Below are 57671 nucleotides of genomic sequence, written 5' to 3' on the forward strand. Positions count from 1 at the left end.
TTCATGAATGGGTCTTTTTCGTTTATTCAAATAAGGGGTAAAATTTATTCCTGGACCAATACCACTTCATCATGTCCGCATTCAGAGCATTTCATGAGATGCGGGCATTGGCCTTTTTGAAGGGATTGAGGATATCCGTCGTTTTCTTTAAGTATGTCGATATCCATGTAAGCACTGTAATCATCAGCGTAGTCCATGAATTTCCCTTTATCATCAAGATCACTGCCGCATTTCGGGCAATTCACATGAATTTTCCTTAGACCGTTGCAAAGCGGGCATAAAGACATTGTTTTTCCTCCTGTTCCCAATACGTATGATCTCAGTATTTGTTGATTCCATTATTTTAACACATGGAAACACCCTCCCTAATACCAGTGGGAGGGCATTTCTATATAATTATTTATTAACCATGTTAGCTGGATTTACCCATGCCTTGAATTCATCTTCTGTCAGGAACTCCAATTTCAACGCCGCTTCTTTTAGCGTAGAGTTGTCCTTGAATGCTGTTTTGGCGATCTTGGCTGCTTTTTCATAACCAATATGAGGGTTCAATGCTGTTACCAACATAAGGGAACGTTCTACATTTTCTTTGATTTTATCTTCATTTGCAGTGATGCCAACCGCACAATTATTGTTGAATGAATGAATGCCTTCCGTCAATAATTTGACCGTTTGCAGGAAGTTATAGATGATGACTGGTTTGAATACATTCAATTCAAAGTTACCTTGGCTAGCTGCAAAGCCAATCGTGGCATCGTTACCCACGATTTGTGTTGCAATCATGGTAAGCGCTTCACTTTGTGTTGGATTGACTTTACCTGGCATGATGGAGCTGCCTGGCTCGTTCTCTGGAATGGCTATTTCGCCGATTCCGCTCCTAGGACCACTTGCCAGCCATCTGACATCGTTCGCAATTTTCATTAAATCGGCTGCCAATGCTTTTAAAGCACCATGTGCGTAAACGATTTCGTTATGGCTTGTCAATGCATGGAACTTATTATCAGATGTGACAAAAGGATATCCTGTATCCGCTGCAATTTGTTTGGCAGTAAGTCCCGGGAATTCCTTTTTTGTATTGATTCCGGTTCCTACAGCCGTTCCGCCTAGTGCAAGGTTCAATAATTTTTGGCTGCTTTCCTCAATCATCGCTAGATCTTTGTCGAGCATCGCCTTCCAACCGGAAATTTCTTGTCCTAATGTTAATGGTGTAGCATCTTGAAGATGTGTCCGGCCAATTTTCACGACATCCCAAAATTCTTTTTCTTTTGTATCGAATGTATCACGAAGAGCTTTGATGGCTGGGACCAATTTTTCAGCGACTTCCATAAAGGCAGCAATATGCATGGCGGTCGGGAAAGTATCATTAGAGCTTTGTGCCTTGTTAACATCATCATTCGGATGAAGGGTTTCCGATTCACCATTTTCCTTCAACCATTCATTCCCTTTGTTAGCCACCACTTCATTCACGTTCATATTACTTTGCGTGCCGCTTCCCGTTTGCCAAACCACAAGCGGGAAATGTTCATCAAGTGTACCTTCAAGGATTTCGCCGCAAATCTTGACGATGGCATTCCTTTTAACTTCCGAAAGATCACCAAGATCATAGTTCACCTTTGCCGCAGCTTGTTTAACGTATGCAAATGCACGGACTAATTCAATCGGCATTTTTTCGTTACCGATTTTGAAATTATTTCGGCTTCTCTCCGTTTGTGCCCCCCAATATTTATCGGCAGGAACTTTCACTTCACCCATCGTATCTCGTTCGATTCTGTATTCCATGTGTTCTCCTCCTATGTTTGCACGATTCATTGAAGACCTTTTGCATATGAAATGAATAATGTCGTATTATTCTTTCTCTCCATACATTGTACAAACTTTATTATTTTAAAGCAAAAATATCCGGCTGTCTCTTCCCATTTTTCTGAAAAATACATGATTCTTCTTGTTTATATGAAAATTCGGATATTTTTTTTAGACACATAAAGTGTTGACACCGCTAGGCTCCAATTGACCTAGTCATGAACATCTAAGCATTATCCACCCAAAATGTCCTTGACAGTATTTTTTATATATAGTAAATTCAAAAGAAATTGAATAATCTAAACTCTTATCGAGAGAGGTAGAGGGAATGGCCCGATGACACCTCAGCAACCTTCATTTGTTTCAAACCAATGAAAAGGTGCTAATTCCACAAGTTTGTGAACTTGGAAGATAAGAAGAATGACTCGTCCCTACTTAATCAAAGTCTTCTTCTTAAAGAAGACTTTTTTTTATTTTATATAACTCAAAGGAGCAGTGAAAACCATGTACAAAACTGAAACATATCTTGCTCAATTAGGAAATCGCAGTGAAACGGCGACAGGAACAGTCAATCCGCCGGTATACTTTTCAACAGCTTTTCGTCACGAAGGAATTGGCCAATCGACGGGATTCGACTACACAAGGACAGGTAATCCTACACGCCAACTATTGGAGCGATCCATCGCCGATCTGGAAAAAGGAGACCAAGGCTATGCCTGCAGTTCAGGAATGGCCGCCATTTCCACTATACTCGCCCTTTTTAAATCGGGTGATGCATGGATTGTCAGCGAAGATCTTTATGGCGGTACATATCGTCTGCTAGAACAAGGTTTTAAAAAATGGGGATTGCAATGTGACTATGTAAACACTTGTTGTTTGGAGGATATTGAAAAAGCCATCACTCCTCACACGAAAGCCATCTTCATCGAAACTCCCACTAATCCTCTTATGCAGCAAACGGACATTAGTGCCGTTTCCGCATTGGCCAAACGATATAATTTATTGTTAATCGTTGATAACACTTTTTACACGCCTCTTATTCAACAACCCATCCTGCTTGGAGCGGATATTGTGATTCACAGTGCAACCAAGTATCTCGGTGGTCATAATGATGTGCTCGCCGGACTGATCGTTGCTAGCGGCGCTGAATTATGTGATGCACTTGCCTTCCATCATAATGGTACCGGAGCTGTCTTGAGCCCATTTGATTCTTGGCTGTTGATGCGCGGAATGAAAACCCTGGCATTGCGGATGGAGCGTCATGAAAAGAATGCCAAGATACTTGTAGATTACTTATCGGAACATGATTGTGTTACGGACGTATTGTATCCCGGCAGAGGCGGCATGATTTCATTCCGTATCATTGATGAAGCGGCGGTCAACCCGTTTTTACAATCGCTCTCATTAATCTCTTTTGCAGAAAGCCTTGGAGGGGTCGAAAGCTTCATCACCTATCCTGCAACACAAACACATGCCGATATTCCGCTTGAAGTCCGAACGGCAAATGGGGTTTGTAATCGTCTGCTCCGCTTCTCCGTTGGCATCGAGGATAGCGATGATTTGATTGGTGACTTACAGCAGGCATTCGCACAGGTAAAAAGGGAGGCACTACGATGACAAATCATGATTTTAGCTTTGAAACCAAATTACTTCATAATCAACATAAATTCGATCCGACAACGGGCGGTGTGAGCGTCCCCATTCAGCACGCATCGACTTTCCATCAATCCGATATCGATCAATTCGGCAAATATGATTACAGCAGAAGCGGGAATCCAACTCGCGAGGCACTTGAAGACATCATTGCCGAACTTGAGGACGGCACCCATGGCTTTGCTTTTTCATCAGGTATGGCTGCCATTTCTACAGCTTTCCTGCTATTGTCTGCCGGGGATCATATCGTCATTTCCGAAGATGTGTATGGCGGAACTTTCAGGATGGTCACAAGCGTATTGTCGCGTTTCAATATTGAGCATACCTTCGTTGACATGACGGAACTTGAAAGCGTCAAAGCAGCAGTTCAGCCAAATACCAGGGCCATATACATCGAAACGCCTTCAAATCCGTTACTTAAAGTGACCGATATTCAAGCCGTATGCGATATCGCAAAAAAAGCCGGTGCCTTAAGTTTTGTTGATAATACATTCTTGACGCCAGCATTGCAAAAACCACTGAATTTGGGCGCTGATGTTGTCCTTCATAGCGCTACGAAGTTTTTATCCGGACACAGTGATGTGGTAGCTGGGCTTGCAGTAGTGAAAGATCCGGAATTGGCTGTAAGACTCGGTTCCCTCCAAAACTCCTTTGGAGCTGTTCTTGGTGTCCAGGACGCCTGGCTTGTAATGAGAGGCCTGAAAACCTTGTCAGTTAGAATGGAACATTCACAAAAAGGGGCGGAAAAGATTGCAGCCTACTTAAAGGAACAGCCCTTGGTGAAAAAAGTGTATTATCCCGGCCTAACCGATCATCCACAGTACGCCGTCCAGAACGGCCAGTCACTTGGAGCAGGAGCGGTCCTATCATTTGAATTGGAAAGTGAGGAAATCTTCCGTTCTTTCGTTAACACTGTCGAACTCCCTGTTTTTGCCGTAAGCCTTGGAGCGGTCGAATCTATATTATCCTATCCGGCCAAAATGTCCCATGCAGCCATGCCTGCTGATGAAAGGGAAAAGCGAGGCATCACGAACAGCTTGCTCCGTCTCTCTGTCGGACTTGAAAATCCGGACGATTTAATAAAAGACTTCGATGCAGCCCTCGTAACTATTGCAAAAGGGGAAGCAATTGCTGCAAAATGATTAAAGAATGGGTCCCTCATATATTATGGGCACCCTTTTTCTTAGCATCGTTGTTAACTCTTTTTCAACCCAGTCATAAAAAATGGCCATCGATTTTCCGATGGCCTTACTCTCATTTCTTCATATTATATTTAACCAGGAAGCGATCCACCCGTGGCCCCCTTTTTCAGCAAACTTCTGCTTTCCAGCATAAAAAGGGTGCGTCTCTGACGCAATGATTACTATTATCAATAATTATGATTGAAGGTACCAAAAACGGTACCCTCATTATAGTTTAATCTTGATTTTCCACCCTTATTCAATTGTGTTTAGCCAGCCATGCCTTTATGCGGACCAGTTTGCAATTCAAACATTTGATAGTACTTCCCTTTTAGTTCCATTAATTCTTCATGTGTACCATGCTCAGCGATCCGCCCTTTATCCAGTACAAGAATTTGGTCGGCATTTTTTATCGTGGAAAGTCTATGTGCAATGATGAAGGTCGTTCTCCCTTTTTTCAGCACTTCCATTCCCTCCTGGATAATTGCCTCGGTTTCGGTGTCGATGCTTGCTGTCGCTTCATCCAAAATCAATATTGCCGGATTGAATGCAAGAGCACGGGCAAAAGAGATTAGCTGCCGCTGACCGGAAGACAGCGTTCCTCCTTTTTCAATCACGGGTTCGTCCAGCCCTAGGGGAAGATGCTTCAGCACTTTGTCTCCCCCAACATCTCTTAATGATTTTTCAACCATTTCCCTTGTGATGCCTTTATGATTCAGACTGATATTGGATGCGATGGTTCCGGTAAATAAATAGGGATCCTGAAGGACGATTCCCATATGCTCCCTAAGGGTCTGATGAGGAATATCCAATATATCCCTTCCATCAATTTTAATTTGCCCTTCACTACTGTCATAAAATCGGAACAATAAATTCATTATGGAACTTTTTCCTGACCCTGTATGGCCAACTAAAGCAACCGTTTCCCCTTGTTTAGCAGAGAAGGAAATGTCCCTTAACACATATTCATTTTCCTTATAACCAAAAGAAACATTTTCGAATTGCACGTTTCCTTTGTATCTGGATATGTTTTCATCACAAACTGCGATTCCCTGCTCATCCAATAAACTGAACGCCCGCTCCCCTGCAACAAGCGCCTGTTCAAGATTAGCGAACTGATTGACGATTCCATGAAGCGGATGAAGCAGGCGGCTGATCAAATCAACAATTGCATACATCATCCCTAAGGAAAAGGCCGAACTTGCTGTAAGGGAAATCCCACCGAAATACCAGACGAATGCCATTAGCGCCAAAACCTTAATGACACCAATCAAATTTCCACCTGTCAACGAATTCAAATTGAGCATTTTATTTTGATAGGAATAATGCTCCCGGTTCAGATTTTCAAAAGATTGCTTCGTCTCCTTTTCACGTCCAAATGCCTGAATGATGCTCATTCCAGAAATGGATTCATTGATCATCCCATTAATATCGCTGACCCGTTCCCGAATGATGTGATTATATTTCGAGGCGAATTTACGGTATACCATCGTCCAGATAACGATGATCGGAATAAGCAAAAGGCCAATGGCACCGAATCGTGGATCAAGAATATACAAAGCAATCAGAACGCCAAAGATATTAATTGTACTCGAGAAGAAGTTGGCAAGCACGGTTACATATAATTCCCGGATCGCTTCCGTATCATTAGTGACCCTTGCAACAATTTTCCCTGCTGGCATATTATCGAAATAACATATCGGCAGACGGGAAATATGTGTGAAAATATCATTTCGCATCTTCTGTATGATTCGGTTCGCCGCTTTCTGTAAATAAAAACTCTGCCCATATTGAAAAATGGATGAAAGGATGACAAGACTAAAATAAAAAGCCACAAGCTTAATGATCCGCGGGATTTCCGGTTGGTAAAACCGCATCACTTCCTGACTCGTCAATTTCACTGCTTGCGCACGTTGCTCTTTCCCATCTTTCTTGATGATCAATGATTCGTTTTCCAAGGTTCTGCGCCCATCGATAGGGACAGCTTCGTTTATGAAGAGAAATTGATTGCCAACCTGCAGAACATGGACTTCCCTGCCTTTCCTCTCACCTTTTGCAAAGTAATCAGCCCTTTTATACCAATTTCCATCATACATAACAGCATCTTTTCCTTTACCTGCTTCATACCAGGTAGATTCGATGCCAAGTATATGTGAATCGATGATTTTCTTGGCAACGAAAGGACCTGTTAAATCGGCAGCTACCGAAAGTGCAAGCATGATCAGGGCGCCAATGATCAATTTTTTATAAAGGGTAGCATAATTAAAAAGTTTCTTTACGACCTTCATGCCTTCACCTCCGTCCCTTCGTCAACCTGCTGTCGTTCATATTGCTCCCTATACCAGCCATCATTCTGCAGTAAATCCGCATGTGTCCCCTCTTCGATGATCTTTCCGCTGTCCAACACGACAATTCTGTCCGCGTGCTGAACGGCTGATAAGCGATGGGTTGTGATGATGGTCGTTTTCCCTGCCCGTTCATTTTGGATATTTTCGATGATCGTCGTTTCAGTTTTTGCATCTACGGCGGATAAGGAATCATCCAATATAAGGATTTCTGGATTTTTGATCAGTGCCCTGGCAATCGAGATCCTCTGCTTTTGCCCTCCAGATAGAGCGACACCCTTCTCACCGACGAGTGTCTCAAGACGGTTTGGCAGCATCATTAAGTCCTTCTCAAAATCCGCAAGCCGGATAGCTTCAGACAGTTCATCTTCGGTTGCATCCATTTTACCGAATAAGATATTTTCCCTAACAGACTTCGAGAATAAAAAGTGGTCCTGTGGAACGTAGCCGATCCATTTACGAATATCTTCAAGGTTCATTTGCTCTAGTGGCATGCCCGCTAAAGCGATTTCACCTGTTCCTAAAGGATATTCCCGCAGCAATTGCTTTACGAATGTCGTTTTTCCACTTCCTGTTTTCCCCACTATCCCCAATGTTTTACCGCGCTCAAGCTGAACGGAAATATTGGATAGATTCACAACCGATGAGGAAGGGTATGTAAAATACACTGAATTGAAATGGATATTTCCCGGTTTTGGAATACTCTCCAGACCCAATGAATTTTTCACATCCGCTTCATATGAAAGGGTATCCTGAACGCGATCTAGTGAAGCATTTCCCCTTTGCATGACATTGATCAGTTCACCCACCGCGATCATCGGCCAAATTAACATGCCTAGGTACACATTGAACGAAACAAGTCCGCCAAGCGTTATGGCCTGTTGAAACACAAGATAAGCCCCGTACCCCAACCCGATTAAATAACTGATGCCGATGATAATGCTGATCGTCGGATCAAAGAGGGCGTCGATTCTTGCCACGGCTAGATTTTTACGGTATACATCCTCTGTCATTTCATCAAATCGCTTTTCATCTTCACGTTCCTGGACATAGGCCCGGATAACACGTACACCTGAAATGGATTCCAGGACCTTGTCATTTAAAGTACCAAAGGCTGCTTGTGCATCCGTAAAACGTTTGTAAATTTTCTTCACGTAAATTTGCATCATCACTGCCATGATCGGAAGTGGCAGCACCGCAGCAATCGTCAACTGCCAACTGATCGTGGCTCCCATCATGACTACAACCGTGATGGTGAACAGCACCGAGTCGACGAGGGTCAATATACCGAAACCAGCAGTGAGGGATATTGCCTTTAAATCATTGGTTGCCCTTGCCATTAAATCCCCTGTACGGTTTTTTTCATAAAAAGTCGGCGTCATTTTCAGCAAATGGCCCATAAATCCGGACCTTAGTTTTCGTTCGACCAAGTTTCCGCCGCCAAATAACAGATAACTCCATAAGTAACCAAATAGGTAACTGCCACTCAGTACCATGAGCAAATAAATAACGTATTTCATGACCCCTTCCTGCGTCATGCTGCCATTATTCATATCGTCGATGGCATTCCCGACAAGTTTTGGCGGAATAACCTCCAAGATATTCACTAGACATAGAAATAAAATCGCCAAGGTATAACGCTGCCACTGCTCCTTAAAGAACCAGGACAGCTTTTTAAAAATCGCAAACATGAATTCCCCTCCCTTTTGGTCAAACCATCACTCGCTAACCGCTTTCTGGATCTCCAGGTTGCAATAAGATTCCCAATGTCTTTTGTCTCATTTAAAATTCCTCCTATCTTTTATATGGAAAGGATGCTAATGCACCTGTACCCCAAATGTCAAAAAGCCCCCGCCAATTAGCGGAAGCTTTTTTAGATGCGTAATAACACATATAAAAGCGCAGGCCGCGAAAATTCCACAACCTGCGCTTAAAATGATCAATGAACACGTTCTCAATCCTTTGTCTAGAACGACAAGGTTTCACGGCAGGCGGACGTATGATATTCGGTTGTAACATCCTTGCGCTTAACTGATTTAGTCATGACGTTCGCCTCCTTCCCCATTAATTAATGGTAATTTTTAACTTATATTTAAAGATTACTACGTGTGCCTATCTTTGTCAATTGTGACTTTTCTAGATTATTGATGGATAATCCTTTATCCTTAATAAGAATGACGTAACCTAAGGAGGTTCAGCATATGCAATGGAGAAAATATATACTCCTGGCGGTTCCCTTTTTATTTTCATCCATTTTCATCTTATTTGCCGTACCGGTAAAATATAGAATGTTATCCTTCATTCCAGTGTTTCTTTTCTGGATAGTTTATTATATTTTATTGTACCTGGAAAAGAAGAAGAAAAATAACTGATGGCAAAAGAAATCCATGGCGTTGCAAATGCAACGCCCCTTTCTTGATGGGTTTGCATATAATGATCGAAAAACATTTGTGGTGATTGTATGTTCTCCCAATTTTTGAAAAAGCTGATGGGCAAACACCCTGTCAAAACAAAACCCATCATCGATGCTGAAAAATATGACACGCTAAAATCCCATTTACAAAAGGAGCTTTTTCAGCCTTTTGAAGGGCCAAAGGCTTTCTTTCCTGAGGAAACCGATCTGATAAAAAGAATTCGAACCGGGACGGCTGCCTTGAACCGGAACAATATCACAAGAACACAAGCATATCTTGCCTTTTACAATCGTAATCCAGAGGTCCATTGGGCCCTTTTAGCACATATGGTGTCGAGAAATGGGGGATACCATATGACTGACTTGAAAAGTTCTTCGATGACCCATCTCCTTGACAGAGCGGAACGGCAGAAATATTTCCTGTTCCTTGAGCGTGCCAACTCAGCCATATTTGCAGATGCTTTCCCTCAGCTTCTTTTATATGAACATTCTAAACAAAAAGAACTTCCGCTAAGAAGGTATTTACCAGTATTCCGCATTTCAAGATTCATGGCCCCGATTTGGGAATCTTTCATCGAAGAGCCCCATTCACCCCTTTTGACAACTGCACTTATCATTAATGAACAAAGAATGCTTCAGGAAAGGATATTAAAACGCACTCGTCATGGTGAAATCCTCCGAAGACTTGATTTTCAGCTTCAGGAATACTTAGGCTTCATGAAAGTGCTCTTTCCTTATGCAAACAAGCCAAACGGTCTTCACTCCTTGACAGGCCTGACCGTTGACCGCTTTGCCGACCCGAAACAGCGTATTGAAACGGGAAAATTATTATATGGGCTTCTTTTTCAGCATTCGGTAGTTTTTCGCGGTGTTGGCCAATTTACAAAAGAGGTTCCACACACGGGTTCCAGGGCGGATTACTGGGGACGCATATATACCTCTGACGCCTCCACCTCAAAAGATGATAAAGTGTACAGCCCCACTCTTCATGTTGCATGGCCAGATCAACCATTCTTTCCTCCCCATTCCATTGATTGGTACACGAATGAAAGCTTAATAGAAGATTTACGAAGCACACCGCTCATTAAAAAGGCGGACCTGACCAACAAGGTGCTCGAAAATGTCAATCAGCTCAAAACCCTTAATGGAATGAAAGCCATTTTCTAGCATAAAGCCTCTTACTTTGAATATCCCATCCTCCAATTGGCAAGAATGGTTAGCAAAAAGAATGGGTGAATCAAATGAGAGGCATTGTACTATTGAATCCAAATTACAAAATCGAGGATTTACATACGAATAAAAGCTTTGCAATCCAAAAGATTGTGACGCACAAGTATATAGTAGAGAAGAATATTTCCCCTGTCATACTGAATCCATATCAAATCAATCCTTATTACACGCTCCCGCATGAACTTCTATTCAATTTACAAAATAAAGAAACGGGTCAAATCGATTGCCTTGTGCTTCACTCTCTAGAATCGATTGAACGGTTCATCTATATTTACCCTGAAAAATGGCTTGAGCTATGCGGTTATTTCAAAGAGATTATCAGTGTCGCGTCTCAAACCCCCGTTTGGAATTATGAAGCTAATTAAAGCTTAAATAACATCGCGGTACTTAAGTCGTTGTCAATGGATTCCAAAGGTTGTAGTCATTAATCGTTCATTTACAAGGCTTCCTTCCAAGGAGCTTTATTTATGCACCTCTTTTTCTCATGAGCGACCCATACATGCATCCTCCTCATGATTGTCGCTGTGCCGCTTCGCCCTCTATATCTATTAAAACCCCTCGGACTCATTTACCATTATTTTTATATCAATTTTCCTAATTATAAGATTACTAGGAATTATATAACTTCAAAACGATATTTTGGAAATATAGATAAATTTACGGATAAAGCATAGAAAAATAAGTTAATTTTATATATCATTGGAGATAGGAATTTTCTTATTTTTTACTATTACTAGAAAGGAATGTTACTGATGGCCAAAGAAAAAAAGAAAAAAACCCCAATTCCTTTCCGACTGAACTTCATGTTCTTTTTAATATTCATTTTATTTTCAAGCTTAATAATCCGGCTTGGCATCGTCCAGATCGTGTATGGGGATGATTACCTCCGCGAAGTCGACCGAACGGAAAACGATGTGGCCAATACCCCCGTTCCCCGTGGTAAGATGTATGACCGCAATTTGAATCCAGTCGTTGATAATGAGCCACGTAATGCCATCACTTATACGAAATACCCGAATACAAAAACGGCAGATATGGTGAAGACGGCAGAGGTCCTTGCTACCTTGATAGAAAAAGATACGAAAAAGGTAACCCTGCCGGATAAAAAGGATTTTTGGATTTTAAAACATCCGAAAGAAGCCGATGCCTTGATTACCAAGGCAGAGAAGAAGAAAGTCATCGAAAAGAAACTAGAGCAAAAAGATTTATACAAACTTCAAATGGAACGGGTAACCGATGAGAATATCAAGGAATTCTCCAACGATGACTTGGAAGTGATCGCCATCTTCCGGGAATTCAATAGTGGCTATGCCCTCGCACCGTCGATCGTGAAGAATAAAGATGTCACCACTAAGGAATTCGCCAGGGTTAGTGAACATTTGGATGAAATGCCAGGCGTGGACGTAACGACGGATTGGGAAAGGACCTATAAGTATGATAAGACCCTCCGCTCTGTTCTTGGCAAGGTCTCTTCTTCCGAAGAAGGCATTCCCAGTGAAAATATTGACTATTATCTGGCACGCGACTATACCAGGAATGACCGGGTCGGAAAAAGTTATATCGAAAAACAATATGAAGATGTCCTGCGCGGTCAAAAGACACGGATTGAAAATGTGCTGAGCAAAGGGGAAGTCATCAAAACGAATACCCTCACTGAAGGGCAAAGCGGAAAAGACTTGATCCTTACAATTGATATGGAGCTACAGCAACAGGTTGAAAAAATCATCGAGAGCGAATTGCGCAGAACTAAGGCTAGGGGAAATACCTACTTATTGGATCGTGCCTTCGTCGTATTAATGGACCCGAATACAGGCGAGGTGCTTACGATGGCCGGCAGGCAATACGGCCACAACAGTAAAACCGGATTGACAGAAATGAACGATTTCGCCTTGGGAAACATTACGACCTCCTATACAATGGGGTCATCTGTTAAAGGCGCTACGGTCTACACAGGCTTTCAAACTGGAGCCATCGCACCAGGGTCAGCTTTTTTTGACAGAAAACTCCTTTTAGCAGGGGCTAAGAAAGGATCTTATAGTGATTTGGGTTATGTAACCGATGTCTCCGCGTTAAAGAAATCGTCGAATGTCTATATGTTCATGACGGCAATCAAAATTGCCGGCGGTCATTATATCCCTCACCGGCCGTTAGGAATCAACCGGGAAGCTTATTCAATCATGCGGAATCATTATGCCCAATTTGGATTGGGTGTCCGCACAGGCATCGACCTGCCAAATGAATCCGTAGGGTTTAAAGGAGTCGATATGTCAACAGATGGATTGCTGCTGGATTTATCGATTGGGCAGTATGATACATATACTCCTATGCAATTGGCACAGTATGTTTCGACGATTGCAAATGGCGGAAAAAGGCTTGAGCCCCATATGGTCAGGGAAATCAGGAATCCTTCCAATGAACACCAAGAATTGGGCAGCGTTTTTAAAACAATGAGTCCTAAAGTATTAAACGATTTAGGCGGGAAAGACATTTGGATGCAACGTGTCCAGGAAGGATTCAGACAGGTTGCCCAGGAACCAGGCGGGACGGCATATAAATATTTCGGCGGGAAGTCCTACCGTGCGGCAGCAAAAACGGGTACTGCCGAGGCCTTTTACGACGGACCGCGGAGGAATCAATATAGCGCGCCAGTACCGACTATCAATCTGACGCTTGTAGGTTATGCACCTCACAATAATCCGGAAGTGGCATTTTCTGTCGTCGTGCCATGGGTGTATCAAGGTAAGCCCTCTGATGATATTAACAAACGAATCGGGCGGGACGTAATGGACGCCTACTTTAAATTGAAGGAAAAAAGAGCAAAAGGTGAATCTGATGCAGATTAAGCAGTAGAAAGCACTCAATGATGATTACAAAAAAAGGCCTGTTCGATTACGAGCAGACCTTTTTTGATGCTCCATTTATTCCAGCTTTTGAACGAACTCCTTATAAAGGGCCCTAAGTGCATCTCCCCTGCTGATGATGCCGACGACTTTATCATTTTTGTCCACGACGGGGATTTTCTTGAAATGATGCTTGGAAAGGACCTTTATCAATTCATCTAACGGATCTTCGGGAGATAGCTTTGTTATCCTTTTATTTTTAATGATTTGTGAGACTTTATCATTCATTTTGGATGTAACCTTTTCATCCAACTCTTCACCGGGAAGAACCGTAATATAGGTGAAATATCCCATGATGGCTTCCTCTGCAGGTGTCAAGTAACGGAGGATATCCCCGTCCGTCACCATTCCCAATAGCTTATCCTGTTCATCCACAACAGGGACCCCGCCCACTTTATTTTCGATTAAGATCCGCAGAATTTCCTTTAAAGTAAAATCAGGACGGGCTACGTAGACTTCCCTTATCATGAAATCCTTGACTAACATATTACCACCCCTTTTTTTTGTTTCGACGTTCTGTCATTCATCTCTCCTCTATTAATACCCTTACTTATTCTATTTAAAAACCCTTGCCGCCTGAACGGCTTTTTTCCAGCCAGTATATAAATCCTTCCGTTCCTTTTCTTCCATCTCGGGTTCGAATTTCTTATCGACTGTCCATAGTCTTGAAATCTCTTCCTGACTTTCCCAATATCCGACAGCGAGTCCAGCTAAATACGCTGCTCCTAACGCTGTCGTTTCACTAATAACCGGTCTTTCGACCGGCACATTCAGGAGGCCGCTTTGAAATTCCATCAAGAAGTTGTTTTTGACAACCCCGCCATCGACCCTCAATGCCTTTAGGTTAATCCCTGAGTCGACTTCCATGGCTCTAAGGACATCTTTTGTCTGGTAGGCCAACGCTTCCAATGTTGCCCGGACGAAATGCTCCTTCGAGGTCCCCCTTGTCAGTCCGAATATGGCTCCCCTTACATCACTATCCCAATAAGGAGTACCTAATCCAACAAATGCGGGGACTACATAGACACCATCGGCTGATGTGACCCGCACAGCATACTTTTCACTGTCTTTCGGATCATTCAAGAGTCTCAGCCCATCCCTTAACCATTGTATGGCCGAACCTGCGATAAAAATACTGCCTTCCAAGGCATATTCGACTTTTCCATTCAGACCCCATGCAATCGTGGTCAACAGGCCATGTTCTGATTTCACTGCCTTTTCTCATGTATTCATCAGCATAAAGCATCCAGTGCCATACGTATTCTTTGCCATTCCTTTTTCAAAGCATTCTTGTCCGAACAAAGCTGCCTGTTGATCTCCAGCTGCTCCGGCAATCGGGATTTCGTGTCCCAAGAAATGGTGTGGCCTGTTTTCCCGTATATCTCAGATGAAGAGCGGACATCCGGAAGCATCGATTGAGGCACTTGCAGGATTTCCAGCAGCTCTTCATCCCACTTCAGGTCATGAATGTTATACATCAGCGTCCTTGAAGCATTCGAATAATCGGTTACATGTGCTCTGCCACCCGAGAGTTTCCATATCAGCCACGTATCGATCGTACCAAACAATAAGTCTCCGTTTTCAGCCTTTTCCCGTGCCCCATCTACATTGTCGAGAATCCATTTCACCTTTGTACCGGAAAAATAAGCATCAATCAACAAACCGGTTTTCCGCAAAAATAATTCATCGAGACCCTCATCCTTCAATTGCGAGCAGATTTCGCTTGTCTGCCGGGATTACCAAACGATGGCATGATGAATCGGCTTACCTGTTTCCTTTTCCCATACCACGGTCGTCTCCCGTTGATTTGTGATGCCAATACCAGCAATCTGTTCCGGTTTTACATTCATTTCCGATAGACAGGAAGCGATTACCGATAAAATGGAACCCCAAATTTCATTGGCATTGTGCTCCACCCATCCAGGATTCGGGAAATATTGGGTGAATTCCTTTTGGGCAATATGTAAAACTTCCCCACTTTTATTAAATAAAATGGCCCGGGAACTTGTCGTTCCCTAGTCCAATGATATTATGTAAGTTTCCATGGCCGTCTCCTCCTACACTTAAGAAGAGTTTCATTTCAGCTTAAGTGTCATGCTGTTTTTTTCTTCATTTTACTAGATATATCCGCGAAAACAAAAAACATATAAATTTCGGCTGAAGTATTGAAAAATATTGGCAGGTTAAGAGTTTATCTTTTACAATGAAAATAAGTTCGATAGGAGGAATGGAAATTGAATAATCATGAGATAGATTTTAAGTTATATGGAGATGACATGCAGTTTGTTGAAGTGGAATTGGATCCTCAGGAAACGGTGATTGCCGAAGCTGGAAGTTTAATGATGATGGAAGATCAAATCAAGATGGAAACCATCTTTGGTGATGGGTCTTCAAATAGTGACAGCGGAATGATGGGTAAGCTATTCGGTGCCGGGAAACGGCTCCTTACTGGTGAGAGTCTTTTCATGACGGCTTTTACTAATGAAGGACGAGATAAAAAACACGTTTCATTCGCATCGCCTTATCCAGGTAAGATCATTCCGATGGATTTAAGCGAGCTCGACGGGAAAATCATTTGTCAAAAAGATGCTTTCCTGGCTGCAGCAAAAGGCGTTTCGGTCGGAATAGAGTTTCAGAGAAAAATAGGGGCAGGCTTCTTTGGCGGCGAAGGTTTCATCATGCAAAAACTTGAAGGAGATGGTATGACCTTCGTTCATGCCGGTGGCACGATCCATAAAAAGGAATTGGCTGCAGGAGAGGTCTTACGCGTTGATACAGGATGTTTAGTCGCAATGACTAGCGGGGTAGATTATAATATTGAAACTGTAAAAGGCGTGAAAACCGCTTTATTCGGAGGCGAAGGTTTATTCTTTGCAACATTAAAAGGACCCGGGACCGTCTGGGTGCAATCTTTACCATTCAGCCGGCTTGCCAGCCGTGTATTTGCTGCAGCGCCGCAAAATGGAGGATCATCCGAGGAAGGCAGCGTAGCTAGAGGCTTATTCAATTTATTCAACGATAAATAAGAACCGGACCAATGGCTGCCATCATGGCAGTCATTGATCTCTTTTGAAAAGGATGGGTAGCTACATGCAGCTTGTTAAGTGGTCCTACATGAGACGCTATAATATCAGGGCTATTTTTGATCAATTCCCGAATTCGCCTGTTATTTTCCGAAAAATAAGAGATTACTATTTTGTTTATACCATTCACTGGACAGCTGCCGATGCCCCTATCGACATAAAAGAGCTTGAAGAAATGGAACAGCTGCTCAACCGTGAACTCGGAACTGAACTTCAATATCTCTATCGAAAAAAATGAGGTTACTCCACGTATATCATTTTCCTTGTCATGCCTCCATCGACGATAAGATCCACACCCGTAACGAAATCATTTTCCGTTGCCGTCAAATAAAGACAGGCCCTTGCAATATCTTCCGGTTTGCCAACCCGATTGGAAAAATGCTGTTGATGATCTTTATCTCTCAGCGATTCATACTCACCCGTTTCAATCCACCCCGGAGAAATAGAATTGACCGTAATTTTCTCGTTGCCTAAAGAAGCAGCAAGTGCATGTGTCAGTGCTTTGATCCCTCCTTTTGTCGCTGCATAGGATTCTGAATCCCGCTCAGACATTATCGCTCTAGTTGATGCTAAATTGATGATCGCACCTCCCGTTTCATTTTTCCGCATCGATGCAGCAGCCGCCCTGGAACAAAGGAAAACGCTGCGTAAATTCGTATTCATCATATCATCCCATTCCTCAATCGTCAGATCATATAGCGATTTGAATAATGCCTTTCCCGCATTATTGATTAATATATCAATGGTCTTATATGTTTTTAGAGTTACATCCATCAAATGTTGAATGTCAGATTCTTTACGAACATCCGTTTTGACGAACATGGCTTCATGACCATTACTTTTGAGCTCTTCCACATACAGAAGACCTTTCCGCTCGTCCAAATCTGCGAGAACGACTGAAGCACCGCTTTCTGCATATCCTTTTGCCACACCTCTCCCAATACCATTCGAAGCGCCTGTTACAATCACCGTTTTATTAATGAAACCCATTATTCCATCCCCACTTTCACAGCTTATTTTTCCCTAGCATAATATCTAATTCGCTTCACTTCAAACAATTTCCTTGACCGATCAACAAATCCTTTTCCTTATCATCAACAATCAGCAGGGCCCTTATATTTTTGTAGCTTCCACAAAGTGATGTATGATAGATAATAACAACAAGATTGAACCAGGGTGAAAGGCATACGCTGTTATTTTTCTTACAGTGTAAAATTCATATTGGAGGAATGTAAAAATGGACTTATTAAAAAATGTGTTTTCTTTAGGATTAGGTGCTGCCGCTGCTACAAAAGAGCAAATTGAAAAAGCAGTGGACTCTCTTGTGAAAAAAGGAGATATCAGCAAAGAAGACTCCAAGGTCCTTATTAAGCAATGGGTCGAAAAAGGGGAACAAGCCCAAAAACAGCTGGATGATTCCGTCAAGGCCAAAGTCAACCAAGCGCTAAACGGTCTAAACTTGGCAACTAAAGAAGAAGTTCAGGAATTGGAGCGACGTATCAAAATTTTGGAGAAACAGAACCCAAACATACAATCGTGATCAGGAGGTACTTGAATGTTTCGCAAGCGACTGAAACACGCACATCGTTACCAAGAAATCATTAATGCCTTCTTGAAAAATGGTTTTGGTTACTTCATCTATCGCCTGGGATTATCCGAGAACAAAGCATCAAAACTCCAACCCGATGAAAACCTGAACCTTCGCTCAATCGGAGAGCGGCTGCATACGATATTACAAAGCTTGGGGCCTACATTCATTAAACTTGGTCAGATTGCCAGCACGAGGCGTGATTTCGTTCCGGACGAAATCGTCCGCGAACTTGAAAAGCTACAGGACCAGGTCACCCCCTTTCCATTTGATAGGGTTCGCAAAATTGTCGAAGCGGAATTAGGTGATTCTTTAGAAAACATTTTTCTTGAATTCCACGAAAAGCCACTGGCAACCGCTTCGATTGGGCAGGTTCATACGGCACGGCTTCCTTCACAGGAAGTCGTAGCAATCAAAGTGCAACGGCCCGATATTCTGCCGACTGTGGAAACGGATTTGGAAATTCTCGATGATTTGGCAAGACTTATGGAAGCTCGGATATCTTGGGCAAGACGCTACCAAATCAGAAAAATGATTGATGAATTCGCTAAATCACTCCGCGCAGAACTCGATTATAACTCCGAGGGCCGAAACGGGGAAAGAATAGCTAAGCAATTCATCGATGATCAAGGGTTTAAGGTACCAAGGATCCATTGGGAGTATTCTACAAAAAGGGTCCTGACGATGGATTTCATTCAAGGAATTAAGATCAATCATTATAAACAGCTTGATGAAGAAGGGTATGATCGCCGGCAAATCGCGGAAAGATTAGTGAACTCCATGCTACATCAAATATTGATCGATGGCTTTTACCACGGCGATCCCCACCCTGGCAATATCATCATTTTGCCAGGGAATGTCGTCGCACTCATGGATTACGGAATGGTGGGACGTCTAGAGGACGAAACGAAGTATCAGTTCGCCTCGCTTGTCATCAATCTGAAACGCGGAAGCACCAATGGATTGATCAAGACGCTTTCAGATATGGGCCTTCTGACGGACGAAATCGATTTGGCCCCATTAAGGGGGGATATTGATGAACTGCGAAATAAATACTATGATATCCCACTAAGCCAAATCAGTTTAGGCGGCGCAGTCAATGACCTGTTTACGGTTGCCAATCGGCACCAGGTCCAAATCCCTCCCGAATTCACGATGCTCGGCAAGGCCCTGCTCACCGTGGAGGCCATTGTCGAAGGGTTAGATCCTAATTTCAGCATTATGAAGGCAGCTGAACCTTTTGGGGAGAGGCTTTTTAAGGAACGCTACAATCCAAAAAACATTGCGAAGAACGCCTGGAATCAATTCATCGAGTCTGCTGAAGCCATTGCCGAACTGCCCAAGGATATCAGGGAAGTGACAGGAATCATTAAAAAAGGGAAATTACGGCTCGATATCAATATTCCCGAACTTCAAGTTTTTTTACATAAGCTTGATCAAATCTCGAACCGGCTGTCTTTCAGTATTATCCTGCTAGCATTCAGCATAATCATGGTCGGTCTCATTATCGGCTCTGCAATAGGCGGGGAAACCTTGACCCTATGGAAAATACCTGTTATCGAGATTGGATTTGTCGTTGCAACCCTGATGTTCCTACTTATGCTCTACACCATTTTCAGATCCGGAAAAATGTAAACTTACGAAAAAAGGTCCGGATTGGTTTCATCTCGTACCCTGAATTTAAACAAGACTAAATTATCCTTAAAGTTTTTTACTGTAGCCCCCACTGGATTAAAGAAATTTGCGGCACCCTTGCCTAATAACTTGTCTGGCCAAGTCCCCGCTATATGCTTGCAGCGAGGGCGATGGGCGGACAGTCGGCGGATTTCCAAAAGCAAGTTTTCTATAGTTTGTAGGGAAACCCCTTTAATAAGGAGTTTCCCTTTTTCAAGTTTTTCAATCATTGGTTATTTATCCGACGTTCATATGAAACAGCATATGTACTATGGCGAAAATGCAAGATTCGGTCTTCCGAGCACTCGATTCCTTCAGGTATATTGGTTGGATCAAACATTAAATGATCTTTAAACACTGCCGATTTTTTGGAGACCTTTAAATGCCCGATAGTAATTGCCTGTTTATCTTCCGACCAAGCTTTGGTCGGATCGTCAGTCGGGTCATTTTCTCCGCCTATTTGTATGTTCAACTTAAAGCCTACCGGACCTTGCTTGAGCCTCTCTTCCATTTCTTCATCCAAATACTCTGGCGAATGCTTAACTACCTCCTTTTTTTCTAGCATACTAAGGCCGGCATCAGGTACCCACTCATACTTAATGGCCTGCCGCCTTCCTTTCGCGTTAATGAAATAGAATGCATGAATGGAGTAATATTGACAGGTTGAAAAACTGGCTGGAGAACGCATTTCTTTAAGCATTTGCAGGCTCGCCTTGCTTTCAGGGTATTGCCACAGGATTTTTGCAAGTTCTTTCAGATTGGGGAATCCATCTTTTGCAGATTTGAAAAAGCCAGCGATATCAACAAACGCTTCTGGTGTTTTCGCGAAGAATAACGGTATGGTCACTGTAATAAGGTCTGACATCTCTCCGTTCGGCAATTGAAACTTGACGGCCATGCCTTTTACAGGGGAAATGGCATCAGGATGGCTTGGAATCGGCGAGCTATTTGAAAACCGAATGATCGCCGGTACGGCTTCATCCTGAAGATGCGAGGCAACCGTTAATGGGGACGCTTTTCCATTTGGGGTAAAAACCCCCTCATAAACATATCCTCTTGCATGTGCACGCCGATAACCAGGATGTGTTCCAGCTACATTTTCAATCACATTAACTGCTTCTCTGGCTAGATCAGGTTTATAAACGTTCGTTCCCGACATGATACCTCACCCCATCTTTTCTGATTCGAATCCATGTTCTTCGTTATTACATGTACCCCTTATTCCATTAGCTTATTCAAGTTCTTACATGAATCCAGAAACCGTTGATTGCTAAAAACACCTGGAAATATTCAGACGCTGCACAAATCATGTTTGAAAAAATACTCATTCCTGTTCCCTGTCCACCTGTGAAAGGATGACATGGGTAACGGTTGTAGCAAAAGGAATCGTCCGATTGATGAATTCCTCCACTTCTTCAAGGCTCTCACTGTGGATTTTCAACATAAAGCAGGCCTGCCCGGCAATTCGATAACAAAAGTCAACATTCTCCACCTTGGAGATATACCTTTTGAATTTCTCATATTCCCCATTTTTTATCGTTGCTTCCACGATACACTCAATCGGGAACCCGATCTTTTTATGATCTATCTCGGCAACATACCCTTTAATGATCCCGAACGATTCCATTTGCCGTACCCGTTCGGCAACGGTCGGGGCAGAGAGGTTTACTTTCTTTGCCAACTCCCTCATGGAAATTCGGCTATTCATCGATAATTCTGCAAGGATGCTCTGGTCTTTTTCATCTATTTTCATTTCACAATTATCCCCTTTCTTTTCATTACATTTAATCATTATTGTCACTAAATACTTTACAAACGGAATTAAAATTCATGGATTTTTATATTAGAATTATCTCAAAGGGGAGATGTTCATGACAAGAGTAAAAAAATCATCGCAGGGATCCAGTCCATTTCAAAGATTATTTCATTCAGAAGATATTTCGCATAAATGGTCTGACCTGTCAGATTGCATATCTGCAGATGGAAAACTTTCGAAGAAGTTAAAGGAAAACGTCAGGAGGGTGCTGGCATACGGTAATGGCTGCTCATACTGCCAGGCAAAAGGGATACCACTAAAGCCGGAAGATATGAAAGAAAGCTATGCAATCGCCTTTGCGGAAGTATTCCTCTTGCAACGTGAAAAAACGGAGGAAAAGTTTTTCCAAGTATTGAAAGAGGCATTTAGCGATGAAGAAATTTCTGAACTATTGGCATTCATTTGTTTTACAACGGCCCAGCAATACTTCGGGGCTTTGATGGATTTATAATAACAACAAAAAAGGAACAGGCACCTCGCCTCGTTCCTTTCTGTAGTTTGAACGGTCCTCGAAGTTGATCACCACCTAGGTTTTCGCACCATGATCCTCCATATCTTTGATCCTTGGAAGAATGGAGCGGGAAGGTACCGGGGATGTCAAAACCACGGATGTATTCAGATGACCATAGGGTATCAATCGATCTATCAGTAATCTCATGCTGTCCATATCAGCTAAAGCCGCTTTCAAAAAATATCCAACTGTTCCTGTTACACGATGGCACTCGATAATGTCTAAATCATTTTTCACCAATTGCTCAAAATCGGAAACTGGAACCTTAAGTTCACTCACCTGAATGAACACAAGTACACCCCTTCCTATTGCCAGAGGTGAAACCCTCGCACTGAACCCTTCAATGATCCCTTTTTCTTGCAGGCGATACATACGTTCAGAAATGCTAGGTCGACTGAGGGCCAATTTTTTCGATAGTTCACTAATCGTAATGCGTCCATCCATTTGTAAAAGTTCCAGTAAACTGACATCTATTTCATCCATGAAGCAACCGCCCTTTCATAATGAAGGAATATAAGCTTATATTTCTTTAAAATGTTGTATGGATAGCGAAAAATACATTCTTTTTTGTATGTAAATTTACCAGTTAATATTTTATCATTAAAATAATCAAATGGAAAAAGAAAATTCAGAATTTACCAAAGGGAGGAACCTGCATTGACCTTTACGAAAATCCCGGTTCGACAAAACATCGAAAGCATTAGCCCATATGTTTCCGGCAAGCCAGTTGAAGAAGTGCAACGTGAACTTGGTCTTGAAACGATCGTTAAAATGGCATCCAATGAGAATCCATTCGGTTGCTCGACTCTAGCAAAAGAAGCCATGCTTACCGAAATGGGGCAAACTTCCTTTTATCCTGAAGGTATGGCTCCTGCTTTAGCTGAAAAGCTGGCAAGGAAATTGAATGTCAATAAAGATCATATCATTTTAGGTAATGGATCTGATGAAGTGATCCGTTTGTTAACAAGAACCTATATCCAACAAAATGATGAAGTCATCATGGCTGATGTGACATTTCCACGATATGAAACGAATGTATTGATTGACGGTGGTGCACCTGTAAAGATACCTCTTATTAATGGTGTACATGACCTGCAGGGGATGTATGATGCCATAACAGAAAAAACAAGAATGATATTTGTCTGTAACCCTAATAATCCGACAGGAACAATCGTTCAAAAAGAAAAGTTACGCACTTTTATCGAGAAGGTGCCAAAACATATTTTACTGATCGTTGATGAAGCATACTATGAATATGTAGATGATGCCGAATATTTAGAAACCTTACCACTTCTTAATATTCATTCAAATCTGGTTATCTTACGGACTTTTTCAAAGATTTATGGACTGGCTGCATTAAGGATTGGATACGGTTTAATGGATGCTTCCATCATACAAGAGCTAGTTAAAGTGAAGGAACCTTTCAATACCAATCGTTTAGCACAAGCTGCGGCATTCGCTTCCCTCGACGACCATCCATTTGTTGAGAAATGTGTTCGTAAGAATGGAGAAGGAAGAAGATATTTAGAAAACGAACTAAGCAAGATGGGTTTAACATTCTTCCCTTCACATTCCAACTTCTTGATGGTCAAACTGAACCAGCCTGGCAGGGATATTTTTGAGAAGTTATTAATTCAAGGTGTCATCATCCGTTCCGGTCATTTGTTAGGCTATGAAAATACTATCCGCGTGACCATCGGCACTCCGCTTGAAAATGAGAGGTTCATAACCTCCTTACAACATATAGTCAATAAAACGTCAGGTACATGAACGCTCGAAATGAAGTGGCAGTATATTGATGATTATTAATGAAAGATACGGCATGGACGCCTTTACCCATGCCGTATCTTTTCCGTGTATTTTATTTAGCGATATCCTTTTCTACTATATTTGTTCCCTGTTCATCCACACTTTTAAATTTAAAAATCGAAATCGAGATTAAGGCAGCCAACACAATCAGGCAAGCAATGATACTGATCCGGTTTTGTTCACTGAACACGAACGTGACACAAATGATGCTTAAGGTGATTATGGCAAACAAGGTTACATATGGAAATCCCCATACTTTGAAACTCGGAGCTTTTGGATATGAATTGCGAAGTTTTAGCTGCGCTAAACAGATGCTGATCCATACTAGTGATACTACAAAACCTGGAAATGCCATTAATAAAGTGAATGCCTTGTCCTGTGCAACGAAAGTAATCATGGAGCCTACGACCAATACAAATGCACTTAATATCAAACTATACAAGGGAACGCCATTTTTTGATACATATGAGAACGACTTGGGAGCTTCCCCTTCTGCAGCTAAAGAATGAAGCATTCGAGTACACCCATATATTCCAGAATTAGCGGCAGATAAGACGGCCGTAATCAAAATGAAATTCATGATATGTGCAGATCCCTGAAAACCGGACATTGACAAAACTTGTACAAACGGACTTGCCTGGTCGCTAATTTCGTTCCAAGGAATCAAACCGCATATTACAAGAATCGGTAAGGTGAAAAATAATACGACTCTCCAAATATAGTTTTTAATGACCTTCGGTAAAATGCGTTCCGCATCCTTTGCTTCCGTTACCGTTACTCCTATTAACTCGGAACCACCATACGAAAACATGACGATCAGCAATGCCGAAAAGATGGACATCCACCCATTTGGGAAAAACCCTCCGTGCCCTGTGAAGTTTTGAAGATAATTAGATCCGCCGCTTGGGATGACTCCAAATAAAATGCAGGCTCCCAATATGATGAATAAGATGATCATTGTAATTTTTATGCCAGCAAACCAAAATTCGAATTCACCATAATTTTTGACATTCATCATGTTGATCCCAATGATGAAAGCCGCACACCCTAAACTTAATATCCATAGCGGGATTGCTGGGAGCCAATACTGCAAGAAGCTTCCTGCCACCACTACCTCAATGACACATACGGACAGCCACATGAAACAATACATCCACCCTATGATGAAAGAAAAGCGTTTACCGAATGCTTTTTGAACGAAACCTTTCATATTCGTATTGGGATAGACAATTGCCATTTCTGCTATGGCACCCATGACTACAAGCAGTAATATTCCTGCAAAAATATAAGTGAATATGACTCCTGGCCCTGCTAACGATATGGTTTCGGCACTTCCCTTAAAAATCCCAGTACCTATCGCCCCTCCCATTGCCATCATGCTAATATGCCGCGGCAATAATTTCTTTTGCAGTGACCCACCATTTGATTCCATTACATTTGCCTCCTTCATTCCATAATTTTTTCGTATAATAAAATCAAACCCATTTCAATCATTGAATGGCGAATAGATAGGTTATCTCATCAACCGTCATGGTTTAGGAGTGGAAGGGTGCAAAGCCTTCTTGAAAAATCTTCTCCTACCACCAAAGTAAAAATGATATCAATATGCCGTTAGTTTTACAAGAGGAATCATTACAGGCTAAAATGGCTCCAGTTTGGTCAAACGCCGGGTCTGATCTTCGAAATGGAGTGAATTTGAGGATTGCCTAGCCTTACAGGGCCAATGACAGGTTGCTGACTCCAAAAAAATACACTCTAATCGGGGACTACATTGGTAATCCCCATGATTTTACATTTTTCCTTATTTATTCACAATGTTAATCGCATGTCCCAAAACTGCCTCAGCCGCTTCCATCCACCCTTCAGACAAAGTTGGATGTGGATGCATGCTGAGGGCTATATCTTCGACCCTAGCCGCCAGCTCCAGGGCAAGGACCCCTTCGCCTATAAGGTTGGAAGCATCAGCCCCTACCATATGCATTCCGAGCAATATATGGCTATTAGCATCCACGATCACTTCAGCAAATCCCTCTGTTTCATTCGTTGCAAGCGCCCTCCCGTTAGCACTGAATGGAAATTTGCCGATCTTGACGCTGTATCCCATTTGTTCAGCTTCTTCACGGTTTAAACCAACCCCAGCTATTTGTGGGTCCGAGAAGATTACATAGGGAACATTAGGTGAGTCAACGGCACTTGGCAACCCCCCTATCACTTCAGCTGCCACGATTCCCTGTTTGGTCGCTCGATGGGCCAGAGCCGGTCCAGGTGTCGTGTCACCGATGGCAAAGATGTGCGGCACATTTGTCCGGCATTCCATATCCACTGTTATATGCCCTTTTTCACCAACCGAAACTCCAGCGCGATTCAGGCCAATTTCTTCAGTGTTAGGTATCCTGCCAATTGTAACCAAGGCCTTTTCGCTCACGACCACTTCCGCCCCCTTATTTTCCGAGAATAGATGAAGGTGTACATGACCATCCACTACACTCGCCTTTTCTACCCTCGAGGATGTTTTGATATCCATCCCAAGCTTCTTGGCATTCCGGGTGACTTCCTTAACCAGGTTTTCAGCAACTTGTGGGAGTATGCGATTAGCCATCTCAATGATTGTCACTTTAGTGCCTAGCTTTGCAAATGCCATACCCAATTCAATTCCGATATATCCTCCGCCAATGATCGACAAGCTTGATGGGACTTCCTGCAGTTGCAAAGATGATGTTGAATCCAATATATATTCTCCATCGACTTTAATGAAGGATGGAATGAAAGGTCTGGACCCAGTCGCAATAATTGCCTGCTCAAACTTGTAGGTTTCAAAATCGCCATCGGTTTCGACTCCAATACGGTCATCAGATAAAAAGGTTGCTTGACCTTTAACCACCGTCACTCCATTTTCCTTACACAAATGGGCAATACCTTGCTTCAACTGAGAAGTGATGCCCGCTTTCCAATCCTGCCAAACCCCCAAGTCCATAGTCGTTCTTTCCTGAGATAGCCGGATTCCCATTTTCCCTAAATCGTTAAGCCTTTGATATTGATCAGCTGCGTGAATTAATGCCTTTGAAGGTATACAGCCCCGATTAAGACAAACCCCGCCCAGCTTATCCCTTTCAACCAGCACGACTGATTTCCCTAACTGGCCGAGACGGATTGCCGCAGCATATCCTCCCGGACCTCCTCCCATGATGATAACATCCGTCTCTACAGCAACTTCCCCTACTACCATTTATCTCATCTCCACAACTAAACGAATTGGATATTCCAGCAATTCCTTGATTCTATTGGTAAAATGCACCGCTGTTACCCCATCAATCAAACGATGATCGAAGGAAAGAGACATATTCATCATTAAACGGATAACACCTTCCAAATCGCGAACGACCATGCGATGTTCCATTTTATGCAAAGCTAATATGGCCGCTTCCGGATAGTTAATGATCGGGGTCGCATGCATCCCTCCGATTGGTCCTACATTGCTTATGGTAAATGTACTGCCTGTGATTTGATTAATGCTCAACTTCCCTTCACGGGCTTGGGCTGCCAATTTCCTGATTTCATCAGCCAGTTGGAAAATGTTTTTTTGATCAGCATGTTTTATGACAGGAACAATAAGACCCTCTTTTGTATTCGTCGCAATCCCAATATGATAATAATTTTTCAGAATGATTTCATTGGTCTTTTCATCAATGGAAGCGTTTAATGTTTTAAACTCCTTTAAGGCGATGACAATGGCTTTAACGAAAAATGGCAAGAAGGTCAATTTAATATCCTTATCATCGGAGTACTCCTTCAATTGATTTTTAAATTCCTTCAATCGGTCCATTTCCAATTCATCTACATGGGTTACATGAGGAATGGTTGAAACAGACTTTACCATATGTTCAGCGATCTTTTTACGAATGCCCTTAAGTGGGATCCGTTCTTCCCGCTCATCCTCCACCCCTTTTGCCTGGATGGCATCCTTTATTGGGGACAGATTTTGAAGAATCTTTTCATCATTATGTTTGGCATTTCCCCTTGTAATCGAATTATTTTCTTTAAAATGCTTCACGTCACTTTCGGTAATTCGACCTGCTGGACCGGAGCCTTTAACCTTCTCGATATCAACCTTCATTTCCCTCGCCATTTGACGCACGAATGGCGTTGCCAACGCACGAACTGCCTCATGATACGGTTTAGTCGCAATAGGCTCTGCATTTACTTTTACATCAACAGATCGCATGACTTGGATTTCCTCTTCAATAATGCCTGTATCCGGCGCTGGCATACCGTCCTCTTCTTGAATTGTGAATATAGTGGTTCCCACTTCCACGATATCCCCTTCGGAAAAAAATATTCTCCTGACCACTCCCGCTGCGGGTGCAGTCAATTCCGCATTGACTTTATCCGTTTGCACTTCAACAATGGGTTGATCCTGTTTTACCGCATCCCCTTCTTTGATGAGCCATTGGATAATTTCCCCTTCATGCATCCCTTCCCCTACATCAGGAAGTTTAAATTCCAACATGCGTCTTCCTCCTTCTCTCTTAATCATCCATTAAAATGATATCGTTTCGACTATTCCTTGTTTTACACGGTCAACAGTCGGTAAATAATGATCTTCTATTGTAAAAGGCGGAACCGGGACATCAAATCCTGTTACACGCTTAATCGGCGCTTTCAGGTAAATAAGGGCTTCATCATTAATGATGGAGATAATCTCCGCACCTAATCCGGCAGTCTTATGGGCTTCATGGACGATTAATGCACGACCTGTCTTTTTAATGGATTGCACGATCGTATCCCTATCTAAAGGGTATAATGTTCGAAGATCGACCACTTCACACTTCCAGCCTTTTTCTGCTTCAATCTTTTTCGCGGCATTCATTGCCTCTCTTAACATGGCCCCCCATGCAATAATGGTCAGGTCGCTTCCTTCCTGGACCACTTTCGCTTGACCGATTGGTATTCGGTACATGTCTTCAGGAACTTCTTCCTTAAAAGCCCGATACAATTTAGTCGGTTCCAAAAAAATCACCGGATCAGGATCTTCGAGCGCAGAAATGAGCAGCCCTTTTGCGTCATATGGATTACTGGGTGCAACCACCTTTAAACCCGGAGTATGGGCAAAAAAGGTTTCAACACTTTCGGAATGAAGTTCAGGACCCCTGATTCCGGCACCATATGGCGTGCGGATTACGAGGGGCACCCCAAATTGCCCACGAGTGCGATACCTCATACGGGCAGCATGGGAAACGAGTTGCTCGAATCCCGGATAAATAAAGGCGAGAAACTGGATTTCCACTATGGGCAGCATTCCGTTAAGGGCTAAACCAATGGCAGAGCCGATGATTCCGGATTCAGCTAATGGTGTATCCACAACTCGATCTTTTCCATATTTCTCATAAAGCCCTTCCGTCGATCGAAAAACTCCGCCATTCACTCCAATATCCTCACCCAAGATCATCACGCGATCATCATGACCCAGCATTTGGTCCAGCGCTTCCGTAATAGCCTGGAGCATCGTTAGATTTTTGCCCATTATTTTTTCCCGCCTTTCCTTAAGATTTGGTTCAATTCCTGCTTTTGTTCCTTTAGAAGCCATGTCTCTTCGGCATATACATGGTTAAACATATCGAGCGGGTCGGACTTCGGATACCCTTCGGCTTGTTGAAGGTGAGCATCAATCAGCTCGTGGAATTGTTTTAAAACCAATTCCTCCTGCTCTTCTTTCCAGTGACCCTCTTTAATCAAATACTTTCTAAGACGTGTAATGGGATCCCGGTTTTCCCTCCAGAACGTTGAAACCTCGTCCTGATCGCGATATATGTTCGGATTGTCTGCTGTAGTATGGGCTCCGTAGCGAAACGTAATGGCCTCGATTAATGTAGGTCCTTCCCCTTTAAGCGCTCTTTCGACAGACTCCTTTACAGTCAGCCATACTGCGAAAATATCATTTCCATCCACTCGGACCCCATGGATGTCATAAGCGGCAGCCCGCTGGGATATTGTTTTGGATGCCGATTGCTTATCAAAAGGTACACTGATCGCGTAGCCATTATTTTGGCAGAAAAAGATTGTTGGGGTTTTATAAATGCCAGCAAAATTCAGTGCCTCATGAAAGTCCCCTTCAGATGTTGCTCCATCACCAAAATAAGCCATGCTAACATTCTTTTCGCCTTTAATCTTACTTGCCCAAGCCGTTCCAACTGCATGAACCATTTGAGTGGCAATGGGAACACTTGGAGGCAATATCCTTTTTCCTTCTGGACAAATTGAGCCATCAAAATGCGCCATCCAGTATAGGAATACACGGTATAATTCCTGCCCATGGATGATTGCCGCTCCATGATCACGATATGTGGGAAACATCCAATCCCCTGCTGACAACGCTAAAGCACTTCCTACCTGGGATGCCTCCTGTCCTTCGAAAGGTGCATAAGTCCCAATCCTGCCTTGGCGCTGGAGATTAATTGATTTTCGGTCAAATGTTCTGAGCAGGAGCATGCTCTCATACATCTTTAACATCAATGATTTATCGATTTTTCCATCAATCGTTTCAATGATTTCCCCATCAGGGGTCAATACACAAAACATTTCCGGCTCTTCTTCATTTGAATGCGCTTTCATTATTGGGTTTCCCGTCTTTTCCATATCATTTCTCCCCTTAAGATAGATTTGTTTCGCAAACTTACCAAGGTTTTGAACAGTCATGAAATAACAGCCCAAAATTTTTTTTTGGTCTTTATGTCTGTGATTAAATGCTGCTTCATTAACTACATTTCCTTATATAAAAGGATAATACATCCAAGTTTTTAATAATATGTTAAATAGAATGAATTTCTTGCATATTACCTTTATTTAGCATATGTTTTCTGATACTTCACCTTCATTTTGAAAATGGGGACCATTCATGTGAAATTTTCATCGAAAACCACCAGAAATCCTACCGATTTTTGGATATGCTCGATCGATTCAAGACATTTCCTTGCTTGCTGCCTTGCAGGGGTTACCTTCATCTAAACAGTATCCAGCACAAAAAGACCCATTATATAATTATGGGTCTTTTTTGCATTTCATGATTGATGGGGTTATTACACGCACGCGGAATAGCACCTGCCATATTTCCTTTTTCAGCTTCATCATATTAGAAAAATCTATTTTTCAAATGTTCCTTTAACGACTGCTTTACCATCTTTGACAACGACCTGCCCCATCGCGATCACACTATTTATTTCTAAAGATTGTTTCTTCATCATGATGATATCGGCGTCCATACCTACCGAAAGCTGTCCCTTTGCAGAAAGTTTTAAAATGTTTGCAGGATTTTCCGTCACAACTCTTATGGCATCGGCAATTGTCACTCCATCCTCGAGGACCGCATCGACAACACAGTCATATAAAGACCTGCAAGTACCAATGCTCAACCCGCGTAGGTTTCCTCTGTCATCGAAGTCAGGCAGGCTGGCTTGGCCATCTGAAGTTATGGTGATCTGCTTGATTTCAACCCCTTCTTCCAGTGCCCTTTTTATTGCTGTACTTGCTTTGACCTCCCCTTCTTCAAGGAACTTCTGGATCGTACTTGTCGTAAAATCGATATACCCCCCTTTTTTTGCATATTCCACCCCTGCATTGAATAGATGCGGATTTCGGTTTATATGTGTAGGGTAGAATTGAGTGATCGGTATTTCCGTTGTCTCAACAACTTCTTCAATTACATTCAAATGATCTAGACTGTCGCCGACATGAATGTTGACGATACCGCTTTTCCCGGACAACAGACCTCCATTACGCGCCTGAGAGGCCAGTTTAGCCAGTTCTGCTGCAGTCGGCTGCGAAGAACGATGATCGGCAATGGCTATTTCACCTACACCGATTATTTTATCAACAAGAATCAAATCATCTTCGATCTTACCGGTTAACGTCTTGACTGGAACTTGATAGGAACCAGTCTGAACGAAACAGCTAATTCCTTCTTCTTCAAGCGCTCTCGCTTTAGCAAGCAGTGCCGGCATCGTCCTTGTCGTTCCATCAGTTCCGATGACCCCTACCAATGTCGTTATACCCGCTAGAGTGGCATCTGTTAATTGGATTTCAGGAGTCCTCGTTTTAAAACCCCCTTCCCCGCCTCCGCCGATAATATGTACGTGTGCATCGATAAAACCCGGAGCCACGATCTGGCCACTCGCATCAATCACTTCCAATTCAACGAAATTGGCAGGTGGATCAATCTTGTCCTCGATGAAGCCAATTTGCTTTCCGACCAAGAGGATATCTTTTCGGCCCATATATTCCGGACCGTAAAGCTCCCCATTTTTAATAAGTGTGAGCATTGTTCCTTCTCCCTTCAAAAATTGAAATTTTCAAATAGGTTTCAAAAGCTTTTTACACGGGTAAATATACAACATAACCCGCTAACAATGACATAAAAAAGACCAAACATTACTTGTTCATTTTTAAAAGTTGTAGCTGAATCGACATCTTGATTATGCTTTCCAAAAGTATAAAAACAAAAGGAGTTAACGACATGAATAAAGTGATTTCATCCGACATTAAAACAAATAAAAGATTATCCATGCGACAAATCATGAACCTATATCAAGTTACAAAAGAATTTAAAGGGAATATATATTTTATTTGCAACCATAAATTGGTCGATGCCAAGAAACTTTCGACTTTCGTATCATTTGTGCTCATTCTTCAAGAGTGTGCAACGATGAAAGTCATCCTTGAAGGTGTGAATGTACATGCCATGCTTGAAAAAGTACAGGATATTTGTACAGAAAATGATGAAAAGGCATACGGTTTCCAATCGAACCAAACCGTAAATATTTAATTGATCCAAACTACGTTATGAAGAGGGTGTTTAGAAATGAGAACCATCTTAATGGTAATAGGAGCAATCGTCGTTATCGGCATAATAGTAAATTTCATTTTTTAAGAATGACGAAAACTGTCAATGAATGACGGTTTTTTTCTTTTAAAAAAACGTTTTAGTTGTTTTCGGAAATCCGCTCCCTTTCCGCAGACTGTTTTCCCAGTTATTCGGCAGGAGTGTCGCAAATTTCTTCAATTTTATGAGAGTTTCATAAAACATAATAACCATTAAGGGTAACCTAGTTTTGTTTTAAGCTCATGGTTCGAGGTAAAACCTTTCCCCTTTTTGCAACAAACTGAGACTGTCAAATGTTTGACAGTCTCAGTTTGTTAATTATATTTAAAGAGCGTGGCCATACTTCCTTCTGAGAATCACCACGGGACCTCCCAGTCCCTCCATTTATTCAAACCTTCCCGTATTTCATTTCCTTTATCAATCCAATATTGTCTCCTTTTCTCCTCTTCTTCCTTATCCTTTTGCTCAGCTATATGTGCCTGTTGTTCAGCTATAAGCGGACCGATATCTTGAGCTTTAAAAGATTGAGCGGCTTGATTCTGTAAAGCTTGCGACATTATTTTTTGAAAGATGAGTGCACTTCCCTGACTGCTGTGTGTCGTTAGATAATGTTTTTCATCCGTCTTATCATATCCAGCCCACACAGCACCGACCAGCGTAGGTGAATAACCGATGAACCATTGATCTTTAACCCCTGATATTCCTTCGATGGGAACTTGTGTGGAACCTGTTTTACCTGCTATTTCATAACCGGAAACAGCCGCGTTTTTCGCTGTGCCATATTCTACTGTTCCAAGCAGCATGGCATTCATTTTGTCGACGGCGCCTGCAGTGGTCACTTTGGTGTTTTTCTCTTTCCAGGCGGCTACCTCTTTTCCATCGGCATTTTCTATTCTTACAATGGCATGGGTTTCCATCCGTTCCCCTTCGTTGGCAAAAGCTGAAAAGGCTCCTGCCATCTGCAGCGGGGATACACCTTTTTTCATTCCTCCTAAAGCTATCGACAGGTTTCGGTCATCTTTGTCATATGGAATCCCAAACCGCTTAAGTGAATCAAGACCTTTATCGATGCCAATCTCATTCAGTAGCCAAACCGTTGGTACATTCAAGGAATTCATCACCCCTTCATACATGGGCACTTCTCCTTTATATTCACCACTCAGGTTTGTTGGCTCATATTCACCGAAGCTCATTTTTTCATCCTTTAAAGGGGCAGTGATATCATATCCCTCTTCAACCGCTGGTGTGTAAACGACAAGCGGTTTAATGGATGAACCAGGCGACCTTGTCAGCTGGGTTGCCCGGTTAAATCCCATGAATTGATGCATACCTCTCCCACCGACAAGTGCCTTTATGCCACCCGTTTTGGGATCAAGGAGGACGGACCCGCTTTGAACCAGTTCTTCTGTACTTGTTCCAACTGGAAAATTGGCATCATTCTCATACACAGCTTCAGTAGCCTGCTGCATCGATTGGTCCATAGTCGTGTAAATTTTATACCCCTTTGAAAGCAGCTCCTCAAGCTTAATCCCATATTTACTCGATGCTTCCGATAAAACATGATCGACATAATAAGGATACTTACCTCTTAACGGATCGGTTTCCTTCTCCCCCATCAGAAGTGTCACCGAATCTTTTTTTGCAGCTCCTACTTCATCTTTCGTCAAATAACCATGTTCCGCCATTCTGGAAAGGACCAAATCACGCCGCTTGACTGCCCCGTCTAAATTCTTGTATGGGTCAAGTTTGGATGGCAAATTAATGACACCTGCCAGCAAAGCACCCTCGGCAACGGTCAATTCTGAGACCTCTTTGGAGAAATAAATATTTGCAGCCTTTTTGATTCCCCATGCCCCATGGCCAAAATAAACTTGATTCAAATACATTTCCAGGATTTCATCTTTTGTATATTGGTTTTCAACTTCCTGGGCTAGAAAAAACTCTTCTATCTTCCTCTTCAGTGTTCGATCCGATTCAAGCATCGTGATTTTCACAAGCTGCTGGGTGAGCGTGCTCCCGCCTTCAACAACACTTCCAGCCTTCGCATTTTTAATCAAAGCCCGTAAAATCCCCTGATAATCTATGCCGTGATGTTCATAAAAACGGTGATCCTCAATGGAAACCACCGCTTGTTTCATATGTTCCGGTATTTCATCTATCGCAACACCTTCGGATTTATTTGCCGTGATCGTACTGGCAAGATTCCCATCCAGATCATAGATTCCTGTAGGTTGCTGAAGATTATTTTCAAGATGGCTTATATCTGCCCCCTGCCTGAAATACAATAGTGAACCGGCGCCTAAAACCACAATTGCCAATATTATAATTAGACCTAATTTCACTAACCCTCTCATTTGTACCCCCATTTTCCCATCTGCGATATGTTTCATTAAAAATATTTTACCCTTTTTATTAAAGAAAACTCGTCGATTGAATAAAAGGCGCCCTTTTCTTGTAACTCTAAACTCCCGGATCGGCATCCTTGCCGATGATATTCCTTCATCGTCTGAGCATAGTTAAAATGAAGGACCAATTTCATCCTACCATTTTAACTATGCTCGTATCTATCCTTTGCCCGTAAAAGCCAATCTATATACCGATTAAAGGCGTGAAGCCTTATAAAATTGGGTATAACTATTTAAGGTCTTATAACGGGGAGAGATGATATTAATGAAAGACTTAAAACATATTATCGTCGCTTTTGATGGAAATGAAGAGAGTAAGCGAGCCGTGGAATATGGAGCAACATTGAAAAAAGCCTTTCCAAAAGCCAAGTTGACCGTAGTTCATGTCCTAAATGATAAGGTTGAACAGCGTATCATGGGGAACGCCTCGGCTCCGGGCTATGTACCTGCTGCCGGATTTTATGTGGATCCAGTCCAGACACATCCTGCTGTTGAAGGTGATCGGCCAGTACATCAAAAGGTAAATGACACCCCTTCCGTCGTCGAAAACAGTATTCAGAACGCAGAAAATAATACGTTGAGATTGTTAAGTGAATGTCAAGTCAAGGGGAAATTCGAAATATTAGAAGGATATGCTCCAGATAGCGTATGTGACTTTGCCGCAAGAACTTCAGCTGATCTTATCGTTGTCGGCAATAGCGCTAAAAGCGGTTTGGAAAAATTCTTCCTTGGCAGTACAAGTAGTTCCATTGCGAAAAACGCACCCTGCTCGGTATTCATTGCAAAATGAAGATTGAGCGGGTTCGCTCTGAATGGCCCGAGTAGAGCATTCTCCGAAAAAAGGCCGGATTCTATAGGAATCCTGCCTTTTTGTTAATAGGATTTTTTCAGTCATACATTTGAAGCAACCGAATAACACCGGGGCGCCAATGGCTGCCCACCCCCACATTAAGTGCTAACTATCTGGTTCAACGTCTCTGAACTAGAAACTTTCACTCTCAGCCTTTTTTGGCTCCCCTTGTGGAAGTATTTAATTTTCAATCATCGGTTAGAATACAATTAAAGTAAATGTTCATGTTGACATTCCCATTTTATGGCAACATCCTTTCATTTATCCAACTTCTTTACAGACCATCAATACACCTGCTATAAACCAAGTTAGATGGCTAAATACGACAATTTTTCTATAGACTCACTAAGGCTTGATTTGGTATCTTTATTAAGCCTAATTTACATTGGGGAGGGAATGGACATGGATAAACATTCGATTTCAGCTGAAAAAGGCGCTTACATAAGCATTGCCGCTTACATATTCTTGTCTGCTCTTAAATTGTCATTTGGTTATTTCGGTGATTCTAAGGGGCTTTGGGCTGATGGTTTAAATAATACGACCGACATCATTGCCTCCATAGCCGTATTGATTGGCTTAAAAATTTCAAAGAGACCTCCTGATGATAATCATTCATATGGGCATTTACGGGCGGAAACTGTAGCCTCGTTGGTAGCTGCCTTCATTATGATCACCGTGGGCCTTCAGGTTGTATTCAGTGCCATAGAATCTTTCTTTCACCAAAATTCAACAATCGTTCCCAGTATGCTGACGGGTTATGTCGCTCTATTATCTGCAATCTTCATGTACGGAATATACCGTTATAACTTATCATTAAGTAAAAAGATCAACAGCTCTTCCATTTATGCCGTTGCACAGGATAATCGTTCTGATGCCCTTGTCAGTGTTGGTGCTTTCATTGGAATCATCGGTACTAAGATGGGCATCCCTTGGCTGGATGCGATAGCTGCAGCAGTCGTGGGAATCATTATATGCAAGACGGCCTGGGATATCTTTCGTGATGCCTCCATCTCTTTAACCGATGGTTTCGACGAGCAACTCCTGCAAAAGATCGGACAAACCATTATATTGACAGAAGGTGTTAAAGACATGAGCGAAATTAAAGCCCGGATGCACGGAAGTGAAATCCTGCTCGAAACCACCGTTCATGTAAACCCTCTTTTGACCGTCATTCAAGGACATGATATTACGGTTAAAATAGAAGAAAATCTTTTGAAGGAATATAATATCCAGCATGTGATCGTCCACATCGAACCCTATGCATTTCAAAAAAAAGGTAACCGCCATTAGCTTTACGGATACCTTTTTTTGTTATTAATCCCTGTAATTTTTGTAATAAAACTGTGTCAAAAAAAGGGATTTATTGATTGATTGCCGAATATTTATCCAATTGACACATGTTAAAAGAGCAGTAATCTGTTATCATGAAAACGAGATGTAATTATTTTGATATTTTGTAATTTTATTCAATCAAAACATTTTCTGGGTCAAAATCAAATTCATTTTCCTACAGTATGGAGGGCAAAATGGTATCTAATCGAGAAATGACCATTCACTTTTTATCTTCTCAAAAAAGCAGTATCATTTCCAAATGGAAAGATGAGATGCTGCATTTACCGGACGGATATCTGGGGTATTTTAAAGGAGAAGTGGAAATTATTTTTAATCTGCTAATGGATCAGTTTGGAAAATCGGATACTGAAATAGACGATGTACTGAAGGTCGTAGGGGGAAAAATTGCGTCTGATCGAGTTAATAAGCAATTGGATATGGAAAATTTCTTTTCCACTGTAACCATCGGGAGATCCATCATCATAGAGCACATTTTGAATTCCGAAGCATCCAAAGAAGAAATATCGGATCTAATTAAGCAAATAAACGTTTACTTCGATAAACTCATTCATTTTGCATTATCCCATTATACCGAATTGAAAACGATGGAACTTGAAGAACGCTATCAATTCATAAGCCCAAACCATAAAGACCGATTGACGCTCCTTGGCCAAATGACCTCAAGCTTTGTCCATGAATTCAGAAATCCACTGACTTCCATCATGGGATTCATACAATTGTTACAGGCCGAACAACCAGAGATAAAATACCTTGATATCATTTCAAAGGAATTGGATCAGCTCAATTACCGGATCACACAATTCCTTAATATTTCCAAAAAGGAAACTTCAGCATCACCACCTGATCTATTTTCCATTGCTAGACTTGTTAATGAGGTAATCGAATTTTTATATCCCAGCATTTTGGAAGTTAATGCTTCCATAACATGCAATATTGCCGATGATGCCCTCATTTCCGGTTCTAAAGAAGAATTCCGGCAAGTTTTACTTAATATTATTTTAAATGCCCTTGATGTAGTTGCAGGGATGCCTTCCCCATCCATTTATATTTCAGGCTCTGAATCACCGCCCGGCATACTTACCTTAAATATATCGAACAATGGGCCGAAGATACCTGACGACGTCCTGCCTAATATTTTTGAACCATTCATCACCACAAAAGAAAGAGGCACGGGATTGGGATTATTCGTCTGTAAAGAAATCGTCCTAAAGCATCAAGGAAACTTATCCTGTCACTCTACCGATTTCCTAACGACCTTTTCCATACAATTGAAAACTAAATAATGGTTAAATATCCTTTTTTCCTTAGGTTTTTAGTGTGAAATTTTTGACTGATTGACGTCCAGTTACTTATACTAATAGGTAGGTTCCACTACTAATCGAGGTGAATGATCCTATAGATTGAAAATAATAAAAAGCATAATTTTCATACAAGATAGACGAGACTTATTTTTCATCTAACATTTATACACTACTATCATTTCATTCATTATTGGTTTTGGGAGGTGACTGGGATAATTAAATCGATCGGTACAGCTGTCGATTTAATTAAGTCCCACACTAATTGGACATATTAAGTTTTTTATTGGTCATTATTTTAATCGCATTAACTGCCTTTTTTGTAGCTTCGGAATTTTCAATCATAAGGGTCCGCAGCTCTAGGATTGATCAATTGATTGAAGAGGGAAACAAAAAAGCCATTGCGGCAAAGAAGGTTACATCCGATCTTGATGAGTACCTATCCGCGACACAGCTTGGAATTACCGTTACTGCCCTTGGATTGGGGTGGCTAGGACAACCGACCATCCTCAAAATGGTTGGGCCATTATTCAATGCCTTGAATATCCCTCAAGAAGTCACAAGTATTCTGACATTCGTCATTTCATTTTCCCTGATTACGTTCCTGAATGTGGTTGTAGGTGAATTGGCTCCAAAGACGGTTGCCATCCAAAAGGCTGAACAAGTGGCCTTGGCAATTGCCGGCCCGCTGATCTTTTTCCATAAGATTGCCTTTCCCTTCATCTGGGCCTTGAATCATTCTTCCCGATTCGTTGTCGGTTTATTTGGCTTCAAGCCAGCATCCGAAAGCGAAATAGCACATACGGAAGAAGAATTGCGTTTCATCCTATCAGACAGCTATAAAAGCGGAGAGATTAACCAGTCGGAATTTAAATATGTAAATAACATCTTTGAATTCGATGATCGAGTTGCCAAAGAAATCATGGTTCCAAGGACAGAAATCATGACCATATCCAAAGATGAAACGGTACAAAAATTCGTCGATGTGGCCAAATCGGAAAAATACACTCGATATCCTGTTGTCGAAGGTGATAAAGACCATGTCATCGGCTTAGTGAACTTAAAGGAAGTTTTCTCGGATCTTATTAAGAATCGGGAAATCCATATTAAAGCGATTGAAAATTACGCTCGTCCGATCATTCGGGTAATGGAAAATATACCCATTCACGATTTACTGTTAAAAATGCAAAAAGAACGCATTCATATGGCTATTTTGATGGATGAATACGGCGGGACTTCCGGACTTGTCACGGTCGAGGATATCCTTGAGGAAATCGTTGGGGAAATTCGTGATGAATTCGATATCGATGAGGTTGCCTCGATCAGAAAAATTAAAGATGGGCATTATATTTTAGACTCTAAACTTCTTGTAAAGGAAGTGAATGATCTACTTGGCATTCACTTAGAAGAAGATGATGTCGATACTATAGGCGGATGGGTCCTTACAGAAAATTATGATGTGAATGTAGGGGACATCATGGAAAAAGACGGATTCTGCTTTAAAGTGATCGAAATGGAAGATCACGCCATTCGTTCTATCGAAGTGACAAAAAAGGTCGTACAGCTTCCTCTTGAAGAAGACCTTACCCAAGGATAATGATTAAAACAGCCACGTAAAAGATGATTTTACGTGGCTGGCTGCTTTTTCTTGCTCATTTATCGGGAAACCGTCCCATTTTTTTGACCGTAACGATTGGAGGTGTACTCTTTTTTTTCCTTAAAATATACAGCATGATGAAGATAAAGGAAAAACCAGCAGCCGGAATTAGATAAGGTTCAGTTATTTCACGGATTTGCTGCCAATTCTCACCGAGGATCCTTCCTAAGGCCAGGAACAATATTGTCCAAGGAATGATAGCTGCAACCGTATAAAATATAAACTTCCATACGGACATCCTCGCAATTCCGGCAGGGATGGAAATTGCATGACGAACCACTGGAATGAATCGAGCCGTAAAAATCACGCCTACGCCATACCGTTGAAACCACTCTTCAGCATTTACAATATGATTTTCTTTAATTAAAATATATTTTCCATACTTCAAGAGAAAGGGCCTTCCTCCATAATAACCAGCCCAATAGAGAAATAGTTGTGCCATCGTCCCGCCTGCCACACCTGCAAGAACAGCTCCCCAAAAATTCATTTTCCCCAGGCCGACCACATAACCACCGTATCCGAGAACAAGCTCACTCGGGATGATTTCAACCATCAGCCCCAATAAAATCCCCATATACCCCATGTCCGCAAACCCATTCAATATCGTCATCATAAGTTGTGAAATCATGCTATCGGACTCCCTTACCGCTAATTTCATATTGTTTGTCCTTCTATCCTATTTCAGCTCATGACGTTCTATTCGATTTTTCCTATCCATCTTCAGAATGCATAAAAAAAGACCAGCTGATATATACTCCGGTCTCATTGCATCAATATTCTTTTAGCTCCCGCTTTTGGGGAAATTGAGTAAAAGCAGTTATGGTGAGTAAGGATGAATCATTTTGTGAAACATTTGTGAAAATCTCCTGACGTGACTTCGTTTTTTCAATATGAATCCCGAGGTCTTTATACTTGTTGATTATTTGATTATTCATTCTTACCCTCCCTTTCTGCTATACCGTTATCCTTTAACTTCCCATTTACCAAAAGGATAAAACCTGTTTAAACGATTCGATCCAAAAAACAATCAATTGACTTGAATGGTTTGCAGTTGGTGTTCATGCACTTCGTCTTTTTCCACATGTACCTGCACCTTATAAGTTCCCGATTCTTCGAAAGAAACCTTATTTAGATATGTGCCCTTTCCATCTTCTTCAGCTTTGGTGAAATGACTCTCTTCGCTGCCTTCCTTCCACACCTCGAAATTCACATCTGCATTTGTCAGCGGCTTCCCATTCAATTCAACTGTCGCTTCAAAGTTCGAACTGTTTCCTGCCTTTACAGGGTTACTTTGAAACTCGATGGATACATCCGAACTAGGGTGAACCGATGCACCTTCACTTTCATGTTCTGGAACGACAACTTCCTTTTCAGGCATCACATGAAGGCCTTTGGCCGTTACGTGGGAGACTACAATATATTTGCCTTGTTCTTCAAAAGTATACATCACTTGATACATGCCACTTCCAGTATTCTTCCCTTCAAGCATTTCCCGTTTGTCCTGTCCGGACTTTCTCACTTCAAATAGTACCTCATCAGCTTCATTCATCAAATGGCTACCCTGTTTCACGGTCGTTTCAAGAATGACTTCCTTTCCAGGTCCTAATTTCCCTTTAATGGCAATTGATGCATCCATGGATTCTGGAACAGCACTGTTCACTTCTTTATCCTCAGGCATTTCAGACTCTTGACATCCGGTCAGCATAACCATCAACAACGCAGTACACATATAGAGTTTTTTCATAAGAACTTTCCTTTACTATTTATTAGACTAGAAATCTGTCCTTTTCATATTGCCCATCCTTTCCTTTTTTTAGATTTTTATACATCATTTAATATCAAGTGGTTCGCATCACGGTGACTGAAGTCAGCATGGCCACCGCGATGATTGTTAAAAATGAATATAAAAAGATTGAAGTCCCCACAATGCCCAGTCCGCAAAGCAGGACACATCCATCAATGAAAAAAATCAGGAAACCTACATTGAGTCCGCTCTTACTGGAAAGGATCTGTGCCAGCATATCCGTTCCGCCTGTAGAGGTCCCATACCGAAGCATCAAGCCGATTCCAAGTCCAATCAACCCTCCCCCGATTATCGCACTTACATAGATCGGAATATTCCAACCGGTGACAGCGTCGGAAAAAATATCGATGCAAAAAGAGGAAAAAAGCAAGCCATGCAAGCTGTTAAAAAATAGTTTTTTTTCAAAGTACCAAGCATATATATATAATGGAATACTACTCAAAATCACACACAGTCCTGTCGGAATTCCTATATAGTAATGAAAAATCAGCCCAATCCCTATCATGCCACCATCCAATAAATGATAAGGTATCAGGAAAAAGTTGATTCCCACGCCTACAAGCATGCTGCCGGCAATGATTGCTGCCATCCTTTCCATGATTTTCATGGCTGTCACCCCCTTCAAATTTCAAACTTGTCTTGATTTCTATAGAATATGTTTAAACCAACCAAAAAATAATGAAACGGACCAATTTTTATGAAACGGCCGATAGTTTTCTGAATATTCTATAATACGATACAATAAAGTAGAGAAAACAGTCAAAAACAGCTAATTATTAGCTCAAACTGATCCTTTACAAGCAATTTACCGGATTTAAGGTGCCGTAAGCTGTTTGACTGAATGATTAACTCTTTTTATAATGAAAGTATTTAAATTAATTAGATTGAGGTGATTTGATGGGGCATTAAAGAATGTTCGTTTTGACGGACGGACGCTGCTTTGCGTAACGGATATGTGCATCCTTTTGAAAAATGCGCACTCCTTCAGACAGAAATTCTTCTATTTCCCGTCTACGCATCGCTAATCAGCATATATTCTCTTTATCACTAAAGGAAATGGGAATTCAAACGGCTGCACAGCCATTTTGAATGAATCCCGAAAATATTCAGCACGGCAAAAAAAATATACTTGTATATTTTAAAAATGTAGGAGGTGTACTCCTTATTCGTCTCGAAGGCGAGTTAAGGGAGACTATTTGGACATAATAAACTTGGTTCTTATTGCCATTTTAATTGCTTTAACAGCATTTTTTGTAGCTACGGAGTTTGCGATTGTTAAAGTGAGAAGCACAAGGGTCGATCAATTAATTGAAGAAGGAAAGCCGAATGCTCTTTCAGCAAAAAAGGTCATATCGAACCTAGATGAATACCTCTCAACATGCCAGCTCGGAATTACCGTTACCGCTCTAGGGCTTGGGGTGCTTGGAGAACCGACAGTTGAAAACATTTTGCACCCACTCTTGAATCAATTGAATCTCCCAAATTCAGCTTCACATGCACTCTCGGTTGCAATTGCCTTTTCTTTCATTACCTTCATACATGTGGTTGTTGGGGAATTGGCACCAAAAACATTGGCAATTCAAAAAGCGGAGCAAGTAACTTTATTGGTTTCCAAACCTTTAATTGGTTTTAACAAAATCATGTATCCATTCATCTGGGTACTGAATGGCTCTGCAAGGACGCTTACAAGAATGCTAGGGTTAAAAGCAGTTTCAGAACATGATTTGGCTCACACAGAAGAAGAGCTGCGTATCATTGTTTCCGAAAGTTACAAAAGTGGCGAAATTAACCAATCAGAGTTTAAATATGTGAATAAAATTTTTGAATTCGATGATCGGATTGCAAAAGAAATCATGGTTCCGCGTACGGAAATTGCCACGGTATCCAAAAATGATACGATCCAGCAGTTTTTCACCGTTATGGCGGAAGAGAACTTTACACGATATCCTGTCATTGATGGTGATAAAGATCATGTTATCGGAATGGTCAATATCAAAGAGCTATTCACTGAAATGATAGACAAGAACAATCAGGCAGCGTCAACGATCGACCGATATGTTCGTCCGATCATCCGTGTCATTGACAGTATCCCGATTCACGATTTACTTTTAAAAATGCAAAAGGAACGGATCCATATGGCTATCCTCATGGATGAATACGGCGGGACGTCAGGTTTGGTGACCGTTGAAGATATACTTGAGGAAATCGTTGGCGATATTCGAGATGAGTTCGACCTGGATGAAGTGCCGGATGTCCGCAAATTAAAAGAAGATCACTATATCATCGATGCCAAGGTATTAGTCAGTGAAGTGAATGATTTACTTGGATTGGATATCAATGATGAGGATATTGATACGATGGGCGGATGGATCCTTACCGAGGATTATGAGGCCAAACAAGGTGATATCCTGGTTTATGGTCCCTATAACTTTAGGATAAAAGAAATGGAAGATCACCATATTCGTTATATTGAAATATACAAACCAGCTAAAGTCGTAAGCGAAGTGAAAGAATTCCCGATAATATCACAAACCGAAATCGTGTCATGATAATGACCCCCGCTCCTAAAAAACTAGGAGCGGGGGTTATTTTTTTCCAACTGGTACATCAAATAAAGTAAACACATATTATATTAAACCTGCTGAATTTAACATTGAATGATTAGATGAAGTATAGTTCTACCTTTATTGTTTCATACTGTTAAAAAAGCAATACTTTTTGAAGGAGTGAGGAAACATGAAACTCATAACCATTTGCCAACACTGCAAAGGAAAAGGGAAAACCCGTTATCTGCAATTCTTTTCCCGGGACTGCAATCATTGCAACGGTCAAGGTAAAGCGGTAAAAGATATGTCAAATTTAAGAAATCAGGCAAAAAACATCTAATACTCTTTCATATTTTGAAGTTGGATTTGATGACACCTGCCCTCTTTAACGTATCATAAACGATCAGTATCGAAGGTCCAAGGAAAAGCCCAATGAAACCAAGCATTTTAAATCCCAAATAAAGGCTGACCAACGATGCCAATGGGCTCAATCCCATATTTGCTGAATAGATTTTCGGTTCGATGGTCCTTCTTATGATGGTAATGACCAGAAATAGGATGATGAGGCCAACTCCTAGATGATGGTTTCCTTGAGCCCAAACAATCGCTGCCCAAGGAACCAGTACAGATCCCGTCCCCAAAATAGGTAGAATGTCCACAACTACTATTAACAGTGCCAATGGAATCGTATACTTCACATTTAGCAACCATAGTCCTCCATAAGCCATGATGAACGTGATTAAACTCAATAGGATTTGTGCCTTGATGAAGCCTACGGCTGCCATACTTAAATCTTGATAAACTAGCGAAATCTTTTGATAAGTGGATGTTTTTAAGTAAAGGACCGCCTTTTTTCTTAACTTCGGCAATTCAAGACTAATTAAGAATAAGGCGATTAAATAAATTAAAAAGTCAATGAAAAATCCGGGAATGAATGTAACGAACTGAACCATACTCTGAACAAATCCCTCTGTGAACCCCTCTAAAGCCCTGACTCCCTTTTCCATCGTTTGTTCTATTGATTGAATGAGATTTGGCGGCAACGTTTGGGAATACCGTTCCCATTGCCTAATGACTGGCAATATAGCCGTCAAATAAACTTCACGTATGAAACCAGGAAATTCTTCCGAATAGACAATGACCTTTTTGATTAATACCGAAAAGGAAAAATAAGTGATGCTCATAAGCCCGCCTACATATATAACAAATGAAATCAATACTGCCCAAAACCGATGCAGCTTCGCCGTTTCACCAATCATGCGGACCAATCCATCCAAAATAATGGCGGTGAACAATGCTAAAATCAAGGCCCATGAATAGGGAATGACGATTACTATGCCTAAAAGGAGTATACCCCTACAAAACCAGCGGAAAAAGACGGCGACATTCACTGAACAAACCCTCCTTGCGCTTTCTTGTTCTCCTTATATTTATGAATTGGAGTCACATATATTTCGCTTATACGTTTTATTTTCTCAATAAGGGGAAAAAGAGATAAAAAGAGATGGAGGGATGGACATTGGACAATAAAGATAAGGAAAAGTATCTGGAGGAGCGGAATGATAAATCCAAGGCATTCAAGAAAAATCAGGAGAAACAGCTGGAACGTGATCAAGTAGTCATGCCCATTGATGATTTACCAATTGATGAAATTAAATATGAACGACAAGAAGAATGTAATAAGAAAGAAACAAAACACCGTTCCACCAGCGAGAGGTTATAAACAAAAACCCAGCCACATTAAAGGCTGGGTTTTTTGTTTACAGGATTATATCGCATTCAACTTCATGGTAAGTTGTGGTATTGACCAACCTAGGGAATCCTTTGAATTTTGCTATATCTGTAGAATAAATAGATATTTGCTATCATATATTAAGTGACCTCCTGTCAGTTTAAATATGCTTCAACCCATTCATAGTTCCTGAATCCCCCCTTTCCTGCTCCGCTTCCAAAAATAAACATTGACTGAAATAAATGATTCTTTACAATAGACTTTTAAGAATTAAAGAATATAATGGATTGGTCGACCATTATAAAGGAGAATCATATGACGAACCCTACTCAATTATTTCATCAATATTTACAAGTATCGAGATCATTAGTCAGCAAAATGAATGAACAAATTACAGCCCTTGAAATTTACCATAATCAGTGGACAATCCTGAATTATTTAAAGAACTGTGGATATTCCACAATCCCCGATATTTGCAGTTACTTGGATGTAGATAATGTTATCATCACACGTTCGGTCAACAGCATGGAACAGAATAATATGATTAAACAAGTTCCTGGAAAAGATGAACAGGAAAAGCGAATCGAACTGACCCCCCGAGGCAAAGAGGTACATACAAAATGTCTTAAGATTGCAGAAAAAATCGAAGGAAAAGCCCTGGAAGGCATTACTGAAGAAGAACAGGAAATTTTTTTCCAAACGGTCCTTAAAATCCTCAATAATATAAGAAACTGAACGGGTATCTTATATTATTGAGAAATAAGTGTGAATCAAGGCCTTTTCCTTATTCTGTCGTCGCGCCAAGCTATAGCCATGCCATTTTTAAAAGCCGGATTCCAGCTTCAATTTCCCTTTCGGTTAAACCACCGTACCCAATCAAAATAGTCGGATCCTTCACATTCTTTGAATGATAAACCGAAGTTGGGTAGATTTTAACCCCAAAACTGGCAGCCTTTCGAATGAGCTCTGCCTCACTGCTGCCGTTTTTCACTTTTAAAAGGACGTGCAATCCTGACTTTTCACCGATTACGGCTACACGATCATGAAGACTCTCTTCAATTGCATTCAGTAGCACCTTATTCTTTTTACGATAAATCGTTCTCATTTTATTCAGATGGCGTTCCCAATGGCCATTTTTCATAAAAAGACAGAGCGTTTCCTGAATCAATCTGGAAACGGTCTGTTTATATCCCTTTAACTTCTGCTGATAGCGGCCAGCCAACTCCATGGGTAACACCATGAATCCCACCCTGATTGATGGAATGAGCGACTTTGAAAACGTACCTAGGTAGATGACCTTTCCATTTGTGTCCAACCCCTGTAAGGACGGAATCGGTTTGCCTGCATGTCGGAATTCCCCGTCATAATCATCTTCAATAATATACCCCTTTTTTTCCTCTGCCCAATTCAGCAATTCAACCCTTCTAGTTATCGGCATGATCATACCGGAAGGAAATTGATGGGAAGGGGTGACATAAGCAACATTCGCTGCACTCTCTTTCAAGGAGTCCACATTCATGCCACTTTCATCCAAGGGTATGAATGCCATATTCGCCCCCTCTAACATCAGTACCTCACTTACTCGATGAAAGCCAGGGTCTTCCAACCCAAATATCCGCTCATTTCCAAGAAGTAACCGCAGCAGGTGGATGAAATACTGGGTACCCGCCCCAATGATGATTTGATCTGCCCCACAGCGAACTCCTCTCGATTGAAATAGATAAGATGAGATCTCAGCCCGGAGCCCCCATTCCCCTTGAGGATCTCCACTCATGAACATTTCCCTTTCCTGTAGATATAACGTTTTATTCAAGCATTTTTTCCACACTCCATGTGGAAAGGAATCCACGTCCACCCTTCCATGATTGTAATCTATATCATTTCTTTCATTCGGAGGGCCCATCCTCCCTTCTGGTACAGGCAAAGGCTCATTTAAAGAGGAGATCGGTTCTAAATCGGCTACGTAATAACCTTTCCTTAATTGACTTTCCACATATCCTTCTGCAATCAACTGCTGATAAGCCGTATCCACTGTATTCAGGCCTATTCCTAAATGCACAGCTAGTTTTCTTTTAGAAGGCAGTTTCATTCCGGCCTTTATCTGTCCATTCTTGATTTCCTTTATAAAGCATTTATACAATTGGACATATAAAGCTTCTTTATTCATTTTATCTAAGGTTAGAGTGATTTCAAACATTTGGCCCTCCTTCAAACTGGTTCCATAAATTATATCAGTATTGGTCCTTATTGCAGGACCAGAATATTTTTATAATGAAGATATCAATCAATAGGAGGAGACTATGGAGCATATCAAATTATTCGGGAAACACGTGATACTTGCCCCGATGATGGATCATCATATCGAACCGTTATACGCCGCTTCCCTGCCTTCAGAAATATGGGAATGGAGCGCCACAAAAATTTTGTCATATGAAGACGCGATTTCCTATGTAAAGGAAGGCATTCGAGCAAGGGAACAGGAACTTCATCATCCATTTGTCGTTATTGATCATTTTGATGATACGATAGTTGGCAGCACAAGCTTAAGAAATATTCAATTTCATAACCAATCCCTGGAAATCGGTGCGACTTGGTATCACCCCGACAAATGGCGAACGGCTATTAACACAGAATGTAAGTACCTACTATTGCAGCATGCTTTTGAAAGGTGGCATATGAAACGGGTCGAATTCAGGACGGACGAATGCAACAAAAGATCTCGTAAAGCAATAACCAGGCTCGGCGCCCTTGAAGAAGGCATTTTGAGGATGGAGAAAAAACTGCAAGATGGTAGGATACGGAACACGGTGGTCTACAGTATCCTCGAAAATGAATGGCCAAGTGTGAAGCGGAATTTGGAAGCTTTTTTGGAAAGGTGATGATGAGAAAAAGAGTGCCATTGTTTTTTGCACTCTTTTTCTCGCTGCTATTTTCCACGCGAGTCTTTATGAATTTTCGATAAAGGATCCTTTTGCCTTTTCGTTGATCGAAGGAATATGAAAACACCAATCGCAAATAAAAATGGCATTATTAAAGTAAAAAGAAGATAAATCATATCTCCAAAGAACAAGTTCATTCCCGCTAAGTAATGCGAAGCACCGTTCAGCTTGGATGATCATTGCTTAGTCTAAACTTTGTGACAACCGAATCATATCCTGACACTGAATCCCATTTTCATAAATGGCTTCTGAATAGTTTCGATTAAAAAAATCCCGATCGACCCCAGTTATTCTAAAACCGCATTTTTGGTAAAGGGCAAGCTGCCCTATTCCCGAATTTCCCGTGCCTATTTCAATCGTTTTATATCCCTGTTCCCTTGCATGGCCTATGGCGTGTTCAATCAATTGCCTTCCGATTCCTTTTCCATGTTGCCGTTCATCCACCGCAATGTTCATTATCTCTATCAGTTTTGGACCTTTTTGCAATAAAACATAAACACCGATCATTCGCTTATCACGAACGGCAACAAAGCACGTTCCGCTTCCCAAGTATTCCTCGACCAATTCCCTTGAAGGATCTGCCAGAAGCAATAAATCCATCGGCGGTGGCTCATTCATGAATAATTCCCTTATCTCCATCTCCATCCAAACCTTTCTCAGTTTAGTTCTTCTACAAGAAGTCCAACCAACTCCGTTGCAGGAAGTTCCCTGCTCAACTTATACCCCTGTCCTGCCCACAAAGCCATCAATTCAGGGTTGTTTTTTTGTCCAGCCGCTTTTCGCATTTGCTTTGTCATATGATGGATATAAGGATAGGCGACTGGTGCAACACTATCATATTCCGTCAAAAAGTGATTCACCAACCCGCGTGCCCTCCGGCCGCTGAAGGCTCGGGTAACAGCTGTCTGAGTAAATCGGGGATTTCCTAGAGCTGCCTTATGGACGGGACTTGCCCCGCTTTCTGGACAGCGAAGGAAAGCAGTTCCCAATTGTGCCGCTGTTGCTCCTGCTTTAAGCACAGCAGCGATATCCTTTCCATGCATCAGACCGCCCGCCGCAATGATCGGTAAGTTCAACTCCCCTTTTATTATCCGTATCAGTACTAAAAGGCCGTAATCATCTTCTGTACAGTTTTCAAAGCTGGCTCGGTGACCCCCTGCTTCAACCCCTTGTACACATAGAACATCCACGCCTGCTCCCGCCGCCCTTTTTGCTTCCGAAAGGTTGGTTACTGTCACGGCTATAAGGGAACCGACATCTTGGAGTTCTCTTATTACCTCTTCCGTTGGACATCCAAACGTAAAGCTGACGACAGCGATTCTAGCCTCCTTCAATACATGTAGTTTATTTTCCCAATCATCATCATCACGAACGGCTTTTCCAATCTTGGTCCCAACGCTCTCGGCCTCTTTTTCGATCTTTTCACGATAGGCAGATAATATCTTTTCATCCACCGCCTCGTTGCTTGGTACAAATACATTCACACCAAAAGGACGCTCAGTCAACTGACGGGTCTGCCCTATCTCGTCCTTCATCTCTTCTGCAGTCTTATAGCCAGCTGCGAGAAAGCCCAATCCTCCTGCATTGGATACTGAAGCGGCAAGCTTCGGAGTGGAAGCTCCTCCTGCCATAGGTGCTTGAATGATTGGATATTTCATTAACTCTTTCAACATTCCATACAACTCCTTTTGAATTTTCTTCATGCCCTTATCATTTTTACGTTTTCTTGGTATAATAATTATCTGTAAGAGAAAAGTGTCTAAATGATCACCCTTTATATCTTGCAAATATAAAACACAGGTGGTAAAAAAATGGAAACAAAACCATATAGAGTATTACTTTATTATTTGTATGTACCCATCGAGAATCACGAAGAATTCGCAGCCGAGCATCTTGCGGCATGTAAAGCCCTTGAATTGAAAGGCCGTATCTTGGTGGCATCAGAAGGGATCAACGGAACCGTTTCAGGTACGATCGAACAAATAAACCAATATATGGACATGATGAAAAGCGATTCCCGCTTTGCCGATATCGTGTTTAAAATAGATGAAGCTGACGGCCATGCTTTCAAAAAAATGCATGTTCGCCCACGTAATGAACTTGTCACGCTTCGTTTGGAAGAAGACATCAACCCGAACCGGACGACAGGCGAATATTTGAGCCCGAAGGAATTCTTCGAGCAAATGCAAGATGAAAATACCATCGTCCTTGATGCCAGAAATGACTATGAATATGATTTAGGACATTTCAGGGGTGCAATCAAGCCAGAGATCACGAATTTCCGTGAACTTCCGGATTGGGTTCGGGAAAATAGACAAATGTTCGAAGGCAAAAAAATCCTTACGTATTGCACCGGCGGTATCCGCTGTGAGAAATTCTCAGGCTGGCTTGTCGAAGAAGGCTTTGAAGATGTAAGCCAGTTGCATGGCGGCATCGCAACATACGGGAAGGATCCCGAAGTCCAAGGTGAGCTTTGGGATGGCCAAATGTATGTATTCGATGAAAGGATTGCCGTACCTATCAATCAAAAGGAACACATTATTGTCGGACGCGATATTTATTCCGGCGAGCCTTGTGAACGCTATGTCAATTGCGCTAACCCTGAATGCAACAAGAAAATCCTTTGCAGTGAAGAGAATGAGCACAAACATATGCGCAGCTGTACTCATGAATGCCGAGTGCATCCGCGTAACCGCTATGTAGTCGAGCATAACCTTTCTGAAGAAGAAGTGGTTGAGAGATTACAGCTAATCGAAGAAACCCTAACAGCAAAATAATAAAGCAAACCCGAATCAGTGGACATGATCCCTATTCGGGTTTTTTTACCCATTCAAACCAAATCTTATTTTCCAATATTAAAAATATGTCATGGACTTCATCCGACTGCAAAAAATTACCTATTATCTTTCAATACCATGTGCCGCTAATGCAATATTACTTACTCTTTTAATTCTATATCACAATAGAAAAAGCCTTCTTAAAACGTAAAAAGAATGAATTCATCCTTAAGATTTTTGCGGCCAGCTGTTTTCCCTTCAATGAAAAGAGCGATTCCTCTTTAGAAGAATCGCTCTAGCATCATTAATATTATTTTCCCTCTGCACTTACAACAATCCCGCAAGCTTGCCTATCGCCTGCATCACCGGTTTTCAAGGTATCTTCATCCGGTCCTTTTTCTCCATTGGCTTCATAACGGTCAGGAATATTGGCAAAGTTATCTGGATTCGCATGAACGATTACAGCCAACTCTTCTTTCTTAAGTTGGTCTATTGTCATGTTATCCAATGTTGCCGTATAGTGGGCTGTCCCATCTTCTTTTACATATAGAGGGGGCATATCCCCTGCATGTTTAGAGTGCGTTTCATCAGTTGGATTGAAGTGTCCTCCCGCTGTAGTGAAAGGGCCATCCTTGGCATCTGGCTCACATGCTGCATTTTCGTGAACATGGAATCCATGATAGCCTGGCTCAAGGCCCTCCAAAGCTGTCTCGATCACTACAGAATTCTCTTCAGCGGTAAAGTTTACCGTCCCAAGTGTTTTACCTTCTACATCCTTAACTTCCGCTTTCACCTGCGGATCGACCTCTGTATCTGTTCCTAGTCCCACTGTATTCATGTCCTCGACATTCTTGTCCGCCTGATTTGAATCATCCGCTGAATTACATCCATACAGTAAAAAGGCAGTACACATAGGCAGTATAAGTTTCTGTTTATAGTTCATGATAAATTCCCTCACTCTCTTCTATGTATTTCCTCTTATTACTTTCCACTATTATGGAAGAATAAACAGAAAGCGGGATAAATAGGCAAATAGATTACACCAGTGAGAGTGGACACCTTACTAAATTCACAGACAAGGATTTTACAATATAGCCTAATGGGCTCACACTTTACAAAGTGATGACCCCTAAAGTAATGGCTGCGATCGTCATGATGATGGTGGTCCCAAACGCCCATTTAAACAGGAATTTTTGGTGATCGCCAAAATCCACGCCTACAAGGCCAATCAATATGAATGTTGCAGGCACCAATGGCGATAATGGGAACCCTGCGGTCGAATGGCCTAATAAAGCCGCCCTTCCGATTTCTACAGGAGCAATACCGAAGTTCGATGCCGTTTCACTTATTATTGGTAGAATGCCAAAGTAATAGGCATCAGGTGAAAAAATGAACCCCATCGGAATGCTTGTCAGCGCTACCACAAGTGGCAAATGTGCCCCGAGCCACTCCGGGATGACAGTTACGATTGAAGCAGCCATCGAGTCCATCATCTTTGTTTCTGTGAATACACCCGTAAAAATCCCTGCTGCGAAAATGAGTGTACAGATCATCACGAAACTATTGGCATGACTTAAAATCCTTTCCTGCTGTTCTTTTGGGTTCGGGTAGTTAACGAATAGTGCAATCGCAAAAGCGGTGGCAAATAAGATTTGGATCGGCAGCACCTCCATCACCAGCAAAATCATCAGTAAAATCGTCAAGAACCAATTAAACCAAAAATGCTTGGATGTTCCTCCAGATGCAGTTTCAACTGTGGCAGCCTGTTCACCCATACCAGGTTGCATGTTCGTCTCCAGGGAGCTGACCCCTAATCTCTCCCTTTCCTTTTTGCCAAGTATATATGCCGAAAAAAGCGTCCATAAAAGACCGCAGATCATAACCGGAATGAGAGGAATGAATAACTCCGATACTTCAACCTGAAGGCTCGCGGCCGCCCTGACCAAAGGACCTCCCCAAGGAATCATATTCATGACGCCTGCGGCTAAACCAACGACACAGGCCAATACTAGCCGGTTCATCCCTAATTTGATATAAAGCGGCAGCATGGCTGATACGGTGATCATGAATGTGGAAGAACCGTCTCCGTCCAAACCTACCAACATGGTTATAATAGCGGTTGCCATGACTACCTTTAGCGGATCTCCTTTTACAAAACTGAGTATTTTAGCAATCATGGGCTCGAATAAACCAACGTCAATCATTAAACCAAAATACAGAATAGCAAAAACGATCATGACTGCTGTCGGAGTCACCTTTAAAATACCTGCCACCATCATATCTCCCATTTCCGAGGCAAAGCCACCAATCAAACCAAAGGCTATCGCAGTGAAGATAAAAGCGACAACCACTGATAAACGCTTTGTGATGACTAAGACCAGAAACGTTAAAATCATGCAAAATCCTAAAATCGTCAACATGTTAAAAACCCCTTTAAATGGAAAAGTGAACACCTTTCATTTTTTTATTTTTCTGAAAAATCAATATTTTCACATTATACCATCTGCACATTCATTAAAAAACCAGTAATACAAATTCGTTTAATAAATTAGTTAAATTATGTATACTATTATTTAGGAACCCGAAGTTCTTTTTCGGAGGAAAGAAGTGTTGTATGTAAAATGAATGCTCATAAAATAGCTAAACGGAATCTTTTCATCATGTGGTTTGCTAATTTCTTCATAGGCGGGAGCATGACGATGGTTCTCCCATTCATATCCTTATACATTGGTACATTCGGGGATTATTCGACTCAATATATTCAGCATTGGTCCGGATGGACATTTGGAATCACTTTTGTGACTGCCTTTTTATTCTCTCCCATTTGGGGACGAATTGGTGATCGATACGGGAGAAAGAAAATCTTGATTGCCTGTGCCTTTGGGATGGGACTGTCCATTTTCCTGATGGGGTTCGTTGAAAATGTTTGGCAGCTATTCGTCTTAAGGATGTTCACTGGAATATTCACTGGCTTCATTTCCATATCACAGGCCTTCATATCAACGCAAACCCCAAAAGAAATTGCCGGACGCGTCCTGGGAACCTTGCAAACGGGAAATATAACCGGTTCCCTTTTCGGACCATTGCTTGGCGGCCTGCTTGCAGACACACTCGGCTATTCAACCGCCTTTAAATTCACCTCCATCACCATTTTCATCTCTGGACTTCTTGTTTTTGCGACTAAGGAGTATCAAATGGAACGGCAAAAGGGAACAAAGTCGAGCTATTCAAGCAGGGAGGTTCTCTCGCATATCTTAAGGAATCCCATCCTGGTGAATGTCATGCTCATTTCGACTCTTGTTCAAGTTGCCCACTTCAGCATTCAGCCCATTCTTTCTTTATACGTTGGCGAGCTGCACGGAACTTCCAATCTTGGATTTTATTCAGGTATCGCCTTTTCTGCAGCAGGTCTGGGGAATTTATTGATGGCGCGTCACTGGGGCAAGATAGGTGATCGGCATGGACATGTGAAGATTCTTGTTCTGCTTCTTTTTCTGACTGCTACAGTCTACTTTCCCGGTGCCTTCATCAATCATTTTTGGCAGCTTGTTTTGGTACGTTTCATACTTGGCATGGCAATAGGCGGCATCATCCCTGTAAGGATTGCCTACATTCGTCAAGAAGCTCCTGTTGCCATGCAGGGGGAAGTACTTGGGTACAATACGAGCCTGCGATTTTTAGGCAATATCATCGGACCTGCGATGGGCGGAATGGTTGCTGGTTTCTACGGATTCTCCGCCGTATTCGTCACGACCAGCACGTTACTCCTCATAGCCGGACTTGTCCTCTACTTCGCGATGCACCGCAATCCGGAGTTGGCCAGATCACACTAATCACACTTTTGCAAGAAAGCCTGCTTCCAGATGGGAGCAGGCTTTCTCATGTTTAATGCTCATACAGCTGTAGAGCTGGTTACCTCTGGAACTGGATTTCGTTTCGGTCGTATTCCGATACAGGCAGTGAGGCCAAAAACGAACAAGAGTCCTGCACACATGAAAAAGGAATATTGGAAACCAGCTGTGCGGACACGGATTTTTCCACGAATAACCCTGTTATATATGGACCCACAATCCCCCCAATGAGGCAATGGCCATGAACCACCCTTGAATTTTCCCTTGATGTCTTTTGGAGATAAGATTGACTAACAAAGTCGGTCCGAGAATTAAGGTGATGCATCCAAATGTCAATCCTAAAGAAAGCAGTCCGACAGCCAGTATATCCTTGAAACCATGGTTCCAAGGATATAGCATACAGATCCTGCTATCATGACCGGCCCGAGTACGAATACCCTGGAACGGATGATACTGTTCGTCTTGCTGTACAGCCTATCCGATACAAAGGAAAAGAATAACTGAGATAGTGTGATTAAAATCCATGGAACTGTTACGGCAAAGCTTAATTGGGCTTCACTGATTTGCCGGACATTAGCCAAGTAATTTGGCAGCCCTTTAGAGGCGGAAGTCATGGCCAGCGAATAGGCCGGACCTTCCCCGGCCCCTAGAATGATTCTGGTTGCCAATAATAATGGGAGACTTTAAACAAAAAAAGTAGAGAGTTGGACTAAAGCCCATATTACGGCAATCACCGTGATGACACGTTGAATTTGATTGATGCCTTCATAAATTTGCATGATTTTTGCATCACGGAAGTACTTCTCTACCGGATATTCTCGAATGAACCTGTAGCCGCCATGAATCTGCACCGCATCCTCAGCTCTCTCATGGCAGTATCAGCAGCGAAACATTTAGCGAAAGAAGCATGCTTCGCAGAATGTATTCCGCTTTCTAATAGAAATGCGGATTTATGAACCAATAATCTTGATGCTTCGATGCCCATCGCCCTATCAGCAAGCATGAATTGGATGGTTTGAAAATTCGCAATCGGCTTTTTGAATTGTTTTCTTTCCTTCGCATAATTTAAAGCGCTTTCATACGCTCCCTGAGCAACGCCCACTGCTTGGGCACCCACCATCGGCCTTGCAAAGGAAAGAGCCTTCATGAAGATCTTAAAACCTTTATTACCTGATATTTGTCATTATAGATCCATGGTTACCCAAGTTATAGGTACATAGCGTACCAAAAGGGTCTCTTCCATTCGTACTTTTTGTATGAATCGATCACACATCATTTGTTCTTATTCACTAAGTTTCAAGTTCAATAATGTAATATACCTAGCAACTAAAAAGTGCCCGTTTCAAATCTTTCTACTCGATTGTCCATCAATATTTTAGAACAACGCTGCAGATTCTTGATGAAACATTTGAGTGGAATGTGAAGGTTGGCTCCTGCCATAAACTGATAAGTATTTTTTCTGCACTTCATCACCCATTAAATTTTGTGTTAAGATTATTTTAGGCAAATTTTATGAAAGTAAAAGACGCAAAGCCACGGGCCTAAACCAACACCTTAGTTGTCATGGCAGCCGGGCTGCCATGA

At 41.8% G+C, this 57671-nt stretch carries 51 protein-coding genes, 2 pseudogenes and 2 riboswitches; of the genes and pseudogenes, 23 read left to right on the forward strand and 30 right to left on the reverse strand.

Annotated features, from left to right (window positions below):
* Positions 1–44: 44 nt before the first annotated feature.
* Positions 45–287 carry a hypothetical protein gene (locus IOC57_RS16140; RefSeq protein WP_207439689.1) on the reverse strand — a complete coding sequence of 81 codons (243 nt, stop codon included), beginning with the start codon at positions 285–287 and terminating at the stop codon, positions 45–47.
* Between the two features lie 109 nt (positions 288–396).
* Positions 397–1779 (reverse strand): class II fumarate hydratase, encoded by a 1383-nt coding sequence (fumC, locus tag IOC57_RS16145; RefSeq protein WP_207439690.1) that lies wholly within the window; start codon positions 1777–1779, stop codon positions 397–399.
* Positions 1780–2104: 325 nt separating this feature from the next.
* Positions 2105–2218: riboswitch (SAM riboswitch) on the forward strand.
* 86 nt (positions 2219–2304) lie between these two features.
* Here fumC and IOC57_RS16150 point away from each other — a divergent pair.
* Positions 2305–3417 (forward strand): methionine biosynthesis PLP-dependent protein, encoded by a 1113-nt coding sequence (locus IOC57_RS16150; protein WP_207439691.1) that lies wholly within the window; start codon positions 2305–2307, stop codon positions 3415–3417.
* A complete protein-coding gene (gene metC, locus IOC57_RS16155; protein ID WP_207439692.1) occupies positions 3414–4595 on the forward strand; it encodes a cystathionine beta-lyase in 1182 nt (393 codons plus the stop codon). The genes IOC57_RS16150 and metC overlap by 4 nt, the downstream gene beginning before the upstream one ends.
* 308 nt (positions 4596–4903) lie before the next feature.
* On the opposite strand, the gene IOC57_RS16165 is transcribed toward metC, so the two are convergent.
* Both IOC57_RS16165 and IOC57_RS16170 read right to left on the reverse strand, forming a co-directional pair.
* Positions 4904–6922: an ABC transporter ATP-binding protein gene (locus IOC57_RS16165; protein ID WP_207439693.1), complete on the reverse strand. Its 2019-nt coding sequence runs from the start codon at positions 6920–6922 to the stop codon at positions 4904–4906.
* Positions 6919–8670, reverse strand: a complete 1752-nt coding sequence (locus IOC57_RS16170) for an ABC transporter ATP-binding protein (RefSeq protein ID WP_207439694.1) — start codon at positions 8668–8670, stop codon at positions 6919–6921. Before IOC57_RS16170 ends, IOC57_RS16165 begins: the two co-directional genes overlap by 4 nt.
* A gap of 770 nt (positions 8671–9440) precedes the next feature.
* On the opposite strand from IOC57_RS16170, the gene IOC57_RS16175 reads away from it, so the two are divergent.
* From IOC57_RS16175 to IOC57_RS16185, 3 genes are all read left to right on the forward strand, one after another.
* Positions 9441–10559 (forward strand): DUF2515 family protein, encoded by a 1119-nt coding sequence (locus tag IOC57_RS16175; protein ID WP_207439695.1) that lies wholly within the window; start codon positions 9441–9443, stop codon positions 10557–10559.
* A 74-nt stretch (positions 10560–10633) separates the two neighbouring features.
* A complete protein-coding gene (locus IOC57_RS16180) occupies positions 10634–10987 on the forward strand; it encodes a hypothetical protein (protein ID WP_207439696.1) in 354 nt (117 codons plus the stop codon).
* A gap of 387 nt (positions 10988–11374) precedes the next feature.
* Positions 11375–13465, forward strand: coding sequence for a peptidoglycan D,D-transpeptidase FtsI family protein (locus tag IOC57_RS16185; RefSeq protein WP_207439697.1), 2091 nt, complete (start codon positions 11375–11377; stop codon positions 13463–13465).
* A gap of 75 nt (positions 13466–13540) precedes the next feature.
* On the opposite strand, the gene IOC57_RS16190 is transcribed toward IOC57_RS16185, so the two are convergent.
* Positions 13541–14008, reverse strand: coding sequence for a CBS domain-containing protein (locus IOC57_RS16190; RefSeq protein ID WP_207439698.1), 468 nt, complete (start codon positions 14006–14008; stop codon positions 13541–13543).
* Between the two features lie 69 nt (positions 14009–14077).
* A pseudogene (glpK, locus tag IOC57_RS16195) lies at positions 14078–15516 on the reverse strand (glycerol kinase GlpK).
* A gap of 240 nt (positions 15517–15756) precedes the next feature.
* Between glpK and IOC57_RS16200 the strand changes: the two are divergent.
* Together IOC57_RS16200 and IOC57_RS16205 are read left to right on the forward strand one after the other, a co-directional pair.
* Positions 15757–16548, forward strand: a complete 792-nt coding sequence (locus IOC57_RS16200) for a TIGR00266 family protein (protein WP_207439699.1) — start codon at positions 15757–15759, stop codon at positions 16546–16548.
* Between the two features lie 88 nt (positions 16549–16636).
* Entirely contained in the window at positions 16637–16843 is a 207-nt protein-coding gene (locus IOC57_RS16205; protein ID WP_286184928.1) for a hypothetical protein, read from the forward strand.
* A gap of 2 nt (positions 16844–16845) precedes the next feature.
* On the opposite strand, the gene IOC57_RS16210 is transcribed toward IOC57_RS16205, so the two are convergent.
* A complete protein-coding gene (locus tag IOC57_RS16210; protein ID WP_207439701.1) occupies positions 16846–17595 on the reverse strand; it encodes a glucose 1-dehydrogenase in 750 nt (249 codons plus the stop codon).
* A 247-nt stretch (positions 17596–17842) separates the two neighbouring features.
* Between IOC57_RS16210 and IOC57_RS16215 the strand changes: the two genes are divergently transcribed.
* Together IOC57_RS16215 and IOC57_RS16220 are read left to right on the forward strand one after the other, a co-directional pair.
* Positions 17843–18145, forward strand: a complete 303-nt coding sequence (locus IOC57_RS16215) for a phasin family protein (RefSeq protein ID WP_207439702.1) — start codon at positions 17843–17845, stop codon at positions 18143–18145.
* A 15-nt stretch (positions 18146–18160) separates the two neighbouring features.
* Entirely contained in the window at positions 18161–19828 is a 1668-nt protein-coding gene (locus IOC57_RS16220; protein WP_207439703.1) for an ABC1 kinase family protein, read from the forward strand.
* Positions 19829–19830: 2 nt separating this feature from the next.
* Here IOC57_RS16220 and IOC57_RS16225 read toward each other — a convergent pair whose 3' ends face one another.
* The 3 genes from IOC57_RS16225 to IOC57_RS16235 form a co-directional block, all read right to left on the reverse strand.
* Entirely contained in the window at positions 19831–20097 is a 267-nt protein-coding gene (locus IOC57_RS16225; RefSeq protein WP_207439704.1) for a hypothetical protein, read from the reverse strand.
* Positions 20094–21026, reverse strand: coding sequence for a catalase family peroxidase (locus IOC57_RS16230; RefSeq protein WP_207439705.1), 933 nt, complete (start codon positions 21024–21026; stop codon positions 20094–20096). The genes IOC57_RS16225 and IOC57_RS16230 overlap by 4 nt, the downstream gene beginning before the upstream one ends.
* A gap of 165 nt (positions 21027–21191) precedes the next feature.
* A complete protein-coding gene (locus tag IOC57_RS16235) occupies positions 21192–21620 on the reverse strand; it encodes an Lrp/AsnC family transcriptional regulator (RefSeq protein WP_207439706.1) in 429 nt (142 codons plus the stop codon).
* A gap of 118 nt (positions 21621–21738) precedes the next feature.
* Between IOC57_RS16235 and IOC57_RS16240 the strand changes: the two genes are divergently transcribed.
* Positions 21739–22134: a carboxymuconolactone decarboxylase family protein gene (locus tag IOC57_RS16240; RefSeq protein ID WP_207439707.1), complete on the forward strand. Its 396-nt coding sequence runs from the start codon at positions 21739–21741 to the stop codon at positions 22132–22134.
* Between the two features lie 75 nt (positions 22135–22209).
* Here the strand turns inward: IOC57_RS16240 and IOC57_RS16245 are convergent, their stop codons facing one another.
* Positions 22210–22677, reverse strand: a complete 468-nt coding sequence (locus IOC57_RS16245; protein ID WP_207439708.1) for an Lrp/AsnC family transcriptional regulator — start codon at positions 22675–22677, stop codon at positions 22210–22212.
* A gap of 174 nt (positions 22678–22851) precedes the next feature.
* Here IOC57_RS16245 and hisC point away from each other — a divergent pair, with 174 nt between their 5' ends.
* Positions 22852–23964 carry a histidinol-phosphate transaminase gene (gene hisC / locus IOC57_RS16250; protein WP_207439709.1) on the forward strand — a complete coding sequence of 371 codons (1113 nt, stop codon included), beginning with the start codon at positions 22852–22854 and terminating at the stop codon, positions 23962–23964.
* A 91-nt stretch (positions 23965–24055) separates the two neighbouring features.
* Here hisC and IOC57_RS16255 read toward each other — a convergent pair whose 3' ends face one another.
* From IOC57_RS16255 to iadA, 6 genes are all read right to left on the reverse strand, one after another.
* Positions 24056–25435, reverse strand: a complete 1380-nt coding sequence (locus IOC57_RS16255) for an amino acid permease (RefSeq protein ID WP_207439710.1) — start codon at positions 25433–25435, stop codon at positions 24056–24058.
* 369 nt (positions 25436–25804) lie between these two features.
* Positions 25805–27229, reverse strand: coding sequence for a dihydrolipoyl dehydrogenase (lpdA, locus tag IOC57_RS16260; RefSeq protein ID WP_207439711.1), 1425 nt, complete (start codon positions 27227–27229; stop codon positions 25805–25807).
* Positions 27230–28510 carry a dihydrolipoamide acetyltransferase family protein gene (locus IOC57_RS16265; protein ID WP_207439712.1) on the reverse strand — a complete coding sequence of 427 codons (1281 nt, stop codon included), beginning with the start codon at positions 28508–28510 and terminating at the stop codon, positions 27230–27232. It abuts the gene before it with no gap.
* 30 nt (positions 28511–28540) lie between these two features.
* Positions 28541–29524 carry an alpha-ketoacid dehydrogenase subunit beta gene (locus IOC57_RS16270; RefSeq protein WP_207439713.1) on the reverse strand — a complete coding sequence of 328 codons (984 nt, stop codon included), beginning with the start codon at positions 29522–29524 and terminating at the stop codon, positions 28541–28543.
* Positions 29524–30636 (reverse strand): pyruvate dehydrogenase (acetyl-transferring) E1 component subunit alpha, encoded by a 1113-nt coding sequence (gene pdhA / locus IOC57_RS16275; RefSeq protein ID WP_286184929.1) that lies wholly within the window; start codon positions 30634–30636, stop codon positions 29524–29526. Before pdhA ends, IOC57_RS16270 begins: the two co-directional genes overlap by 1 nt.
* 503 nt (positions 30637–31139) lie before the next feature.
* Positions 31140–32315: a beta-aspartyl-peptidase gene (gene iadA, locus IOC57_RS16280; protein ID WP_207439714.1), complete on the reverse strand. Its 1176-nt coding sequence runs from the start codon at positions 32313–32315 to the stop codon at positions 31140–31142.
* Positions 32316–32509: 194 nt separating this feature from the next.
* On the opposite strand from iadA, the gene IOC57_RS16285 reads away from it, so the two are divergent.
* A complete protein-coding gene (locus IOC57_RS16285) occupies positions 32510–32818 on the forward strand; it encodes a hypothetical protein (RefSeq protein WP_207439715.1) in 309 nt (102 codons plus the stop codon).
* 413 nt (positions 32819–33231) lie between these two features.
* Here IOC57_RS16285 and IOC57_RS16290 read toward each other — a convergent pair whose 3' ends face one another.
* On the reverse strand, positions 33232–35229 hold the full coding sequence (locus tag IOC57_RS16290) for a transglycosylase domain-containing protein (protein WP_207439716.1): 1998 nt from the start codon (positions 35227–35229) through the stop codon (positions 33232–33234).
* Positions 35230–35545: 316 nt separating this feature from the next.
* Here IOC57_RS16290 and IOC57_RS16295 point away from each other — a divergent pair, with 316 nt between their 5' ends.
* The 4 genes from IOC57_RS16295 to IOC57_RS16310 all read left to right on the forward strand — a co-directional run bounded on the left by IOC57_RS16295 (position 35546) and on the right by IOC57_RS16310 (position 40378).
* The gene (locus IOC57_RS16295; protein ID WP_207439717.1) at positions 35546–36070 is read left to right on the forward strand and encodes a universal stress protein; all 525 of its coding nucleotides are present in this window, start codon (positions 35546–35548) and stop codon (positions 36068–36070) included.
* Between the two features lie 462 nt (positions 36071–36532).
* Entirely contained in the window at positions 36533–37420 is an 888-nt protein-coding gene (locus IOC57_RS16300; RefSeq protein ID WP_207439718.1) for a cation diffusion facilitator family transporter, read from the forward strand.
* Positions 37421–37656: 236 nt separating this feature from the next.
* A complete protein-coding gene (locus tag IOC57_RS16305) occupies positions 37657–38766 on the forward strand; it encodes a histidine kinase N-terminal domain-containing protein (RefSeq protein ID WP_207439719.1) in 1110 nt (369 codons plus the stop codon).
* Between the two features lie 280 nt (positions 38767–39046).
* Positions 39047–40378 carry a hemolysin family protein gene (locus IOC57_RS16310; RefSeq protein ID WP_207439720.1) on the forward strand — a complete coding sequence of 444 codons (1332 nt, stop codon included), beginning with the start codon at positions 39047–39049 and terminating at the stop codon, positions 40376–40378.
* Positions 40379–40433: 55 nt separating this feature from the next.
* Here the strand turns inward: IOC57_RS16310 and uptA are convergent, their stop codons facing one another.
* From uptA to IOC57_RS16330, 4 genes are all read right to left on the reverse strand, one after another.
* A complete protein-coding gene (uptA, locus tag IOC57_RS16315) occupies positions 40434–41063 on the reverse strand; it encodes an undecaprenyl phosphate transporter UptA (RefSeq protein WP_207439737.1) in 630 nt (209 codons plus the stop codon).
* Positions 41064–41208: 145 nt separating this feature from the next.
* Positions 41209–41373 carry a hypothetical protein gene (locus tag IOC57_RS16320; protein ID WP_207439721.1) on the reverse strand — a complete coding sequence of 55 codons (165 nt, stop codon included), beginning with the start codon at positions 41371–41373 and terminating at the stop codon, positions 41209–41211.
* Positions 41374–41465: 92 nt separating this feature from the next.
* Positions 41466–42182: a FixH family protein gene (locus tag IOC57_RS16325; protein WP_207439722.1), complete on the reverse strand. Its 717-nt coding sequence runs from the start codon at positions 42180–42182 to the stop codon at positions 41466–41468.
* A gap of 94 nt (positions 42183–42276) precedes the next feature.
* A complete protein-coding gene (locus IOC57_RS16330) occupies positions 42277–42849 on the reverse strand; it encodes a YitT family protein (protein WP_286184930.1) in 573 nt (190 codons plus the stop codon).
* 589 nt (positions 42850–43438) lie between these two features.
* On the opposite strand from IOC57_RS16330, the gene IOC57_RS16335 reads away from it, so the two are divergent.
* Positions 43439–44791 (forward strand): hemolysin family protein, encoded by a 1353-nt coding sequence (locus IOC57_RS16335; RefSeq protein WP_207439723.1) that lies wholly within the window; start codon positions 43439–43441, stop codon positions 44789–44791.
* A gap of 344 nt (positions 44792–45135) precedes the next feature.
* Here IOC57_RS16335 and ytvI read toward each other — a convergent pair whose 3' ends face one another.
* Positions 45136–46179: a sporulation integral membrane protein YtvI gene (ytvI, locus tag IOC57_RS16340; RefSeq protein ID WP_309487718.1), complete on the reverse strand. Its 1044-nt coding sequence runs from the start codon at positions 46177–46179 to the stop codon at positions 45136–45138.
* A gap of 128 nt (positions 46180–46307) precedes the next feature.
* Between ytvI and IOC57_RS16345 the strand changes: the two genes are divergently transcribed.
* On the forward strand, positions 46308–46511 hold the full coding sequence (locus IOC57_RS16345; RefSeq protein WP_207439724.1) for a hypothetical protein: 204 nt from the start codon (positions 46308–46310) through the stop codon (positions 46509–46511).
* A gap of 324 nt (positions 46512–46835) precedes the next feature.
* A complete protein-coding gene (locus IOC57_RS16350) occupies positions 46836–47255 on the forward strand; it encodes a MarR family winged helix-turn-helix transcriptional regulator (RefSeq protein WP_063232335.1) in 420 nt (139 codons plus the stop codon).
* Between the two features lie 70 nt (positions 47256–47325).
* On the opposite strand, the gene pdxR is transcribed toward IOC57_RS16350, so the two are convergent.
* Entirely contained in the window at positions 47326–48717 is a 1392-nt protein-coding gene (gene pdxR / locus IOC57_RS16355; protein ID WP_207439725.1) for a MocR-like pyridoxine biosynthesis transcription factor PdxR, read from the reverse strand.
* A gap of 103 nt (positions 48718–48820) precedes the next feature.
* Here pdxR and IOC57_RS16360 point away from each other — a divergent pair, with 103 nt between their 5' ends.
* Positions 48821–49399 carry a GNAT family N-acetyltransferase gene (locus IOC57_RS16360; RefSeq protein WP_207439726.1) on the forward strand — a complete coding sequence of 193 codons (579 nt, stop codon included), beginning with the start codon at positions 48821–48823 and terminating at the stop codon, positions 49397–49399.
* A 243-nt stretch (positions 49400–49642) separates the two neighbouring features.
* On the opposite strand, the gene IOC57_RS16365 is transcribed toward IOC57_RS16360, so the two are convergent.
* Both IOC57_RS16365 and IOC57_RS16370 read right to left on the reverse strand, forming a co-directional pair.
* Positions 49643–50098 carry a GNAT family N-acetyltransferase gene (locus tag IOC57_RS16365; RefSeq protein WP_207439740.1) on the reverse strand — a complete coding sequence of 152 codons (456 nt, stop codon included), beginning with the start codon at positions 50096–50098 and terminating at the stop codon, positions 49643–49645.
* Positions 50099–50115: 17 nt separating this feature from the next.
* A complete protein-coding gene (locus IOC57_RS16370) occupies positions 50116–51129 on the reverse strand; it encodes a nitronate monooxygenase (protein WP_396020849.1) in 1014 nt (337 codons plus the stop codon).
* A 141-nt stretch (positions 51130–51270) separates the two neighbouring features.
* On the opposite strand from IOC57_RS16370, the gene trhO reads away from it, so the two are divergent.
* Complete coding sequence (gene trhO, locus IOC57_RS16375; protein WP_207439727.1) at positions 51271–52236, forward strand: oxygen-dependent tRNA uridine(34) hydroxylase TrhO; 966 nt, start codon at positions 51271–51273, stop codon at positions 52234–52236.
* A gap of 310 nt (positions 52237–52546) precedes the next feature.
* Here trhO and IOC57_RS16380 read toward each other — a convergent pair whose 3' ends face one another.
* Both IOC57_RS16380 and IOC57_RS16385 read right to left on the reverse strand, forming a co-directional pair.
* A complete protein-coding gene (locus tag IOC57_RS16380) occupies positions 52547–53179 on the reverse strand; it encodes a superoxide dismutase family protein (RefSeq protein ID WP_207439728.1) in 633 nt (210 codons plus the stop codon).
* A gap of 169 nt (positions 53180–53348) precedes the next feature.
* On the reverse strand, positions 53349–54656 hold the full coding sequence (locus IOC57_RS16385) for a CitMHS family transporter (RefSeq protein WP_207439729.1): 1308 nt from the start codon (positions 54654–54656) through the stop codon (positions 53349–53351).
* 201 nt (positions 54657–54857) lie between these two features.
* Between IOC57_RS16385 and IOC57_RS16390 the strand changes: the two genes are divergently transcribed.
* A complete protein-coding gene (locus IOC57_RS16390) occupies positions 54858–56069 on the forward strand; it encodes an MFS transporter (protein ID WP_207439730.1) in 1212 nt (403 codons plus the stop codon).
* 48 nt (positions 56070–56117) lie between these two features.
* On the forward strand, positions 56118–56318 hold the full coding sequence (locus IOC57_RS16395; RefSeq protein WP_207439731.1) for a hypothetical protein: 201 nt from the start codon (positions 56118–56120) through the stop codon (positions 56316–56318).
* 107 nt (positions 56319–56425) lie between these two features.
* Here the strand turns inward: IOC57_RS16395 and IOC57_RS16400 are convergent, their stop codons facing one another.
* Together IOC57_RS16400 and IOC57_RS16405 are read right to left on the reverse strand one after the other, a co-directional pair.
* Entirely contained in the window at positions 56426–56755 is a 330-nt protein-coding gene (locus IOC57_RS16400; protein WP_207439732.1) for a hypothetical protein, read from the reverse strand.
* A 15-nt stretch (positions 56756–56770) separates the two neighbouring features.
* Positions 56771–57234: pseudogene (locus IOC57_RS16405) on the reverse strand (acyl-CoA dehydrogenase family protein).
* 345 nt (positions 57235–57579) lie between these two features.
* Positions 57580–57670: riboswitch (cyclic di-GMP riboswitch) on the forward strand.
* Position 57671 lies beyond the last annotated feature (1 nt).

Source organism: Bacillus sp. SD075 (assembly GCF_017355165.1).
GTDB lineage: Bacteria > Bacillota > Bacilli > Bacillales > DSM-1321 > Peribacillus.

Coding starts and splice junctions, on each gene's coding strand:
- IOC57_RS16140 (WP_207439689.1), bottom strand. CDS start 287: ATGTCTTTATGCCCGCTTTGCAACGGTCTAAGGAAAATTCATGTGAAT.
- fumC (WP_207439690.1), bottom strand. CDS start 1,779: ATGGAATACAGAATCGAACGAGATACGATGGGTGAAGTGAAAGTTCCT.
- IOC57_RS16150 (WP_207439691.1), top strand. CDS start 2,305: ATGTACAAAACTGAAACATATCTTGCTCAATTAGGAAATCGCAGTGAA.
- metC (WP_207439692.1), top strand. CDS start 3,414: ATGACAAATCATGATTTTAGCTTTGAAACCAAATTACTTCATAATCAA.
- IOC57_RS16165 (WP_207439693.1), bottom strand. CDS start 6,922: ATGAAGGTCGTAAAGAAACTTTTTAATTATGCTACCCTTTATAAAAAA.
- IOC57_RS16170 (WP_207439694.1), bottom strand. CDS start 8,670: ATGTTTGCGATTTTTAAAAAGCTGTCCTGGTTCTTTAAGGAGCAGTGG.
- IOC57_RS16175 (WP_207439695.1), top strand. CDS start 9,441: ATGTTCTCCCAATTTTTGAAAAAGCTGATGGGCAAACACCCTGTCAAA.
- IOC57_RS16180 (WP_207439696.1), top strand. CDS start 10,634: ATGAGAGGCATTGTACTATTGAATCCAAATTACAAAATCGAGGATTTA.
- IOC57_RS16185 (WP_207439697.1), top strand. CDS start 11,375: ATGGCCAAAGAAAAAAAGAAAAAAACCCCAATTCCTTTCCGACTGAAC.
- IOC57_RS16190 (WP_207439698.1), bottom strand. CDS start 14,008: ATGTTAGTCAAGGATTTCATGATAAGGGAAGTCTACGTAGCCCGTCCT.
- IOC57_RS16205 (WP_286184928.1), top strand. CDS start 16,637: ATGAGACGCTATAATATCAGGGCTATTTTTGATCAATTCCCGAATTCG.
- IOC57_RS16210 (WP_207439701.1), bottom strand. CDS start 17,595: ATGGGTTTCATTAATAAAACGGTGATTGTAACAGGCGCTTCGAATGGT.
- IOC57_RS16215 (WP_207439702.1), top strand. CDS start 17,843: ATGGACTTATTAAAAAATGTGTTTTCTTTAGGATTAGGTGCTGCCGCT.
- IOC57_RS16220 (WP_207439703.1), top strand. CDS start 18,161: ATGTTTCGCAAGCGACTGAAACACGCACATCGTTACCAAGAAATCATT.
- IOC57_RS16225 (WP_207439704.1), bottom strand. CDS start 20,097: ATGATTGAAAAACTTGAAAAAGGGAAACTCCTTATTAAAGGGGTTTCC.
- IOC57_RS16230 (WP_207439705.1), bottom strand. CDS start 21,026: ATGTCGGGAACGAACGTTTATAAACCTGATCTAGCCAGAGAAGCAGTT.
- IOC57_RS16235 (WP_207439706.1), bottom strand. CDS start 21,620: ATGAAAATAGATGAAAAAGACCAGAGCATCCTTGCAGAATTATCGATG.
- IOC57_RS16240 (WP_207439707.1), top strand. CDS start 21,739: ATGACAAGAGTAAAAAAATCATCGCAGGGATCCAGTCCATTTCAAAGA.
- IOC57_RS16245 (WP_207439708.1), bottom strand. CDS start 22,677: ATGGATGAAATAGATGTCAGTTTACTGGAACTTTTACAAATGGATGGA.
- IOC57_RS16255 (WP_207439710.1), bottom strand. CDS start 25,435: ATGGAATCAAATGGTGGGTCACTGCAAAAGAAATTATTGCCGCGGCAT.
- lpdA (WP_207439711.1), bottom strand. CDS start 27,229: ATGGTAGTAGGGGAAGTTGCTGTAGAGACGGATGTTATCATCATGGGA.
- IOC57_RS16265 (WP_207439712.1), bottom strand. CDS start 28,510: ATGTTGGAATTTAAACTTCCTGATGTAGGGGAAGGGATGCATGAAGGG.
- IOC57_RS16270 (WP_207439713.1), bottom strand. CDS start 29,524: ATGGGCAAAAATCTAACGATGCTCCAGGCTATTACGGAAGCGCTGGAC.
- pdhA (WP_286184929.1), bottom strand. CDS start 30,636: ATGGAAAAGACGGGAAACCCAATAATGAAAGCGCATTCAAATGAAGAA.
- iadA (WP_207439714.1), bottom strand. CDS start 32,315: ATGCTCACACTTATTAAAAATGGGGAGCTTTACGGTCCGGAATATATG.
- IOC57_RS16285 (WP_207439715.1), top strand. CDS start 32,510: ATGAATAAAGTGATTTCATCCGACATTAAAACAAATAAAAGATTATCC.
- IOC57_RS16290 (WP_207439716.1), bottom strand. CDS start 35,229: ATGAGAGGGTTAGTGAAATTAGGTCTAATTATAATATTGGCAATTGTG.
- IOC57_RS16295 (WP_207439717.1), top strand. CDS start 35,546: ATGAAAGACTTAAAACATATTATCGTCGCTTTTGATGGAAATGAAGAG.
- IOC57_RS16300 (WP_207439718.1), top strand. CDS start 36,533: ATGGATAAACATTCGATTTCAGCTGAAAAAGGCGCTTACATAAGCATT.
- IOC57_RS16305 (WP_207439719.1), top strand. CDS start 37,657: ATGGTATCTAATCGAGAAATGACCATTCACTTTTTATCTTCTCAAAAA.
- IOC57_RS16320 (WP_207439721.1), bottom strand. CDS start 41,373: ATGAATAATCAAATAATCAACAAGTATAAAGACCTCGGGATTCATATT.
- IOC57_RS16325 (WP_207439722.1), bottom strand. CDS start 42,182: ATGAAAAAACTCTATATGTGTACTGCGTTGTTGATGGTTATGCTGACC.
- IOC57_RS16330 (WP_286184930.1), bottom strand. CDS start 42,849: ATGAAAATCATGGAAAGGATGGCAGCAATCATTGCCGGCAGCATGCTT.
- IOC57_RS16350 (WP_063232335.1), top strand. CDS start 46,836: ATGACGAACCCTACTCAATTATTTCATCAATATTTACAAGTATCGAGA.
- pdxR (WP_207439725.1), bottom strand. CDS start 48,717: ATGTTTGAAATCACTCTAACCTTAGATAAAATGAATAAAGAAGCTTTA.
- IOC57_RS16360 (WP_207439726.1), top strand. CDS start 48,821: ATGGAGCATATCAAATTATTCGGGAAACACGTGATACTTGCCCCGATG.
- IOC57_RS16365 (WP_207439740.1), bottom strand. CDS start 50,098: ATGGAGATAAGGGAATTATTCATGAATGAGCCACCGCCGATGGATTTA.
- trhO (WP_207439727.1), top strand. CDS start 51,271: ATGGAAACAAAACCATATAGAGTATTACTTTATTATTTGTATGTACCC.
- IOC57_RS16380 (WP_207439728.1), bottom strand. CDS start 53,179: ATGAACTATAAACAGAAACTTATACTGCCTATGTGTACTGCCTTTTTA.
- IOC57_RS16385 (WP_207439729.1), bottom strand. CDS start 54,656: ATGTTGACGATTTTAGGATTTTGCATGATTTTAACGTTTCTGGTCTTA.
- IOC57_RS16390 (WP_207439730.1), top strand. CDS start 54,858: ATGAATGCTCATAAAATAGCTAAACGGAATCTTTTCATCATGTGGTTT.
- IOC57_RS16395 (WP_207439731.1), top strand. CDS start 56,118: ATGTTTAATGCTCATACAGCTGTAGAGCTGGTTACCTCTGGAACTGGA.